This window comes from Paenibacillus sp. NAIST15-1 (genome assembly GCF_001894745.1).
GTDB lineage: Bacteria > Bacillota > Bacilli > Paenibacillales > Paenibacillaceae > Paenibacillus_B > Paenibacillus_B suaedae.
Map to the genome: position 1 here is coordinate 115,343 of NZ_BBYF01000013.1, position 55,978 is coordinate 171,320.

10 protein-coding genes (1 of these 10 only partly in view) are annotated in these 55,978 nt (G+C 51.2%); all 10 read left to right on the forward strand.

The features are described from left to right. Window positions 1-6,654: the final stretch of a non-ribosomal peptide synthase/polyketide synthase gene (locus tag PBN151_RS22675; protein ID WP_072730798.1), read on the forward strand. 12,624 nt of this gene lie to the left of the window's left edge; only the last 6,654 of its 19,278 coding nucleotides appear in the window; its start codon lies beyond the left edge, outside the window; it ends in the stop codon at window positions 6,652-6,654. A gap of 261 nt (window positions 6,655-6,915) precedes the next feature. Then, complete coding sequence (locus PBN151_RS22680) at window positions 6,916-16,419, forward strand: non-ribosomal peptide synthetase (RefSeq protein WP_072730799.1); 9,504 nt, start codon at window positions 6,916-6,918, stop codon at window positions 16,417-16,419. Window positions 16,420-16,787: 368 nt separating this feature from the next. Next, on the forward strand, window positions 16,788-18,599 hold the full coding sequence (locus tag PBN151_RS22685; protein WP_072730800.1) for an ABC transporter ATP-binding protein: 1,812 nt from the start codon (window positions 16,788-16,790) through the stop codon (window positions 18,597-18,599). After that, window positions 18,596-20,437 carry an ABC transporter ATP-binding protein gene (locus tag PBN151_RS22690; protein WP_072730801.1) on the forward strand — a complete coding sequence of 614 codons (1,842 nt, stop codon included), beginning with the start codon at window positions 18,596-18,598 and terminating at the stop codon, window positions 20,435-20,437. Before PBN151_RS22685 ends, PBN151_RS22690 begins: the two co-directional genes overlap by 4 nt. A gap of 223 nt (window positions 20,438-20,660) precedes the next feature. After that, on the forward strand, window positions 20,661-21,221 hold the full coding sequence (locus PBN151_RS22695) for a glycerol-3-phosphate responsive antiterminator (protein ID WP_072730802.1): 561 nt from the start codon (window positions 20,661-20,663) through the stop codon (window positions 21,219-21,221). 173 nt (window positions 21,222-21,394) lie between these two features. Continuing rightward, on the forward strand, window positions 21,395-22,195 hold the full coding sequence (locus PBN151_RS22700) for an MIP/aquaporin family protein (protein WP_072730803.1): 801 nt from the start codon (window positions 21,395-21,397) through the stop codon (window positions 22,193-22,195). A 139-nt stretch (window positions 22,196-22,334) separates the two neighbouring features. Continuing rightward, window positions 22,335-23,825: a glycerol kinase GlpK gene (gene glpK / locus PBN151_RS22705; RefSeq protein WP_072730804.1), complete on the forward strand. Its 1,491-nt coding sequence runs from the start codon at window positions 22,335-22,337 to the stop codon at window positions 23,823-23,825. Between the two features lie 177 nt (window positions 23,826-24,002). After that, complete coding sequence (locus PBN151_RS22710; RefSeq protein ID WP_072730805.1) at window positions 24,003-25,673, forward strand: glycerol-3-phosphate dehydrogenase/oxidase; 1,671 nt, start codon at window positions 24,003-24,005, stop codon at window positions 25,671-25,673. 276 nt (window positions 25,674-25,949) lie between these two features. Further along, complete coding sequence (locus tag PBN151_RS22715; RefSeq protein ID WP_072730806.1) at window positions 25,950-27,026, forward strand: monodechloroaminopyrrolnitrin synthase PrnB family protein; 1,077 nt, start codon at window positions 25,950-25,952, stop codon at window positions 27,024-27,026. Window positions 27,027-27,188: 162 nt separating this feature from the next. Then, window positions 27,189-55,978, forward strand: a 28,790-nt coding sequence (locus PBN151_RS22720; protein WP_370510447.1) for a non-ribosomal peptide synthetase, incomplete at its 3' end; no start/stop codon positions are given.

Sequence of the window (55,978 nt, forward strand, 5' to 3'; positions counted from 1 at the left end):
AAGTACGATTATTATCCGCTGTATGAGATACAATCTCGAAGTGCGCTGAAGCAGAATGCGATCAGACAAATTATGGTGTTCGAGAACTACCCGATGGACGAACAGCTAGAGCAGGCGGGCGGCGACGAGCACGGTATGCCATCCTTAACTGATGTAGCGGTGGAGGAACAGACCAATTACGATTTCAACTTGATCGTTGTACCGGGAGAACAAATCTCTATTCGGTTTGATTACAATGCTAACCGCTTCGTACAAGCAGACATGGAACGGTTGATGGGGCATTTGAACAATATTTTGGAGCAGATCGTAGACAATCCACGGATTGCTGTAGAAGATCTGGAGCTCGCGACGGAAGCCGAGAAGTCGGAAGTGGTCCAATCATTCAACGATACATTTACGAATTACCCTCGAGACATGATGCTGCATCGCTTATTTGAGGAACAAGCCGAACGACATACTGATGCAGTAGCCATCTCCTTCCGAGATGTCCAGATGACGTATCGTGATTTGAACGATCGGGCGAACCGATTGGCACGTACACTGCGGGCAGTCGGAGTTGGAACGGATAAGCTGGTAGGCCTCATGTCTGAACGTTCGCCGGATATGATTATTGGTATTCTGGCAATCTTGAAGGCAGGAGGCGGGTATGTGCCAATCGATCCGGAATATCCGGAAGAACGGATTCGGTACATGCTTGAAGATTCCGGTGCGCGAATCATGCTGGCACAGCAGCACTTAACGGGGAAAATTCCAGTCATGGACGCATCACCACTTGATGCAATTATCAATCTTGACACCGAAACATCCTATGACAGCAACGGTTCGAATCTTGAGGCGAACACAGACGCAAGCAGCGAGAACTTAGCCTGTGTCATCTACACATCCGGCACGACGGGTAAGCCGAAGGGGAACTTGACGACGCACCGCAATATTGTACGTGTGGTGAGAGAAACCGAGTATATCGACATCACAAATCATGACAACGTGCTGCAAATGTCCAGCTATGCATTTGACGGGTCGACCTTCGACATCTATGGTGCACTGCTGAACGGGGCCAAGCTTGTTCTTGTACCACACGAGACGCTTCTGGAAGTACGGCAATTGGCTGAGTTGATCGTACAAGAGAAGATTTCGGTTATGTTCATCACGACGGCGTACTTCAACGTACTGGTTGATGTCCAGGCTTCCTGCTTGAGCAATATTCGGGCTATCTTATTCGGTGGCGAACGGGTATCTGTCAGCCACGTCCGCAAGGCGCTCAATCATGTCGCGCCAGGTACACTCAAGCATGTATACGGCCCGACGGAGAGCACCGTATTTGCGACTTGCCACGATGTGTACGAAGTTCCGGAGAATGCGGTGACGGTACCGATTGGACGTCCGATCAGCAATACGTCAATCTATATCGTTGATGCGAACAATAAGCTGCAGCCAGTAGGCGTTGCCGGCGAGTTGTGCGTGGCAGGTGATGGATTGGCACGAGGATATTTGAATCGTCCAGACTTGACGGCAGAGAAGTTCGTCGATTCCCCGTACGTCCAGGGAGAGCGGATGTACCGCACGGGAGACTTGGCGAAATGGCTTCCTGACGGTTCCATTGAATATGTTGGCCGAATCGACCAACAGGTGAAAATTCGCGGATATCGGATTGAGCTAGGAGAAATCGAGGCGCAGCTGCTGAATGTAGAGGATGTGCAGGAAGCGGTCGTCGTCGCACGAGACACTGACACAAGCGAGAAGCAGCTATGCGCCTACTATGTAGCGATGCGTCCGCTTGAGGCGAATCATTTGCGCGAAGTGCTGGGTCAAGCTATGCCAAGTTATATGCTTCCAGCGCACTTTATTCAGCTGGAACAGCTTCCACTCACACCGAACGGCAAGGTAGACCGCAAGGCGCTGCCGGCTCCGGAAGAAGGACGGAGCGGAGAGACTTTCGTTGCGCCGCGGACGCCGCTTGAAGCACAGCTTGTTCAAATTTGGCAGGATGTGCTCGGTATTAGCAGTGTAAGCGTGACGGATCATTTCTTCGAGTTGGGTGGTCATTCCCTGAAGGCGACGCTGCTCGTAAACAGACTGCATCAGGAGCTTAATATCGAGTTGCCGTTGAAAGACGTATTTCAATATCCGACGCTTGAAGTGATGGCGAAGCGACTCAGCAATGCGGAGGGAAGCAGGCATGTGAGTATCCCGGTGGCGGCTCCAAGCCAGCATTATCCGGTGTCTTCGGCTCAAAAACGCTTGTATATTCTTCATCAGCTTGAAGGGGCGGAACTGAGTTACAACATGCCGAACATGATGCTGCTTGAGGGAGCTGTGGATCTTGGGCGATTGGAAGAAGCCTTCAAGAGACTGATTGAGCGCCATGATACGCTGCGCACTGGATTTGAGATTGTGAACGGCGAGCCTGTTCAACGGATTTACCCGGAAGTAGACTTCGCAATCGAGCATGTGCTCGCAAACGAGGAAGGTGCTTCGAAGCTTATGCAGCAGTTTGTCCGTTCCTTCCAATTGGAGAAGCCGCCTCTGCTGCGAATCGGAGTTATCGAATTGGCGGAAGAACGTTCCATTCTCATGTTCGATATGCATCATATCATCTCAGACGGTACGTCGATGGGCATTCTCATCAATGAGTTTGTCCGCTTGTACAGTGGAGAAGAGCTTACGCCGCTGCGGATTCAATATAAGGATTACGCCGTATGGCAGCAATCGGATACTCAGCAGGAGGCAATGAAGCTGCAAGAAGGATATTGGCTAAAGGTACTGGGTGGAGAGCTTCCGGTGCTGGAAATGCCGACGGACTCCATTCGTCCGACAACGCAAAGCTTCCGCGGAGATTTGCTGCAGTTCGATCTAGATCCATTGAGAAGTGCGGGGCTGCGGAGAATTGCAGCGGAGAACGGAGCCACAATGTACATGGTGCTGCTCGCGCTGTACAAGACGATGCTTCACAAGTATTCCGCTCAAGAGGACATTATCGTAGGTACGCCGATCGCAGGCCGAAACCATGGAGACTTACAGCCGCTTCTCGGCATGTTCGTCAATACGCTGGCCATTCGAAGCTATCCGGCTGCCAGCAAGACTTTCTTATCCTATTTGGATGAAATAAAAGAAACAACACTTGCCGCCTTCGAGAATCAGAATTATCCATTCGAAGCATTGGTCGAACAGGTGCAAGTGATGCGCGATATGAGCCGCAATCCGGTATTTGATACGATGTTTATTTTGCAAAATGCGGATCAAGGTGAAATGAAGATTGATGGGGTACGACTCCAGTCGGTGCCGAATGAACACACCGTATCCAAGTTCGATTTGACCTTCCAAGCGGAAGAGGATGAAGCGGAAATCGTGTGCAGCATTGAATACGCAACAGATTTATTCAAGCGAGGCACGATTGAGCGAATGGCAAGACATTTCGAACAATTAGTCGATTCGGTGCTGGATAACCCGCAAGCAAGTCTATCTAACTTGAGCATGGTAACAAATGAGGAAAAGGCGCTGCTTCAGGATAAGTTCAATGATACGGATATGGCGCATCCAAGCGACAAGACGGTTCATGAACTGTTCGCGGAACAGGTGGAGCGGACACCAGATGCTGTTGCTGTCGTCTCTGGCTGCGAGCAATTAAGCTACGGAGAGCTCAATCGGAAGGCGAATCAGCTAGCGTGGAAGCTGCGTGAGTATGGGGTGACCGCAGAGCAGCCTGTCGGCATTATTGTCGAGCGAACGCTGAATACAGTCGTCGCAGTGATGGCCGTACTCAAAGCATCGGGCACATTCGTACCGATCGATCCCGAATATCCAGAGACGCGTATTCGCTATATGCTGGCAGACAGCGGGGCTAAGCTGGTGTTGGCGCAATCGGAGCTGCCGGGGATCATTCCTGATGACGTCCGCCTAATTGATGTACGCGATAAGTCCCTGTACCAAGGCGACGGAGCTGACGTACCGAATGGCAGCAAACCGTCCAACCTGCTCTATATCATCTACACATCCGGAACGACGGGCAATCCGAAAGGGGTCATGCTGGAGCACGGCAACATGGTCAACCTGCTGCATTATCAGCAGAAAGGCACGAACATTCCGATGCCTTCGCGGATCTTGCAATATGCGTCCGGCAGCTTCGATGTATGCTATCAGGAAATGTTCTCTGCGCTCCTGTTCGGCGGAAGCCTGTATATGGTCGACAATGAGATGCGCAAGGATCCGGTACGCTTGTTCCAGGAAATCGAAAAGCATGAAATCGATGTGATGTTCATTCCAGTGGCGTTCCTGAAATTCATCTTCGCCGAGCCGGAGTGGGCCGAAGCATTCCCGCGCTGCGTTCGCCATATCATTACGGCGGGCGAGCAGTTGGTCGTGACACCGCAAGTGCAGGCGTGCTTGAAGCGACTCGATATCTGCCTGCACAACCATTACGGGCCATCGGAGACTCATGTCGTGACGACCTACACGATGACGCCGGAAGTTATCGAGGTTGGTCTGCCGCCAATCGGCAAGCCGATCGCGAACACGAGCATTTACATCGTGAACGACAGCTTCGACCTGCAGCCGATCGGCGTGAAGGGCGAGCTCTACGTATCCGGGGCAGGTGTCGGACGCGGGTACTGGGGGAGAACGGACTTGACGGAGGAGAAGTTCCTAGATAACCCGTTCGCACCTGGTGAGCGGCTGTACAAGACAGGTGACGTAGCGCGCTGGCTTCCAGACGGCAGCATCGAGTATGTGGGACGCAGCGACCATCAGGTGAAAATCCGGGGCTTCCGCATTGAGCTGGGCGAGGTGGAATCGCAGTTGCTTCATGTACCGGCGGTACAGGAGGCGACCGTGGTGGCGCTGGAAGATCATGCGGGACAGAAGCAGTTGTGCGCGTATTTCACAGCAGAGCGCTCGCTCACGGCGGGCGAGCTGCGGGCAGCATTGTCGCAGGAGCTGCCAGGCTACATGATTCCGTCCTACTTCGTACAGTTGGAGCGGCTGCCGCTGACGCCGAATGGGAAGATCGATCGGAGAGCGCTGCCGAAGCCAGAAGGCGGCATTGAGACTGGAACGGAGTATGTCGCGCCGCGTACAGATACGGAAGCAAGACTTGCAAGCATTTGGCAGGATGTATTGGGGTTAGCAAGCGTAGGCGTGAAGGACAACTTCTTCGAGCTGGGCGGTCACTCGCTGCGGGCAACGACGCTGGTGAGCAGGCTGTACAAGGAAATGAACGTCAACTTCCCGTTAAGAGGTGTGTTCCGTCATCCGACTATCGAGGAGATGTCTCAAGCAATCTCGCAAATGGAGACCTCATGGTATACAGCCATTCCGATTGCCGAGGAGCAAGAATACTATCCGTTATCTTCGGCTCAGTTGCGACTCTATATCATGAGCCAGCTGGAAGGAAGCGAGCTCAGCTACAATATGCCTGGCATGTTGGTGCTTGAAGGACAGCTGAATCGAGATCAATTCCAGACAGCATTTTTGAAGCTCATCGCTCGTCACGAGACTTTACGTACTGGCTTTGAGATGGTAGACGGCGAGCCGATGCAGCGCATCCATCGCAATACGGAATTCGCTATTGACTACAGACAGGTATCCGAGGACGAAGTTCCGGAGATGATTGGACAATTTATCCGACCGTTCGACCTGGAGCATCCGCCATTATTGCGGGTCGGGTTGTTCGAAGTTGGGCAGGATCGGCATATTCTCGTCTTTGATATGCACCATATCATTTCTGACGGTGTCTCAATGAGCAATTTAGTTGATGAATTTACTCGATTGTATGCGAATGAAGAACGGCCGCCGCTGCGTATCCAGTACAAGGATTATGCGGTATGGCAGCAGACGAGTGAGAATCTTGAGAGGCTGAAGCACCAAGAAGACTATTGGATGAGTATGCTGCAAGGCGATCTTCCGAACACAGAGTTGCCGTTGGATTATGATAGAGCGGCGGTTCGCAGCTTCGAAGGGGAGCAGATCGAATTCGAAATTAACCCGGTAGTGACGGGTCAGCTGAACCAACTTGCTTCTAATCATGAGTGCACACTGTACATGGTCTTAATGTCCGCCTATCAGATTCTGTTATCCAAATATTGCGGTCAGGATGACATTATTGTCGGTACTCCTGTTGCGGGTCGCAATCATGCCGATTTGGAGCCGTTGATCGGTATGTTCGTCAATACCCTCGCGATTCGTAACCGTCCGCAGGGCGATAAAACGTTCCAATCGTTCTTGGCAGAGGTGAAAGAGACAACATTAGGTGCATTCGAACATCAGGAATATCCATTCGAGGAACTGATTGACCTCTTGAAGCTGCAGTGGGAGACAAGCCGCAATCCATTGTTCGATACGGTGTTCGTCCTCCAGAATACGGAGGAGCGTGAAGCCGGAATCGGTGGATTGACGATATCACCTTACGTGACAGATGACTCGGTCAGCGCGAAGTTCGATCTGACGCTGTCTGTATCGGAAGAAGACGATGGGATGAAGGGAAGCTTCCTGTATGCTTCCAAGCTGTTCAAAGCAGCTGGCATACACAGAATGATGAGAGATTACTTGTCAATCCTGTCCCAAGTATGCGAGAACCCTCGCATCCGCATTCAAGATATTTCGATAAGTGGACAGCAGACACAGGAAAAGAGCAAGATCGATACGATCGAGTTCGCGTTCTAAAATGTGCTGGCAGCAGGTATTGCGGTAAGGCAGCAACGCCTTACCGTCTCCACCCTGAGAAACCGCGCTTATCGAACGATCATAGCTAGGGTTGCAGCTCTATCAATTTGGTTAACTAGGTGCACAACCTTGTTCTACATTTGTACATGTACACAAGCGATACATGCTGAGCTTGGAATTATGTAATTGCGGGAGCGCGTGCCCGCTGTGGGGACGCGCTCTTCTATTCCATTACACCCGTTAAGACAGGGAGGTTCACGAATGAAGTCGGTATATGAGAAAGAAGAAGCCTATTGGAATGGAATGTTTGATTCGGATGACAGCATGAGCATATTGCCATATTGCAGTACACACGGAAGAGAAGCGAATGCGGATACGAATGCCGCCAAAGTGTCTATGATCCGTGCACTCCCAACAGATCTGTCAGACAGAATGAACACTCTTGCGAATGGTTCGGATGTTGCCCTGTACATGATTGGATTGGCAGGGGCCACTTGCTTGCTCCACCATTATACGAACCGAGAAAATGTGCTTGTAGGCATGCCGACAATAGATGAACCGGATGATGACTCATCACCTCGTGACGTACTCATTATGAAGACGAATTTGACACGCGAAAGCAGCTTCCGTTCCGTATTGGGGTCAATCAAGACAGCCGTCGGAGGAGCATTGGAGCATCGTCATCTTCCGTTTCGGAAAATGGTACACAACCTAAACCTGGAGATGGACACGAACGGATTTCCGGTGATGAATACGGTAGTGTCTTATTCAGCCATACATACCGCTTCTATCGACCTTAGCGTCAGCTCCGACGTCATATTCCGATTCGATGCGAAGGACAATGGCCTTCATTTGGAGGTGCTTTATGATGAAAGCCGCTATGATGCCTCCTATATTGCCACTCTATTCGAACATTTTTTCCGACTGCTTCATTTTGTGTTATTCCAGCCAGACCAGCCTATCGGCAATGCCGTGTTATTGTCCGAAGATGAGAAGCATCGCCTGCTTCATGAATTTAATGATGTGTGGACGGATTTCCCTCGTCAAGCAACACTACATCAGTTCATTGAGGAACATGCGGAGCGACAGCCAGAGGCAATCGCGGTTTCTTATGAAGATACCAAGCTGACGTATCATGAGCTGAATACCCGGGCGAATCGCCTTGCCAGAACACTTAGATCTGAAGGTGTGCAGCCAGAAGCACTAGTTGGGCTCATGGCTGAAAGATCGATCGACATGATTGTTGGGATGCTTGCCGTTTTGAAGGCGGGAGGCGGCTACGTCGCGATTGATCCGGAGTATCCGGAGGAGCGCGTTCGCTACATGCTGGAAGATTCGGGTGCTCGTGTCATTCTGGTTCAGCAGCATTTGCAGAAGCGTGTGCCAAATACGGAATCAGCAGCTAGACTCCTTATACTTGACGATGAGCAGTCTTATCATGAGGATGCTTCGAAGTTGGAATCGAAGAGTACAGCTGTAGATTTGGCTTGCGTCATCTACACTTCGGGGACAACGGGCAATCCCAAAGGTAACCTGACGACACACCGCAATATCGTACGCATCGTGAAGAATACCAACTATATCGAAATTACGGAGCAGGATAAGGTACTGCAATTATCGAGTTATTCTTTCGATGGCTCCGCGTTCGATATTTTCGGGGCATTAACGAATGGGGCCCAACTGGTTCTTGTTCCTCATCATACATTGCTTGATGCACGCAAGCTGGCGGAGCTGATCGAAACGGATCAAATATCGGTCATGCTGATTACTACCGCTTATTTCAATGTTCTTGTTGACGTAAACGTATCCTGCCTGCGTCATATCCGCGCGATATTGTTCGGAGGCGAGCGCTCCTCTGTCGCGCATGTCCGTAAAGCACTTGAACAGACAGGTCCGGGAAGACTGAAGCATGCCTACGGCCCTTCTGAAAGCACGGTATATGCGACATGGCATGATGTGACAGAGATTCCGGAGCGAGCCGTAAGTGTACCGATCGGTCGTCCAATCAGTAATACAGCCATTTATATCGTCAATGAACGAAATGATTTACAGCCAATAGGGGTACCCGGTGAGCTGTGTGTAGCGGGAGAAGGGTTAGTTCGCGGATATTTGAACCGTCCAGAACTGACTGCACAGAAATTCGTTGATAATCCGTTCGTACCGGGAGAGCGCATGTATCGTACTGGGGACTTGGCGAGATGGCTGCCGGACGGAACGATTGAATATGTTGGCCGAATGGATGATCAGGTGAAAATCAGAGGTCATCGCATCGAGATTGGGGAAGTAGAGGCGCAGCTGCTCAAAGTGGCGCCGATTCAGAAGGCGACGATTGTCGTCCGAGGCCGCGAGGACGGAGAGAAGCAGCTGTGCGCATATTATGTAGCAGATCGTCTGCTTCCTGCAGGCGAGATTAGAACAATGCTTGCCAAAGAACTGCCTAGTTATATGATTCCGGCATACTTCATTCAGCTTGAACAGATGCCGTTGACGACTAACGGCAAGGTAGATCGCAAAGCCCTGCCAGAACCGGAAGAGCACGTACAAGCAGAGACGGAATATGTGGCGCCTAGAAGTGAACAGGAAATTCGGCTTGCGAGAGTCTGGCAGGAAGTGCTCGGTCTAAGCCGAGTCGGTGCAAAGGATCATTTCTTCGAGCTGGGCGGCCATTCATTACGAGCGACGACACTGGTCAGCAAGCTGCACAAAGAAGAGAATATCAGCCTGTCTCTGCGCGATGTGTTCCGCAATCCTACTTTGGAAGCGATGGCCGCGCTCATGGAAGATGCTCAAGGACGCAAATTCGCATCCATCCCGACAGTTGAGGAGAAGGATGTATATCCGGTATCTTCGGTGCAGAAGAGATTGTTCATTTTGCATCAGCTGGAAGGAGCTGAGCAGAGCTATAACATGCCAGGGGCATTACTGCTTGAGGGCGATGTTGACCGGAACCGATTGGAGTATGCATTCCGTCAGCTGATCACACGTCACGAAACGCTTCGCACCGGCTTTGAAATGGTGAATGGAGAACCTGTGCAGCGCATTTATCCGACTGTTGATTTTGTAGTGGAAGAGATGTCAGTCCTGGAAAGGTCGGAAGTCGAGGAGAAAATCCGGCAATTCATTCGCGCTTTCGATCTGTCCACAGCGCCACTGTTCAGGGCGGGGCTGATTGAGCTTGCTCCTCAGCGTCACATTCTCCTGTTCGACATGCACCATATCATTTCGGACGGCACGTCAATTGGCATTATGATCGAGGAATTCACAAGCTTATACAGTGGGAATGAGCTTGAGCCGCTTCGCATTCAGTACAAGGACTTTGCTGCGTGGCAACGTTCCGAGGAGCAGATCGAGCAGTTGAAGCGCCAAGAAACTTATTGGTTGCAGCAAATGGAAGGCGTACTTCCTGTGCTTGAGCTGCCTACTGATTATGTACGTCCTGCTGTACAGAGTCATAATGGTGCGCTGTTCGAGTTCTCGCTTGATCGCGAGCAGAGCCAAGACTTAAGGAAATTAGCCGCCGATACGAGAACGACCTTGTACATGGTGCTGCTAGCGGCATACACGATCATCCTTCACAAGTATTCAGGCCAGGAAGACATTGTTGTAGGAACACCGATTGCGGGTCGAACGCATGACGATGTGCAGCCGCTTATCGGTATGTTCGTCAACACGCTGGCGATTCGCAATTATCCTTCAGGGTCCAAGACTGTGCTTACCTACTTGGAGGAAATCAAAGAAACGACGCTGGGAGCGTTCGAGCATCAGGACTATCCGTTCGAGGAACTCGTGGAGAACGTGCAAATTTCGCGAGATATGAGTCGTCATCCGGTGTTCGACACGATGTTCGCCCTTGAGAATACAGAGCATCGGGAATTCGATCTGGATGGTCTTCAGGTGAAGCCATACGGTGCTGAATATGGCATGGCTAAGTTCGACTTGAATCTGACCGTAACAGAAGATGGCGATGGACTCTACTGCACCATGGAGTATGCTACAGCATTGTACAATCGATCGACCATTGAAAGGCTTTGCGGCCATTTCCTGCAGGTCGTTGGAAGCATGACTCATAATCCGCAAGCAGCAATCTCATCACTGCAAATGGTAACCAGCGAGGAGAAGGCTCAACTGCAACATGAATTCAATGGTACGGTTATGGAGTACTCAAGTGACAAGACAGTTCATGAACTGTTTGCGGAGCAGGTGGAGCGGACGCCGGAGGCTGTCGCTGTTGTCTCAGGCAGCGAGCAATTGAGTTACCGAGATCTTAACCGGAAGGCGAATCAGCTTGCGTGGAAGCTGCGTGAGTATGGGGTGACCGCAGAGCAGCCTGTCGGCATTATTGTCGAGCGAACGCTGGATACAGTCGTCGCAGTGATGGCAGTACTCAAAGCATCGGGCACATTCGTACCGATCGATCCCGAGTATCCTGAGACGCGTATTCGCTATATGCTGGCAGACAGCGGGGCTAAGCTGGTGTTGGCGCAATCGGAGCTGCCGGGGATCATTCCTGATGACGTCCGCCTAATTGATGTACGCGATGAGTCCCTGTACCAAGGCGACGGAGCTGACGTACCGAATGGCAGCAAACCGTCCAACCTGCTCTATATCATCTACACATCCGGAACGACGGGAAATCCGAAAGGGGTCATGCTGGAGCACGGCAACATGGTCAACTTGCTGCATTATCAGCAGAAAGGCACGAACATTCCAATGCCTTCGCGGATCTTGCAATATGCGTCCGGCAGCTTCGATGTATGCTATCAGGAAATGTTCTCTGCGCTCTTGTTCGGCGGAAGCTTGTATATGGTCGACAATGAGATGCGCAAGGATCCGGTACGCTTGTTCCAGGAAATCGAAAAGCATGAAATCGATGTGATGTTCATTCCAGTGGCGTTCCTGAAATTCATCTTCGCCGAGCCGGAGTGGGCCGAAGCATTCCCGCGCTGCGTTCGCCATATCATTACGGCGGGCGAGCAGTTGGTCGTGACACCACAAGTGCAGGCGTGCTTGAAGCGACTCGATATCTGCCTGCACAACCATTACGGGCCATCGGAGACTCATGTCGTGACGACCTACACGATGACGCCGGAAGTTATCGAGGTTGGTCTGCCGCCAATCGGCAAGCCGATCGCGAACACGAGCATTTACATCGTGAACGACAGCTTTGAGCTGCAGCCGATAGGCATGAAGGGCGAGCTCTACGTATCCGGGGCATGTGTCGGACGCGGGTACTGGGGGAGAACGGACTTGACGGAGGAGAAGTTCCTTGATAACCCGTTCGCACCTGGTGAGCGGCTGTATAAGACAGGTGACGTAGCGCGCTGGCTTCCAGACGGCAGCATCGAGTATGTGGGCCGAAGCGACCATCAGGTGAAAATCCGGGGCTTCCGCATTGAGCTGGGCGAGGTGGAATCGCAGCTCTTGCATGTACCGGCGGTACAGGAGGCGACCGTGGTGGCACTGGAAGATCATGCGGGCCAGAAGCAGCTGTGCGCGTATTTCACAGCAGAACGCTCGCTCACGGCGGGCGAGCTGAGGGCAGCATTGTCGCAGGAGCTGCCAGGCTACATGATTCCGTCCTACTTCATACAGTTGGAGCGGCTGCCGCTGACGCCGAATGGGAAGATCGATCGGAGAGCGCTGCCGAAGCCAGAAGGCGGCATTGAGACTGGAACGGAGTATGTCGCGCCGCGTACAGATACGGAAGCAAGACTTGCACGCATTTGGCAGGATGTATTGGGATTAGCAAGCGTAGGCGTGAAGGACAACTTCTTCGAGCTGGGCGGCCACTCGCTGCGGGCAACGACGCTGGTGAGCAGGCTGTACAAGGAAATGAACGTCAACTTCCCGTTAAGAGGTGTGTTCCGTCATCCGACCATCGAGGAGATGGCGAAGGCGATAACCGAGATGCATCAAGAACTTTACACGGAAATACCTATCGCTGAGGAAAAAGCCTATTATCCGTTATCTTCAGCGCAGAAACGGCTGTTCATTGTAAGCCAGCTGACAGGAGCCGAGGTAAGCTATAACATGCCGGGGGTGCTGATTCTCGAAGGAGAGCTGGATCGTGCGCGATTCGAACAGGCTTTCCAGGAGCTGATCAACCGACATGAATCGCTGCGGACAAGCTTCGAGACGGTACGCGGTGAGCCTGTGCAGCGCATTCACCCGCAGGTGGAGTTCGCTATCGAATATCACCTTGCATCAGAACAAGATGCAGAGGCGCTGATCACTCATTTCGTACGTCCATTCCAGCTTAATCAAGCACCGCTGCTCAGAGTCGGATTGATTGAAACTGGACATGAACGCCATATTCTGATGTTCGACATGCACCATATCATTTCCGATGGCGTAACGATGGGGCATGTCGTGAATGAATTCTCCCGGATATATGCAGGCGATCAACTGCCGGCGCTGCGTATCCAATATAAGGACTATGCTGTATGGCAGCAATCCAGTGAATATGCAGAGAAGCTTGCGCATCAGGAATCCTATTGGCTGAAGCAATTGGACGGAGAACTGCCGACGCTCGAATTGCCGACCGATTATGTGCGACCGGCTGTACAGCAGTTCGAAGGTGATGTGGCCTTGTTCACCTTAACGAACAGTCAGGCCGAGCAGCTGCAACGATTAGCGGCAAACTACGGCGCAACCTTATATATGGTTCTGCTTGCAGCATATACCGTGCTCCTGCACAAATATACGGGACAGGACGATATCATTGTCGGAACACCGATCGCGGGCCGCAATCATACGGAATTGGAGCCGCTCGTTGGGATGTTCGTCAATACGCTCGCCATTCGCAATTATCCAACTGGTGAGAAATCCTTCGCGGAACTGTTAACCGAGGTGAAGGATACAGCCCTCGTCGCATTCGAGAATCAGGATTATCCGTTCGAAACGTTGGTGGAGAAGGTTCACAAGTCTCGGGATATGAGCCGCAATCCAGTGTTCGATACAATATTCAGTGTAGAGCATGCACAGGAAGGCTCCTTCCATATCGATGGACTTCGGATAAGTCCATACCCGCACAGCCATTCTGTCGCGAAGTTCGATTTGACCTTCCATGCCGAACAGAATGAAGAAGGGATACTTTGTGGTCTAGGGTATGCGACTGCTTTATATGCCAGTGAGACTGCGGGGCGCATGGGAGAGCATTTCGTGCAATTAATTGATGCCATCATCGCAGAACCGAATGCGAAGCTAATGTCGCTGAATATGATGAGCCTGCAGGAAAGAGAGCAGGTCAAGCTGGTATTTAATGATACGATAACGAATTATCCGCGGGAGAAGACGATTCAACATTTGTTCGAGGAGCAGGCAGAGAAATCGCCGGATGCGGTTGCCCTCCAATTCGGAGAAGAATGGCTCACATACCGCGAGTTGAATGAACGGTCGAATCGCTTGGCGAGAACACTGCGAGGTAAGGGTGTAAAAGCCGGCCGCTGCGTAGGTCTAATGACGGATCGTTCGCTAGACATGATTGTAGCGATTATGGCAACCCTGAAGGCAGGCGGGGCATATGTGCCAATTGATCCGGACTATCCAGAGGAACGCATTCGATACATGATCGACGATTCGGGAGCTTCGCTTCTAGTCGTTCAACGTCATTTGCAGGCGAACCATATTCCTGCGGATTGCATGGTTGTACTTGTAGATGATGAGGGCTCCTACCACACAGATGGCACGAATCTTGAGCAGCATAATGGGGCTTCTGATCTCGCTTACGTCATTTATACGTCAGGTACAACGGGAATGCCGAAGGGGAATTTAACAACTCACCGCAACATCGTCAGAGTAGTGCGGGATGCGAAATATATCGAGATCGATCAGCATGACACGGTGCTGCAATTATCCAGCTACGCTTTTGACGGCTCGACTTTCGACATATTTGGCGCCTTGCTGAATGGAGCGAAGCTTGTCCTGATAACGCGCGAGGTAGTACTCGACGCTGGACGATTGGCCGACACCATCGAGAGCGAGAAGATTTCGGTTATGTTCATCACTACCGCCTATTTCAATCTGCTCGTCGATCTGAGAGTGGACAGCCTGCGCCATATGCGCGCGATATTGTTCGGTGGGGAACGCGCATCTGTGAGCCATGTGCGCAAGGCGCTCCGACATCTGGGTCCAGGCAAGCTTAAGCATGTATATGGGCCAACGGAGAGCACCGTATTTGCGACTAGCCACAACGTTGATGAAGTAGCTGACAGCGCCGTTACCATACCGATCGGACGCCCAATTGGCAATACGGCCGTATATATTGTTGGCGAGGGAGACGTTCTGCAGCCGATTGGTGTAGCTGGTGAGTTATGCGTAGCGGGCGATGGAGTAGCCATAGGATATTTGAACCGTCCAGATTTGTCAGGAGCCAAGTTCGTGAATAATCCGTTCGTTCCGGGTGATCGCATGTACCGAACGGGTGACTTGGCAAGATGGCTGTCAGATGGAACGATAGAGTATGTGGGACGGAAAGACGATCAGGTGAAAATCCGTGGTTATCGAATCGAGCTTGGTGAGGTCGAAGCCCATCTGTTAGACCTTGAGGCGATCCAAGAAGCTGTGGTCATCGTCAGGGAGGAAAGTGACGGGCAGAAGCGCCTATGCGCTTACTATGTAGCAGCTCGTCCGATTACGGCTGGTGAGATGCGGATAGCATTGGCTCAGCAGCTCCCGGGATATATGCTTCCATCCTACTTCGTACAGCTCGATAAGCTTCCACTGTCACCGAACGGCAAGGTGAACCGGAAGGCACTTCCGGCCCCTGGATTGCACGTGCAGGCAGCCTCGGAATACGTGGCCCCGCGCACGCCGCAAGAAGTACTGCTTGCTCACATATGGAGGGAGGTGCTCGGGCTAGGTCAGGTAGGCGTTAAGGATAATTTCTTCGAGCTTGGCGGTCATTCCTTAAGCTTAATGAGGCTAGTGGAGCGCGTCTATACCGAGACTGAGGTTGAAATCCCAATTCACAGCGTATTCCGGGAGCCGACAATTGAAGCGATGGCGTACGAGATGTTGAAATCCGAACTTGCAGGCAAGGCAGGAAATCATTTTATGAAATTGAACGAAAACGGTCATATCCCTGTCTTCTGCTTCCCTCCGGGACTTGGTTACGGTCTCAGCTACTTGGAACTGGCCAAGCAGCTGGATCATCACTGCATCCTGCATGGCATTGACTTTATCGATGATGCTGAAACTCGGGAGGAACTGCTTGAACGATACGTGAATGCGATCCTTGCTGTTCAACCGCAGCCGCCATTTATATTGTTAGGCTATTCTCTAGGTGGTAATCTGACGTTCGAGGTTGCGAAAGCGTTGGAGTGCCGAGGGTATCCGGTATCGGATGTCATCATGGTTGATTCCTTGCGGAAGCTGAAGGTGCATGAAGTAGACGAATTCGACGGCGACATCGATCAAATGATTGATGGTGTGGAGGAACTGAAAGAAATGCTGGTTCACCATCCTCTTCTCCGCGATCAGGTTAAAAACAAGATGAGGGCGTACTGGTCGTACGCGACTGAACTCGTTAACTCCGACATCATTGATGCCAATATTCATGCACTGATGGCGGAGCCATCCGAGGTGAACCAGGCAGACGGGGAGCAGCTCGCAACATGGCAGGAGGCTACTCGCGGCAGGTATGCGGAATACAACCTACGCGGTGTACACGAAGAAGTGCTTCAACCGCCTTTCTTGGAAGCGAACGCTAACGTCATGCAAGCAATCATTCGGCATATTCTCGAGCAAACAATGGTTACCCACTAGTTGTACAGATTTCTGGCACCTGATGAAGAAAGGCATGCTTGCAGGCCTGCATCAGTTGGCGATAAGTAGCTGAACGCACACAGACTGCTGATGTACAATGGCTGCTGATGTACACAGATTGCTGAAGCACAAAGGCTGCTGATGTATACAGATTTCTGAAGCACACAAGCTCCTGTTGCATACAGCTTGTTGATGCACACAGCTAACTGATACACACAACTATCTGATGTACACAGACCAACTGATGCTCATAGCCTGCTCATGCGCACAGACTGCTCGACTTCGGCGAAGGCAATGCTTGAATGCTGTAGAAGGGGGCAGTTTGTGAGCGGTGCCGCGACTATGGGACACAAAGGGGAGACCGTAACGTGAAGCAGCAAAAAGAAAAAGGTGTGTTTGCCCTATGGAAGTCCGTGGCATGGCTAGTATCATTCGCGAAGTCGCACAAGGGCTGGTTAATTGCCGGTATGCTATGTGCCATTGCTGCGGCGGTGATCGAAATATGGACGGGCAGTCTGATCCAACAACTGACCGCCAAGGCTGAACGAGGGGATGGGCAGGTAGTTATCAACACCGTGTATATGGTGCTTGTCGTTATTGCAGTAGGCGTTCCCGCGAAGTACATGATGACATTCGGGATTGAAAAAGGGAGCGCCCGTACAATGCGGGATGTACGCAACTCTATGATGCGTCATATCGGAAAACTTCCTGTCCATTATTTGGATAAGCAGCACTCGGGTGATATGGTCTCACGATTCACAAACGACATGCAAATCATAAACCAGTTCATGATACGCGACTTGCCGCAATGGTTCTATCATCCTCTCCTGTTTATCGGATGCTTTGCTTATTTACTCTGGATCCGGTGGGAGCTTGTGCTGCTAAGCATATTACTTGTGCCAGTATCTTTGTTCGTGTCTCAGTGGATTGGCAAGCAGCTGCAGCAATTGACAGAAGAAGCACAGGAGAGCACGGGACAGATGAATGCCATCGTGCAGGACACATTGAACGGCATGGTGCTTGTCAAAAGCTATTTGCTGCAAGGCTTGTTGTTCCGTTCCTATCAATCGCTGCTGCAGCTCACCCTGCTCAAAAAACTGGCCGTCAGCAAAAGAGAAGCCATCATTACGCCGGTTTTATTTACGCTAATGATGAGTCCGGTCGTCTTTTCCGTTCTATATGGAAGTTATTTAATTTCACAAGGCTCGTTCAGCACAGGAGAGCTGATTACATTCCTTTACCTGCTCAATCTATGTCTCGAGCCGCTGCAAAACATCCCGACACTTATCACACATACGTTCGAGATGGGCGGTGCATTGAAGCGGATTTATGATGTTGCGTCCCAGCCTGTCGAACAGCAAGGAGAGAAGCTTGCAGACGAAAGTTTGAATGATGGTGGCATACGGGATCAAATGCCAATCGCCTTTGAACAGGTTAGCTTTGCCTATGAGAAGGATTCACCGCTGCTGCTTCGGAATTTGAGTTTCGCGGTGGAGCGGGGGAAGACCGTGGCGTTAGTCGGCGCCAGCGGCGGCGGGAAGAGCACTGTCATGAAGCTGATATGTGGATTTTATTCATTGCCTTGTAACGGAGGAACGATACGTGTATATGGACATTCCGTATCGAATTGGAATCCAGATGAGTTGCGTTCGAACCTGTCTGTTGTCACGCAGGATTCCTACTTGTTCAGCGGAACGATAGCCGACAATATCGGATACGGCAGGCCTAATGCTGCGTTTGATCAAATTGTCGAAGCAGCTAAGGCTGCTCATGCGCACTCTTTTATTATGGAACTCCCGGATGGCTATCAGACGGAGGTCGGAGAGCGTGGAGGCTTGCTGTCAGGTGGACAACGACAGCGAATTACGATTGCGCGTGCAATCTTGAAGGATGCGCCTATACTGCTGCTCGATGAGCCGACATCTGCCTTGGATACAGAGTCTGAACATCTCGTTCAACAAGCGCTCGACACGCTCATGCAAGACCGAACAACGATCGTCATCGCACATCGCTTGTCAACCATTCAACACGCAGATGAAATATGGGTGATGGAAGGCGGAGGGATCGTCGAAGCAGGAACGCACGATGAATTATTGGTCAAGGGCGGCGCTTACGCCAGCTTATATCATCGACAATTCTCTGCTGAGCCATCAGGGCGGGAGGAGGTGGCCTGCACGTGAGACTATCTGACATGATTACATATGGGAAAGAAATAGTCGGCATGATGAATTTCATGAGCAAAAAGCATAAGCTGCATTATTACATTGGTATGATTGCGAGCGGCGCCGTAAACACCCTGTTTATTTTATCCTTCAGCTTGTTAGTGCAGAGTCTGGTTAATTATGCCGAGTCAAATGATATATCCCTTATGTATGGAGGACTGTACATTTTGGGGGGCTCCATTCTGCTGTTGAACCTGATAGCTCCGCCGTTCACGTATTTGTTTCATCGAAGTGTGGAACTGACACTGGCGAACATACGTGAGCGCTTGTATCGGAAGATGTGCAGCCTGCGAATGTCAATGCTTGAGCGAACCCACAACGGTGAGCTGCTGTCCCGGATGAATAATGATGTGTCGACACTGGAAGTGACCTACTGCGGCATCCTGTTTGCCATGCTGCTCGAGATTATGATTAGTTTTGGCTCCATCATCATGATGTTCGCGCTGCATTGGCAATTTGCCTGCGTTTCTTTACTCGTGCTGCTCTTATCCTTCTATATCAGCTCGCGGTTCGTAAATACGGTACGGAATCTATACGACCAGCATCTGCATGTGACCGCTAAGCTGACTGAGAAATTCTCCGACTTTCTTGGTGGGATTCAGTTGGTAAAGCTGTTCCGCATTCGATCGATCTATGGACAATATGAAGCGTTGAACGAGCAAGTAACGGAACTATCGAGTCAGATTGCCCATAAGAAGGGGCTGCTCGCAGCGGTCAATCATTTCGTCAGTTACATTACGTTTTGCGGAATTATTGTTATTGGGAGTTTGCTGTATGCATACGGGTTCATTTCAATGGGGACGGTAGCGGCATTGGCCGTGCTGCAAATTCACTTGACTCATTCGTTCATGAATGTCGGCTCTACGATGTCGCTTATCCAAAACTCGTTGGCTGGTGCAAGTCGAGTCCAGGAGCTGCTTTATGAAGAAGAAGAGCCGGAGAGATTCGGCAGTGAGATCAAGAGTGAAGATGCCATACTTGATATGACCCTTAGACCTGATCTGAACAACGACACTGTAAATCAAACTGGTACAATCGATAGAGCGGACGACATCGATAGCCATACCAACACGGCAGCACCGATGCTCGAACTAGATGATGTTGAATTCTCCTATGCTGCTGGAAAAACAGCCATATCCCAAGTATCGATGAAGGTATATCCGGGACAAGTAGCAGCTATCGTTGGCGCCAGCGGCAGTGGGAAGAGCACACTGATTAAGCTGCTGCTCGGATTTTATCCGGTTGAAAGAGGAGATGTTCGCCTCCTAGGCAAATCATTCGGGCATTATACGCTGGAGGAAATTCGCAGATTGATTGCCTATGTGCCGCAGGAAGCATTTTTGTTCAGCGGAACCATCGAAGAGAATATCCGTTACGGCAACCCGCAAGCATCCCATGAGGAAGTGGTGGCTGCAGCGCAAGCCGCATACGCCCATCATTTTATTGAGGAGCTGCCAGATCAATATCAGACTTCAGTAGGGGAGCGGGGCGCCTCCTTGTCCGGCGGGCAGCGTCAGCGGATTGCAATTGCACGAGCATTGCTCAAAAATGCACCGATCCTGCTCCTTGACGAGGCGACGTCTGCGCTTGATACGGAATCGGAGCACTGGGTGCAAAAGGCATTGCAGCAGTTGATGCAGGGGAGGACGACCATCATGGTTGCCCACCGCTTGTCGACCGTGGAACATGCGGATATTATTTTCGTCATGAAGGAGGGAACCGTTGCGGAGCATGGCACGCACCGAAGCTTGCTCCAACATGGCTCCTATTATGCGAGCCTCCAAGGACAGGCTTAGATTCCTATTCTGGAAGTGTCGAAATATAACCTGACATGGAACCTTCGATCCTAATAATCGGAGGTTCTTTTCATTTATTTCACTTCCCGGTGGCTGTGTAAGCGTGTAAGATATAAAAATACTTGCATATGAGCAAGATCACACTTACTATTAGAAAGGTATGAACAGAATTACCACAGCATAGGAATAACTTGAGATCGATTCAACCGAAGGGGCTCGACCAATGAATTTTTATGAACAGCGAATATTGCCCGCATCGAGGCAAATGAAAGACTTGGAGAAAGCCGTAGCTTCACCATACGAATATTTGGTCCTGCTCGATGTCCATATCGCTCAACTTAAGCACGCCTGCAGTATGGTACATCAAGCGAACAAGAAATTATTTTTGCATATCGATCTGATCCAAGGACTTCAAAGCGACGCTCACGCGACGGAGTACCTTTGTCAGGAGTATCGACCGTACGGGATTTTGTCGACAAAATCCAGCGTCATTCAAAAAGCGAAGCAAAAAGGCGTCGTAGCTGTGCAGCGCATCTTCTTGATCGACAATAGCGCTCTGGAGAAGAGTTGCAAGCTGCTGCAGACGACGCAGCCCGATGTCATTGAAGTATTGCCAGGGGGCATGCCGAACGTCATTCGCAAAGTAAAAGAACGAACAAGCCTACCAATTTTGGCAGGGGGGTTCATCTCGACGAGAGAAGATGTGGAGCTCGCTCTGCAAGCTGGTGCCGAGGCGGTTACAACCTCAAATACGAAATTATGGACAAAATATGAAAAAAAGTGATTGACAACGCTTACAATTTTAAATAAAATTTGAATCAAGTTAATACTGTTACGGAGACTTGGAGATCTACTTTCAAACGCGTTGTCATCTCTGCTTGCAGCAGATGCGACGTGTGCTTGAACGTAGGTCTCTTTGCATTTTCTTAACAGGAATGAACAACAGGAGGGGTCAATATGTCGGCGTTTTGGGGAGAATTTATTGGAACTATGATACTGATTGCACTCGGCGGGGGCGTATGTGCAGGGGTATCACTAAAGAAATCGTATGCCGCAAATTCGGGCTGGATTGTCATTTCGATGGGATGGGGTTTGGCTGTCGCGGTTGCGGCGTATTCCGTAGGTTCGATAAGCGGAGCCCATCTCAACCCAGCACTTACATTGGGGCTCGCTTTTATTGGGAATTTTCCTTGGGCTGATGTACCGTCGTACATAGCGGCACAGATGCTAGGCGCTATTGTTGGAGCTGTTCTTGTATTTCTGCATTATTTGCCGCACTGGAAACTGACGGAGGATCAGGGGGCGAAGCTGGGTGTATTTGCGACAAGTCCAGCCGTCTATCATCCATTCTCCAACTTAATTAGTGAAATGATAGGAACGTTCATTTTGGTTCTCGGTATTTTGGCGATTGGCGCCAACAAGTTCACGGATGGTTTGAATCCACTGATTGTTGGATTTCTCATTGTCAGCATAGGGTTATCATTAGGAGGAACAACGGGATATGCCATCAACCCAGCACGCGACCTGGGGCCGCGAATCGCGCATATGCTGCTGCCGATTGCAGGCAAGGGCGGTTCCAATTGGAAGTATGCCTGGATACCCGTCGTTGGGCCGCTGCTTGGAGGTTCGCTCGGTGGGCTGTTTTATAAAAATGTATTTTTAGGTCAGTTTGATGCAGTAATATGGGCAGTAGCGGGTACCGCACTTGTTATCCTTGTATTTTCGTTGTTCTTGTCTAGAAAAAATGCTGTTCGATAAGTATTATCGCTAGGATATAATCAACAATTTTTCCGTGATGTGCATGATCACTTAATCCTCTTGCATGGATCACGATGAAATGAATCATGATGATTCAACAGATAGGGATTCACCACTACTGAATATGGGGGAATTTTATATGGAAAAGTACATCTTATCTCTTGACCAAGGCACAACGAGCTCCAGAGCCATTTTGTTCAACAAAGAAGGACAAATCGTCCACGTTTCCCAGAAGGAATTTACGCAAATTTTCCCTGAACCGGGCTGGGTAGAGCACAACGCACAGGAAATCTGGGGAACGATTTTGGCTGTCATCGCGACATGCCTCATTGAATCCGGCGTAAAGCCAAAACAAATTGCAGGCATCGGTATTACGAACCAGCGCGAGACGACTGTCGTGTGGGATAAGGAATCTGGCCGTCCGGTATACAATGCGATCGTATGGCAATCGAGACAGACGAAGTCCATCTGCGATGAATTACAGGAGGCAGGTTACGGTGAACTGTTCCGCTCCAAGACGGGGCTTCTCATTGACTCTTATTTCTCGGGTACTAAGGTCAAATGGATTCTCGATAACGTTCCTGGCGCGCGGGAAAAGGCAGAGCGTGGCGATCTATTGTTCGGGACAATCGATACATGGCTTATTTGGAAGCTCACGGGCGGCAATGTGCATGTAACAGACTATAGCAACGCTTCACGTACCCTTATGTACAATATACATGAGCTGAAGTGGGACGATGAACTGCTGGAGCTGCTAACGATTCCGAAGCAGATGCTTCCAGAGGTGCGTTCTTCTTCCGAAGTATACGGCAAAACGGTGGACTTCCATTTCTTCGGCGAGGAGATTCCGATTGCGGGCGCTGCGGGAGATCAGCAAGCGGCACTGTTCGGGCAAGCATGTTTCCAGCAGGGCATGGCCAAGAACACGTACGGTACGGGATGCTTCATGTTGATGAATACTGGCGAACAGGCTGTGAAGTCCTCTCATGGGTTGCTAACGACAATCGCTTGGGGTATTGACGGCAAAGTAGAATATGCGCTGGAAGGAAGCGTTTTCGTTGCTGGCTCCGCTATTCAATGGCTTCGCGATGGGTTGCGCATGATCAAGGAATCCAAGGATAGTGAGTTATATGCAAGCAAGGTGGAGTCAACAGACGGCGTGTATGTCGTTCCAGCCTTCGTCGGATTGGGTACGCCGTACTGGGACAGTGAGGTGAAAGGTGCGATCTTCGGCCTGACGCGCGGCACTTCGAAAGAACACTTCATCCGCGCAACATTGGAATCGCTCGCTTATCAGACGAAAGACGTATTGACTGCAATGGAGGCCGACTCGTCCATCAAGCTGACCAAGCTGCGTGTGGATGGAGGAGCAATTCAGAACAATTTCCTGATGCAGTTCCAGAGCGACATGCTGGGCGTACCGGTGGAATGCCCGCAAGTATTTGAAACAACTGCGCTAGGCGCGGCATACCTTGCCGGTTTGGCTGTAGGATACTGGAGCGACCGGGACGAGATAGCGGCGCAATGGAGCATTGATCGTACCTTTACACCGTCCATGCAGGAAGAACGCCGCAATGCCTTGTATTCCGGCTGGGGCAAAGCCATTGAGGCAACAAAAGTATTTAAATAAGTGCACGAATATGCTACAATTTTAAATAAGTTAATATTTAAATTCGGTTGGAGAATTGAGAACCGCAATTGCACTTTAGTCTATGACTTTAGTGTTATTGCGGTTTTTTTGTTTTCGATGTGAGCATGGGCGAGTACTTACTTTTCATGCCGTCTTTATGACGAGGGAGGTTATCATATGACAACTGTCTTTTCCGCTATGAAGCGCAAATCTATCGTACAAGCAATGGGTCAGAAGCCGCTTGACGTGATCGTTATTGGAGGAGGAATCACGGGCGCAGGGATTGCGTTGGATGCGACAACGAGAGGATTGAGAACTGCACTATTCGAGATGCAGGACTTCGCCGCAGGGACGTCTAGCCGTTCAACGAAGCTTGTTCATGGCGGTCTCCGCTACTTGAAGCAATTTGATGTGAAGACGGTAGCTGAAGTCGGCAAGGAGCGCGCCATTGTATATGAGAATGGGCCGCATGTAACAACGCCTGAGTGGATGCTGCTTCCGCTTCATCGCGGCGGAACGTTCGGCAAATTCAGCACTGGGATCGGCTTGCGTGTTTACGACTTCCTGGCTGGTGTTAAGCGCAGCGAGCGACGCCGCATGCTGTCGGAGCAAGAGACGCTGAGCCGTGAGCCGCTGTTGAAGCAGGAAGGGCTCTTAGGTGGCGGTTATTATGTAGAATATCGAACTGACGACGCGCGGTTGACGATTGAAGTCATGAAGGAAGCCGTTCGGAATGGAGCCATGGCTCTGAACTATATGAAGGTAGATTCGTTTTTGTATGATAACGGAAAAATTGTTGGTGTTCGTGTTGTTGATCAATTGGATGGGGAAGCGTTCGAATTCCGTGCCAAGAAGATTATCAATGCGGCAGGTCCTTGGGTTGATGACCTTCGTAATAAGGATCATTCGAAGACAGGCAAGCATCTTCAACTATCCAAAGGGGTGCATCTCGTCATCGATCAGTCGAAGTTTCCGCTCAAGCAAGCGATTTACTTCGACACGCCGGACGGCCGAATGGTGTTCGCAATTCCACGCGACGGAAAAACGTATGTAGGCACAACGGATACGTTCTATAAGGCAGATCCGGTTCAACCTGTCATGACGAAGGCGGATCGTGACTATATCATGAAGGCGATTCATTATATGTTCCCTTCGCTTCAGCTTACCGCAGACGACGTTGAATCGAGTTGGGCAGGGGTAAGGCCGCTCATCTATGAAGAAGGGAAAAATGCATCTGAGATTTCCCGCAGAGATGAGATTTGGCAATCTCCATCTGGATTGATTACGATTGCAGGCGGCAAACTGACCGGATATCGTAAAATGGCTGAAATGATCGTTGATTTGGTCATGAAGCTGCTTAGGCAAGAAGAAGGAATTGCGTTTACAGCTGCAATGACGAAGCAGATGCCCATATCAGGCGGGAATGTAGGCGGCTCGGCCGATTTCCCGAGCTTCGTGGAAAGCAAAATGAATGAAGGCATACGAAATGGGCTTGATGGGGCACTGGCCAAGCGCTGGGCACGTATGTACGGCTCTAACGTGGATGTAATCTTCGAACTGGCCGACCGTTATCGGAGCAAGACGGAACAAAGCGGTCTTCCGCTAGAAGTGCTTGTCCCGCTGTTATATGCCATGGAAGAAGAAATGACATTGAAGCCGGTGGACTTCTTCATTCGCCGAACGGGTGCACTCTTCTTTAACATCCAGTGGGTACGGGATTGGAAGCAGCCGGTCATTGCCTACATGGCTTCTGCGTTCGGCTGGACGGAAGAACAGCGCAATCAATATACATCGGAGCTCGACACCGCACTTCATCATGCCGTCGTCCCACAGGTGGAAGCGAATTAATGTTTTGGATTAAAGAACTTTATTGTAAAGGCCTCTGATCAATCATGATTGGAGGCTTGATTTTAGTCGATCAGCTTTGTAGTCTCCTCTATTTCTAGCAAATCAACTAAACACTCCCATAAGGAGCCATAAATTGAGCTAGAACATAAGTTACAGGTATTTATAAGTGAAAAGGATAAAATTGACATCAAAACCTTTATGTGATAGTTTAAACCCACAAGAATCATAGATTACTATCTTTCTCGTAACCAACTTCATATCGAAGGAGAGAGTGATATGACTAGCGTGAATTGCATTGGTCAGGACCTGCATTATCCATTGGGTCACTTTAGTCGATTTGTAGTACATGACCTTCCCCACCTGAATAAAACGGGTTCTCCCGCCGACCTTATGAGGATCGGCCTTCCACTTCTGTCAGCCGATAATCAGCAGCTAGTCGATTTTGCATACCATCGCCCTTACAAGGATAAGGTGCTGGCAATGGGCGACTTGGGTATATACTTCGTTTCGTGCTTAAAACTAGGAATCAATATTTCTGAACTGCACAGGGTGTACTCGATGTTGGAGTTATTTTCTTCACTGACTGGCTTAATTCCCAGAGATACCTATGCTTCGTATATTGCATATAACCCCGCCGAATGTTTGCGATCGTTTACGGGAGATGCGAGTGAAGTCGCATTTATTACGAGGCACCAACAATCGGATATTGCGCTTAAGCCAGCGGTTGAGGAATTAGTGAAGCTTCAGCGAAATCCATACATGCCGGAACGGATAGAGATTCTGAATGCTGTTAGAGCGGCTATGCGGCAGGTGCGCAAAGAAAACGCGGAGGTACATAAGGGAGTAGATCCCGTATTTTTCATTACCTTCTTCAGAGATTATTTTTTTCCCATCAAGCTTAATGGAATTAGCTACAATGCGCCTAGTGGCGTGCATATTGCGGGCGTGATCCTAACCGATTTGATTACGGGTACTGCGGACGATGCTTATATTGAAACGACTCATGAGCTTTTGCCGTATTTGGAGCCGAGCGAGCAATTTTGCATCAAAAATGTATTGGCTTCCCCATCTTTAAAGCAAATCTATACCGCCGATTTGAAATCGGGCATAGATTGTTCTGCAGAATTGACCCTACTTGTCGATATTTATGATGAAATTATCAAATTCCGTAATGTCCATCAGGGATTAGTCAGCAGATATATTCGCAATCAAGATGCTTCCGTTGCCAAAGGTACGGGAGGATTTGCGTTCGATACCTTTTTGCAGGAGAGAATTAACGTCGTCGCTCAGGCCAAGTGTACCGTTACGGATAAATTAATACCTCAATCAGACATGATAATACCTAAATTATGACAGAAACATAAAAATCTCTTCTTACATCTATTGTAATAATTATATGTTTCTCACCATGAGCACCTTCCAGATTTTTTACACCCCTAGAACCCCAATTTGATAGATATTAAATCTTTCCGAAAAAACGCCCTTGACTGCATTTCATTTAAATTAGGGAGAAGGATGAATATGTCAAATAGTAATAAATCACAATTAACCGTAAAAAATACCTGGACGCTAACAGAAGCGCAGCGAAGAGTATGGTATATGGAACTGCTTAGTCCCAATACAACCGTTGCCTTGCTGAACAGCTTGCTTACCTTGCAGGGAACGATTATCGAAGAGAAGATTATACAGGCCATACATATGCTGGTTTCCCGGCATGATTCTCTTCAAGTGAGATTACGACAAATTGACGGTCAGGAGCCACAAATTTATACTGCTCTGTTCGAGCCATTCCATGTTGATGTACTAGATGTCAGGGGGGAAGGAGAAGAAACATGGCGGGAGATCGTCGATTTGCGTTCGCGCCAGCCTCTCATTCTATTTGACTCCCCATTGTTTGAATTCACGTTGTTCCGGACAGGAGAGTTGGAGGCTCGCTTGTTTTTGAAAATTCATCATGTGATAGCTGACGGTTATTCCTTGAACCTGCTTGGCAACGAAATCATTCACAATTATATGTCCTTGCTGCGTAATGAGGAGCTTCCATTGGAATCAGCGCCCTCTTTTACAGAACTTCTTAATAGCGAAGCTGCCTATCTTGATTCTTCCCGGTTCCTTAAGGATAAGGCATATTGGGACAAAGAATTTAGTACGTTGCCGCCAATCACAAGCTTATCTTTTTCCGAGCGCGCATCCCAGACGGCCACCAGTGAAGCCTCTTACAGTCGACATCAACTTCCCTCATCCCTATGCACAGACATTCATGAATTCTGCGAAAAACACCAAGTATCTGCCTTTAATTTGTTTGTAACGGCTCTATGTCTTTATCTCGCGCGACTATGCGGAGAAGAAGAGGTTGTATTAGGAACCATGTATGCCAACAGAACGTCTGCTGATCAGAAAATGATGGTCGGAATGCTCGTCAGCACGACACCATTTCGCATGCGCGTAGATGGTTCAATGTCTTTCGCTGACCTTTTGAGACGGGTGAAAATGAAGCAGGGCGAGCTAATTAGACATCAGAAATACCCTTACAATCGCATCATTCCTGAGCTCCGCGAGCGATTTGGTTTTACGGGATCGCTGCTGCCCATTTTCTTTAATTATCATCCTATGGCATGGGACACTGTTCCGGTAGATGCCCCTATACAATATGACACGATGCCTCTCGGAAATGGCCATCAAGATAACGAGTTAACCGTACACATCCGTGAAAATGTAAAAACTGGCGAGATGGCGATCCAAATCGATTATTTGACGGATCTTTTCGCAGTTGAAGATATACAGCGCCTGTTTGCGAGATTAATGCATGTACTCCGGGAAGGAATGGCAGCGCCGATGGAGGCGGTAGCCCAAATTAATGTAATGCCGCCGGAAGAACGCAGTGAAATCCTTGAATGCTTTAGTGCGGGCCAAAAATGTGATTGGCATCCCGGAGGTTTGCTGCATGAACAATTCGAGGAACAGGCCGCGAAAACGCCCGATCGGATGGCTGTGCTTTCGGAAATGGTCGGAAAGTCATTGACCTACGTCCAATTAAATGAACGTGCAAATAGGCTGGCCCGCACCTTGAGAAATCTGGGAATTGAGATGGGACACCCCGTGGCGATTATAGGTGAACGTTCGCCTGAAATTGTAGTGGGGGTTCTTGCCGTGCTTAAGGCTGGCGGAGCCTTCGTGCCTTTGGATTGCTCTTTGCCTCCCGAACGGCTTGCTTATATGTTGGCTGATAGTGGAGCCGGCATTTTGTTGACGGCCGCTTCCGTTAGTTTTGCTGTGCCTGAAGATTGCGTGATCTTGAATTTGCAGCAGGATGAATGTTATGCCGGTGATGCTGCGAATTTAGGCGTTCATTGTAGCCCAGAACAGCTTGCTTATCTAATTTATACTTCGGGGACAACGGGAACACCGAAAGGTGTTATGGTAGAACACCATAGCTGGATGCAGACGGCTTGGGCGTGGCGCCAAGAATACAAGCTTCAAGAAATGGAGGTTCGGCTGCTGCAGCTTGCCAGCTTCTCATTTGATGTATTTGCCGGTGATCTAGCCAGAGTATTGCCGAACGGGGGAGTACTCGTTTTTTGCCCGAATGAGGCTCGTCTTCAGCTGCCGCAGCTCCATCGGCTGATTGTAGAACATGGCATTACGCTGCTGGAATCGACACCTGCCCTGCTAGTGCCGTTAATGGACTATATTTACGATCATCGCCTGAGTACCGGTAAGCTTGAATTGCTTATTCTTGGTTCGGATCGCCTTGCGGCTAACGACTTCCTTCGATTGAATAGGCGGTTTGGCTCCAAGATGCGCATCCTGAATAGCTACGGGGTAACAGAGGCTTGTATCGATGCGTCTTATTATGAATTGGAACAGGGTGGACAGCTGTTTAATGAAGAAATTGTGCCCATTGGCAAGCCGCTTCCCCATGTCAAGCTGTATGTACTAGGGGCGGGAGGAACGCTGCAGCCTGTAGGAGCAGCCGGCGAGCTGTGTATCGGAGGAGAAGGAGTAGCAATAGGCTATTTGAATCGGCCGGAGTTGACGAGCGAGCGCTTCGCTGAAGACCCTTATGCGGCAGGCGGACGGATTTACAAAACCGGTGACCAGGCCCGCTGGATGCCAGATGGTAATTTAGAGTTTCTAGGCCGCATGGATGATCAACTCAGTATTCGCGGCTTCCGTGTTGAACCGGGAGAGATTGAAGCGCATTTGATGCAGTTCGGGGACATCCGCGAGGCGGTGGTTGCCAATATGTCCGATGCACAGGGAGAGTCTGTGCTTTGCGCCTATTATACAGGTGGAGATATTGAGTCGCAGATTGCCGAATTGCGGGCATTCCTTTCCACGAAGCTTCCGGACTACATGGTACCGGTCACATATATGAAGCTTGATCGGCTTCCCTTGACGCCGAATGGCAAGGTGGATCGTAAATCTTTGCCGAAACCTGATGCAATTGCATCCCACAAAGAATACGTTCGTCCAACGACAGGCGCAGAGCAGCAAATGGCGCTGTTGTGGCAGGAGGTATTGAATAAGGATGTCGTGGGACTCCATGATAATTTCTTTGAGCTCGGAGGCCATTCGCTGAAAGCGATGACGCTGCTGACGCGCATTCATCAGGAGTTTCAGTCCGAAATTGGCTTGCGAGATATCTTTCAATCGACCGATCTGAAGACATTGACTCAAGCGGTCACTTCAGCAGGCGAGCGGGTCTATGAGTCTCTTCTTCCCGCAGCGGAGCAGGATCATTATCCGCTGTCATCGGCACAGAAACGATTATATGTGCTGCATCAACTGGATGAAGCAGGTCTTGGTTACAATATGCCGGCTGCTTTTCAAGTTGCAGGTCATTTGGATAAGGAACGACTAGAAGAGGCATTTCAAGCACTTATTGCCCGCCATGAGGCGCTGCGCACCTCGTTTACGGTTGTGGACGGAGAGCCAATGCAGCAAATCCATGATGCCGCTGCTTTTGCCTTATCTTATGAGGAAACGGAACAAAGCAGAGCAGAAGAAAAAATCCAGGCATTCATCCGCCCATTTGATCTCGGTACTGCCCCACTACTGCGAGCGAAGGTCATTCATTTTGGGAAAGAGCGCCATTTGCTCTTGTTCGATATGCATCATATTATTTCAGACGGTATTTCCGTTCAAATTTTAACGGAAGAAATGGCATCTCTATATGCTGGAGAAGATAGCGCCCCGCTGAGGCTGCAGTATAAGGATTATGCGGTGTGGCAGCAAGAATATCGTCAGTCGCAAGCCTATATGAATCAGAAAGCCTATTGGCAGAAGGAACTGGCAGGTGAGCTGCCGGTGCTGAACCTGCCGGCTGATTATCCGCGTCCGGAGATGCGCAGCATCGAGGGTGGTCGAGCGGATTTTGAACTGAGAGGCGAGTTGGCGGAAGGGATCTGTAAGCTGGCGCAGGAGAGCGGCAGTACGGTGTACATGGTGCTGCTTGCGGCATATAGCACGCTGCTGTCTCGTCTTAGCGGGCAGGAGGAGATCATTGTTGGCACGCCAGTGGCTGGTCGTCCGCATGCCGACTTGGCAAACATTCTCGGCATGTTTGTCAATACGTTGGCACTGCGTACGCTTCCTGCAGGTACTAAACCTTTTTCCGCTTACTTGAAGGAGGTTCGCCAGACGGCATTATCCGCTTTTGAACATGGGGATTATCCGTTTGAGGAACTGGTGGAACAGGTTGTGAAGCAGCGCGACACAAGCCGTAATCCGATTTTCGATGCAATGCTTGTGCTGCAAAATTCCGAACAATCTATGGTTCAGCTTCCAGGCCTGCTTCTTTCCACTTATCCATTTGACTATATTGCATCTAAGTTCGATTTGACGCTCACGGTTACAGAAGAAGCCGAGGGTTTTTCCTTCACTTGGGAATATGCGGCGTCCTTGTTCAGTCGCAACACGATAGAGCGGTGGACAGCTTGTTTCCTAGAATTACTGCGCCAAGCGGTAGCATCGCCACATTCTCGATTGGACGAATATGTCTTGGTAAGTGGACAGGAAAGAAAGTTATTGCTTGAGCAATTTGCAGGGACGAAGGCAGATTATCGTTCTGACGCTACGGTGCTCACTTTATTTGAAGAGCAGGTTGCCCGCACTCCTGAGCTGCCAGCGGTTATTTTTGGAGACGAGGAGTTGAGTTACCGAGAACTGAATGAGCGAGCAGAACAGTTGGGAGCTGTGCTTCGCGCGCAAGGCGTAGGTGCGGAGACAATTGCCGCCGTAATGATTCATCGGTCTTGTGACATGGCGGTTGGTTTAATGGCTGTTCTGAAGGCAGGAGGAGCCTATCTTCCGCTTGATCCACAATTTCCGATGGATCGGATTCGTTATATGTTGAACGACAGTTGCCCTAAGGTTCTGTTGACTTCGATAGAGTACCGGTCTCTGGCGGAGGAGATCATCGGCAATAGTTCCGTTATTTATTTTGAGGATAATGAGCATCCGGATAGGGCTGCAGCGTTCATGAAAGGAAGAACTGTCGAGCCTGCGGATTTGGCATATGTGATTTATACATCTGGCACTACGGGGAACTCCAAAGGTGTTATGATCGAGCACGGCAGCTTGGCCAATACGCTTCAATGGAAAGCGAACCGCTACCGGTTTATAACTGGTGACAAGGCGTTAATGTTGAATCCTTTCATTTTCGACTCATTCGTGACCCACTTTTTTGGCCCCCTTGTGTCAGGAGCGGCGGTTGTTTTGTTGAACGATCAAGACAGCAAAGATCCGTTGGCCATTCGTGGGGTCATCACAAAGTGTCGCATTACCCATATGCAAAGTCCACCGAGCTTCTATTCGGCATTGCTGGAGAGTATGAATCCCGATGACTGGCGCACGGTACGAAGCGCTGTGCTGGCTGGGGAAGCCGTTGGGACAGCGCTCATCAGCCGTTTGAAGTCGATGAATGCCAACATGGAATTGATGAATGAATATGGTCCGACCGAAAATACCGTAGTGACGACTGCGATTGAGCTAGAGCCAGAGAAGGCTGTTACAATTGGGCGCCCGATTCCAAATGTACGAGTATATATTCTTACCTCACAAGGGCAGCTCACTCCGCTCGGCGTACCAGGGGAACTGTGTATTGCCGGTTCTGGCGTAGCGCGCGGTTATCTCAACCGAACACAGTTAACAGCTGATAAGTTCACCTCCGATCCTTTCGTGCCCGGCGAACGAATGTATCGAACCGGCGACTGGGCACGCTGGCTGCCGGATGGAAGGCTGGAGTATTTGGGTAGAATCGATCATCAGGTGAAAATTCGCGGCAACCGTATTGAGCTCCAAGAAATTGAGGCGCATCTATTGACGCTTCCAGGCATAAGAGAGGCAGCCGTTACGGTTGTGGGGGAAGCGGAGAATATCGGTCTGTGCGCTTACTTTGTGGCGGATCGGGATTACCCGGTAAAGGAGCTGCGGACAGCACTTGGCAAAACGTTGCCGTCCTATATGATTCCTGCTTATTTTATTCCGATGAAGCAGATGCCTCTCACCGTGAACGGCAAATTGGATCGACGGGCATTACCTTTGCCAACCGGACAGTTGGAGAAAGACAGCAAGTACATTGCCCCGCGGAATCCTGCTGAACAGGAAATGGCAGAGTTGTGGCAAGAGGTGCTTGGTATCAGTCTGTTAGGCGTGGGGGACGACTTTTTTGAACGAGGCGGGCAATCGTTGAAAGGGGCCGTTTTGGTAGCGCGCATCCAGAAGCAACTGCAGGCCGACATCTCACTTCGTGATCTGTTCCAGTATCCTACCGTGGAGACATTGACTGATGTAATAGTGTCCCGGAAGAACAAAGCATTTAGAGGAATTGGACAAGCTGAAACCCGGGAACATTATCCGCTTACCTCTGCACAGAAGCGAATTTATGTGCTCCAGCAGTTGGAGGGAGCAGAGGTAAGTTATAACATGCCAGCCGTTCTTCGAATGGAAGGCATGCTGAACCGGATGCTTTTCGAAGAAATTTTGCAGCAACTGGTTGCTCGTCATGAATCGCTGCGAACTTCCTTCATGATGGCAGACGGAGAGCCAGTGCAGAGCGTACACGAAAAAGTAGCGCTTACAGTTGACTATTGTGACGTGGAAGAAGAGCAGCTTCATTCGATGATCTCAGAATTCATCATTCCCTTCGATCTCAGTCATGCGCCACTTCTACGCGTGAAAATTGTTCGTGCGGCAAGTCATCTCCATTATGTGTTGTTGGACATGCACCATATTATTTCTGACGGCGTGTCGATGGACATATTCGTCAAGGAATTTACGAGTATGTATGCCGGGAAAGAATTGCCCCCGCTGAAGCTGCAATACAAAGACTATGCGGTGTGGTACCAAGAATACGTGCTTAGCGATTCTTATCGGGAGCAGGAAAAATACTGGCTTGATCATTTTGCGGGCGAGCTGCCGGTTCTGCAGCTGCCAACCGATTTCGCGCGTCCGGCATTGCGCAGTTTTGCAGGCGACCGGGTTGATTTCAAGCTGGGGAAAACATTGTCGGAAGCAGTACAGAAGCTGGCGCTGGATAAAGGGGTTACCGTCTACATGGTGTTCTTGGCCGCGTACAGTACTCTGCTCTCCCGTTTGAGCGGTGACGAGGAGGTTATTGTCGGCTCGCCGGTAGCCGGACGCCCGCATGCGGATCTAGCGGACATGATGGGGATGTTTGTCAATACGCTAGCATTGCGCACGTTCCCTTCCGGACAGAAAACATTTGCCGAATACGTTGAGGAAATCAAGCAAACAGCGCTCGATGCTTTTGACCATGGCGAGTATCCCTTTGAGGAACTGGTAGATCGAGTTGCCATCCAGCGCGACATGAGCCGAAATCCGCTCTTCGATGCCGTATTTGTACTGCAAAACGCGGAGAACTCCCTTCTGGATCTTCCTGATTTGAAAATCGAGTCCTGTGCGTTTACGGATAAGCAATCCAAGTTTGACCTTACCTTGATGATATCCAAGAGAGCGGATGGCTACCATGGTTCGTTGGAGTTCGCTTCCGCCTTGTTTACGCGGGAAACGGTCGAACGGTGGTCAAACCATTTGACGGAGCTGTTGAATCATGTGACGTCTGAGCCGGATACGACACTTGGCGAAGCAAGGTTATTAAGTGGAGCAGCCGCGCTCAATCAACTGATGACATTCAGCGGCTTGCCAGTCCAAAAAACCACGTCTCAAACGACAATTCATCAACGTTTTGAAGAAATAGCCGTCCTATATGCGGATCGGACAGCCATCATGTGCGGTGAGCGGCATTTCACTTATGCGGAGCTGCGCCTTCAAGCGAATCTTGTTGCCGCCATGCTGCGGAGGGAAGGTATACAGCCGCGATCAGCCGTAGCCATTATGGCGGAACGCTCGATCGAATTCGTCGTTGCGGTACTGGGAATTCTGCAGGCGGGTGGAGTCTATGTACCGCTCGATCCAGATGCGCCTGAGGAGCGACATCTGTATATATTGGGTGACTGCGGAGCAGAGTTCCTGTTGGCCGTACAAGAATTCAAAGCACCTGTTTCATACCAAGGGACGGTTATCACGCTTGATGGCGGGGTTCTTCTAGATGAAGCGTTAACAGCGCAAGAGGATTTGAAGCGCTTGGGACTTGAAGAAGCACACGACAGCGACTCCGATTACCCGGCTTATATCCTGTATACCTCGGGTACAACGGGAAGACCAAAAGGCGTACTGGTGACACATGGAAATGTACTCAATCTGGTGAATAACGATGGATACGTGCCGTTCCACGCCCATCACCGCTTCGCGCAGACCGGATCGGTAAGCTTTGATGCGGTTACGTTCGAAATATTTGGAGCGCTCCTGCATGGAGGCTCTTTGCATCCAGTTGAGAGGGATGTGCTGCTGGATGCTCATCGGATGGGGCCGTTTCTGAAGGATCATGGAATCACAGTCATGTTTTTGACGACCTCGCTCTTTCATCACCTGGCCGATGAGGATGCGGGTCTGTTTACTGGCGTAGAACATCTGATTATGGGCGGAGAGGTTCTGTCGCCGAAGCATGCGTTTGCAGTGAAGGAGGCATGTCCGGGACTGACGATCTGGAACGGTTATGGTCCTACCGAAAACACGACCTTCTCAACTGCATTTGCAGTTATGGGAGAAAACGGCAAAAGAAACATCCCGATCGGCCGGCCAATTAAGGGGACAACAGCCTACGTGCTGAGCGCTCAGGGGCAGCTGCTTCCAGTAGGAGTGCCTGGAGAATTGTGCCTTGGAGGCGCAGGCGTCGCTGCAGGATATTGGAATTTGCCAGAGCTTACGCAGGAAAAATTCGTACCGGATCCTTGGATTGAAGGCGGACGCATGTACAAAACTGGGGATTTGGTTCGCTGGCTGCCGGACGGAACGCTCGAATATTTAGGAAGAATCGATCAGCAGGTCAAAATACGGGGTTACCGGATTGAACTTAGCGAAATCGAAGCGCGGATGCTTCTTCATGATGACATTCGCCAAGCGGCTGTCGTGACATGGGAAGAGCGAACGGGAAGTGAGGCTTTGTGTGCTTATTACGTGGGGAGCAAACGCCTGGAGCCGACCGAATTGAGGCATCACCTGAGCATCGCTTTACCTGAATATATGGTTCCTGCGCATTTTGTGCATTTGTTGGAGCTTCCGCTTACAAGAAACGGCAAGCTGGATCGGAAGGCGCTGCCGGAACCCGTAGAAGATATGGCGAGAGCCTCCAAATATACAGCTCCACGAACTGTTACGGAAGCTAAGCTCGCAGAGCTTTGGCAGGAAGTATTGCATGTATCTCAAGTGGGGATCCACGACAACTTCTTTGAACTTGGCGGCCACTCACTAAGAGCGATGATACTCGTATCTCGCATTCATCAGAGTATGGGTAGTCCTATTGCCATTCGGGACGTATTTCGGTACCCGACCGTTGAAGCCATGGCACTGACTGTGGACGGAATGGCTGAAATCACTCATGAAGGCCTGCAGTCTGTTGGGGAGCGGGAATATTATCCACTGTCTTCTGCACAGAGAAGACTATATGTTCTGCAGCAGCTCGAAGGAGCGGAGCGAAGCTATAATATGCCTGCGTCGCTGCTGCTCAATGGACAATTGAACGTAGCAAGATTGGAATCCGCTATACAGGAGCTGACGATTCGCCATGAAGTCCTTCGCACACGTTTTGATTTCGTAAATGGCGAACCCGTTCAAATCATTGGCCCGGAAGCTGATTTTTCGCTGTCATTCCGCGATGTCGAGGAGGATCAGCTCCAAGAGATCATCCAGAATTTCATTCGTCCTTTTAATCTGGAACAAGCGCCGCTGCTGCGCATCCAATTGATAAAGCTGGCAGATACACGGCATCTGTTGTTGTTTGACATGCATCATATTATTTCCGACGGCACATCTATGGAGATATTCATAAAGGAACTCACGAGTCTGTATATGGGAGAGAGCTTGCCGCCGCTATCTCTTCAATACAAGGATTATGCAGTATGGCAGAACGCGCAGGAGCATTCCGAGGCGTACAATCTGCATAAGGAATACTGGCTGGAGCAGCTTGAAGGAGAACTTCCGGTTCTTTCCTTGCCCTATGATTTTGTTCGTCCGCCAGTACAAAGCTTTGCAGGAAGCCATCTCGATTTCTGGATAGATGCGGAATTGACCGACAAATTGCGCAAACTCGCGCAAAATACGGGAACTACCTTGTTCATGGTACTGCTATCTGCGTATAGCGCGTTTCTCTCAAGGATATCCGGTCAGGAAGATCTGATTGTCGGGACGCCTATTGCCGGCCGTCCTCATGCTGATTTATCCAATATTCTAGGAATGTTCGTGAACACATTGGCAATTAGATCGACGCCATCCAGGGAGAAAACATTTGCCGAATATCTTGAAGAAGTCAAGCAAATTTCTATCGCAGCGTTTGAACATGCGGAATATCCGTTCGAAGAGCTTGTCGAGCAAGTGGTTCAACAACGGGATGTCAGCCGAAATCCGATTTTTGACGTCATGTTTGCACTGCAAAACATGGAACAATCCGAGCTTCAGATGCAGGGAGTAGAGGTATCTCCGTTTGAACTGGAGAATCCTACTGCGAAATTTGACTTGTCCTTGTTCGTCAGTGAATGGGGAAATCAGCTTCATTGCAGTCTAGAATACGCAACAGCCCTGTTTGAAAGGGACACGATCGGACGTTGGCAACAAAATTTCATCCAATTACTGCGGCACGCGGTCGATGAACCGGGGATTGCACTCGGTAAAGTGAATTTGCTGAGTGAACAGGAACGGAATAAGCTGTCGTCTTGGCATGTCGGAAGTTCCATGGAGATTCCAGATGCGACCATTCATCAATTGTTCGGAGAGCAGGCAGTTAAGACTCCGTATGGCATTGCTCTGGTATGTGGTGAAACCATGGTTACTTACCAAGAGTTGGATCAACGTTCTGATCGAATTTCGCTTGCTTTGCAGCATCGCAACATAGGGGAGGGCAGCATAGTCGGCATTATGGCTGGTCGTTCTCCTCATATGATAATCGGCTTATTAGGGATTCTTAAAACAGGCGCGGCTTTCCTGCCTATCGATCCGTCCTACCCGGAGGAGCGTATTGCTTATATGCTCGAGGATTCCCAGGCAGCTTGCTTGCTCATCGATTCAGAACGGATGGCTCAAAGCTTCGCCTATGACGGAACAATGCTGATAATGAGCGAATTGCTATCTGAGAATGATGAAATTAGAAGAAGCGTCCATGAGTCGACTGAGGTTTCATTGGGCGAAGAAAATGGATTGCCGATTTACGTCATTTATACTTCCGGGACTACGGGCAACCCTAAGGGCGTTATTTTGAATCATCGAAACCTTATCAATCTTGTGCTTTATCAACATAAGCATACGGACATACCTTTTCATAAAAATGTGCTTCAGTATGCTTCCTACAGCTTTGATGTCAGCTACCAGGAAATTTTCACTACGCTGCTTGCGGGCGGGACGCTTCATGTCGTCGATGAGGAAATGCGTCGGGATCCCGTCGCGCTCTTCCGATATATCGAGGATCAGGACATAGAAACGATTTATTTGCCTGCTTCCTTTGTAAAGTTTGCATGGAATGACCCAACTTATGAATTCGCGTGGCCTAGCAGCGTGCGTCACATCATAACAGCAGGAGAGGCGTTGGTTGTCGGAAAGTCGCTGCAGCGTTATTTGGGCGGGCGTGGGGTGACTCTTCATAATCACTACGGGCCTTCCGAGACGCATGTTGCTACTACGTACACGGTTACGCCGAATGATATCGGGACAAAGCTTCCTCCAATCGGCAGACCGATCAGCAATTCTTCTGTTTATATTTTGGATCCGCTGGGCTGCCCGCAGCCGATAGGTGTTGCAGGTGAGTTGTGCATCGGGGGTGCATGCGTCGGAGAGGGTTATTTGAAGCAGCCTGAACGTACTCGCGAGAAGTTCATCACCAATCCCTTCTCTTCCGGTGAACGGATGTACAAAACAGGTGATTTGGCTCGTTGGTTGGCGGATGGGAACATCGAATATTTAGGCCGTATGGATCATCAAGTGAAGATTCGTGGATATAGAATTGAACTTGGTGAGATCGAAAACCGGCTTCTCGGGATCAAGGAGGTTCGAGAAGCAGCCGTTGTCGTACATCGGGATGAGGACGGCAATAACGAGTTATGCGCCTATATCGCAGGTGAACGCGAGTTTTCTTCTGCCGAGCTGCGCGAGGCTCTCGGGGCGGTAATGCCGGATTATATGATTCCTACATTCTTCGTCCAGCTTGAGAAACTGCCTGTTACACGGAATGGAAAGGTCGATCGCCAGTTGCTGCCGAAGCCGGATGGCGCCAAGGTGGGCAAAGATTATCAGGCTCCACGAACAAATATGGAAACCAAGCTTGCATTGTTGTGGCAGGAAGTGCTGGGTGTTGAGCGCGTGGGCGTCCATGACAATTTCTTTGAATTAGGCGGTCATTCTCTGCGGGCGATGACACTTGCATCTCGTATTCGCCAGGCTTTTGATGTGGAAGTTCCATTGCGCTTGTTCTTCCAGGCGCCTACGGTAGAAGGATTGGCAGCGGCAATGGAAGCCTTAACTTGTCATACGTATGAAGAACTGCTGCCTGTAGAAAAGCAAGCATATTATCCGCTATCCTCTGCTCAAAAACGGCTGTACTTGTTACAGCAATTAGAGGGGGTGGGACTTAGCTACAATATGCCGGTGGCGCTGCAGCTCGAGGGGGCATTGGATAAGGTTCGTCTGGAAACCGCGCTGCAGGCGATGGTCAGCCGCCACGAGTCGCTGCGTACTTCGTTCATTGTCGTGAATGGAGATCCGGTGCAGCGGGTTGAGGATGATCCGGTGTTGCGCGTGATTTATAAGGAATTTGAGGGGGCGGCCGTTGAGAAGCAAATCCAAGCATTTCTCCGTCCGTTTGACCTTAGTGAGGCCCCGCTGCTGCGCGCGGCCGTGATTCGTCTCGGCGAAGAACAGCACCTGCTGTTGTTTGATATGCATCATATTATATCGGACGGCACGTCGATGAATATTTTTATAGAAGAATTTATGAAGCTGTACGCCGGAGAACAATTAGAGCCGCTGCGGCTGCAATATAAGGACTATGCTGTATGGCAGCAGAAGTATGCACAGATGCCATCGTACCGCGAGGTGGAAGCTTACTGGCTGGAACAGTTTGCAGGCGAATTGCCGGTGCTGAACCTGCCGGTTGATCATTCGCGCCATGCATTGCGCAGCTTTGAAGGAGGCCAAGTAGACTTCGAGCTGGGCGATGGACTTGCTTCGTCATTGCACGAGTTGGCACGAGCGAACGGGGCCACGTTGTACATGGTGCTGCTTGCAGCATATAGTACGCTGTTATCGCGTCTTAGCGGGCAGGAAGAGATCATTATCGGCTCGCCGGTGGCGGGAAGGCCGCATTCTGATCTGGAAGGCATGCTTGGAATGTTCGCGAATACCTTGGCGCTGCGGATGTATCCGGTCGCAGACAAAAGCTTCGCCGTTTATTTGCAGGAAGTAAAGCAGACGGCGCTTGGGGCTTTCGAGCATGGAAACTATCCGTTCGAGGAACTGGTGGAACAGGTCGTTCGCCGGCGCGATACGAGCCGCAATCCGATTTTCGACGCGATGCTCGTCTTGCAGAACACAGAACAGGTGGAGCTGGAGCTTCCGGGACTGCGTTTATCCTCTTATCCGTTCGACTATAACGCGGCGAAATTCGACGTGACCCTATCGGTACGCGAACACGAGGAAGGAATGCGCTGCTCGCTCGAATACAGTTCTATGCTGTTCGATCGAGAAACGATTGAACGTTGGGCGAATCATTTTACGGAGCTGCTGCGTCAGGTCTCTGCTAATCCGCAAGTCAGGCTGAATAGTGCCGGCTTGCTGGCGGCGGCCGAGCAAGAGCAGTTAATGGTTCAGTTCAACAACTCGAAGGTTCCGATTCCTGTAGAGGCAAGTATTCCTTCCCTGTTTGAGCGGCAGGCGGCGAAGACGCCTGATCGTCCGGCAGTGGTGTACGCGTACCAGCGGTTGACCTACCGGGAGCTGGAGGAGCAGGCCAACCGCATAGCGCAATGGCTGCAGGCTCATGGCGTGGTGGAGGAAGAGCGCGTAGGTGTCTTGATGAACCGTTCGCCGCAGCTCATCGCCGGTCTCCTGGGGATTTTGAAAGCAGGTGCTGCTTATGTGCCGATTGACCCTATTCTGCCTAAGGAGCGAATGGAGGGGATGATCCGGGATTCCGGGATGCGGGTAATGCTGACGGATTCGGTTCAGCTTGGAAGTGTGACAGTAATGCAGGCCACATCGCTGCGTGATGTATTATGTCTGGATGATGGATTGACGAAAGAAATGGTCGGTCTGCTGGGTATGATGGAGCATGTCAATCAGGCAAGAGGCTTTGATGGTGTCCATGAATGTGACGATAAGTGCGACAATCAGGGCGACCATGAAGGCGTCAATATTGGCGATAATACAAGTGTTGGCGGTGAAGCGATCCCAATCTCCTTCAGCGAAGAGCTGGCCGGGTATTCTTCTGCACCTGTCGGCGTGGAAATAAAACCATCCAACAGCGCATACGTCATCTATACTTCTGGCACGACTGGTATGCCGAAAGGGGTCGTCGTTGAGCACCGGAATGTGGTCAATTTCATCTCGGGAATGATTCGCGAACTACCGTACGTGGCGCATGATGCAATGCTGTGCCTCACGACGGTGTCCTTTGATATCTTTGCCGCGGAGAGCTGGGTGCCGCTGAGCTGCGGTATGCAGATCGTTCTCGCCAGCGAGGACGCGCAGCAGGATCCGGCCGTACTAGCGGAACTGTTAGCACAGCATCCGGTTCAGATGATGCAGCTTACACCTTCGCGTCTCATGTTGCTGCTTGGGGATAAGCGATGCACGGCGAAGCTGCGGAGCATCAAGACGCTGCTGGTTGGCGGTGAAGCCTTCCCTTCCACCCTGTATGAGCAGGTAAGAAAGCATTCGGACGCAGAGCTGTATAACATGTACGGGCCGACGGAGACGACCGTTTGGTCCACATTCGACCACTTGGGCGAGGATGAACGGATCAGTATTGGACGGCCGATGGCGAATACGCAGGTGTACGTCTTGAACGAGGCGCTGCAGCCGCAGCCGATTGGCGTGGCAGGTGAGCTCTGTATCGGTGGTGCGGGAGTCGCCCGCGGATATTGGGCGCGGCCAGAGCTGACGGCAGAGAAATTTGTGGACAGTCCGTTCGTATCCGGGGCTGGGGAACGATTGTACCGAACCGGAGATTTGGCGCGCTGGCTGCCTGATGGGCGGCTGGAGCATCTGGGACGGATCGACCATCAAGTGAAGATTCGTGGATACCGGATTGAATTGGGCGAAATTGAAGCCAGCCTGCTGCGCATCCCGGGTGTAAACGAAGCCGTCGTAACGGTAGTAGAAGCGAACGATACAAAAGAGAATGCACAGGAATTATGCGCTTATGTAACGGGTGGACAACCGCTGGCAGCAGCCGAGTTGCGTGCCGCATTGGCCGCATCGTTGCCGTCGTATATGATGCCGTCCCTATTCGTGCAGCTCGATGAGCTGCCGCTGACGCCAAACGGCAAGGTGGATCGCAGAGCACTGCCGAAGCCGTCTGGAATCGCGGGAAGCGGAGTGGCAGCGGATTATACAGCGCCGCGAACCAACGCTGAGGCGGAACTAGCCCAATTATGGCAGGAAGTGCTGGGTGTGGAACGCGTAGGCATTTACGATGACTTCTTTGAATTGGGCGGTCATTCCTTAAAGGCGATGATGCTCGTATCGAGGATTCATCAGGCGTTGGGGACAGAAATGCCGTTAAGACAACTGTTCCTCACGCCGACGGTTGCAGGAATTGCGAGCGTGCTGGACGTTACGGCTTGCAGAACGGGGTATCAAGCGTTGGCCCCGGCAGACGAACGGGTACAGTACCCATTGTCCTCGGCCCAAAAACGGCTGTACGTCCTTCAGCAATTAGAGGGAGCTGAACTAAGCTACAACATGCCGGTGGCGCTGTGGCTTGAAGGCCAATTAAATCGTAAGCGTCTGGAAGCAGCTCTGCACGGGCTCATTGCCCGCCATGAATCGCTGCGCACTTCGTTTGCTGTTGTGGACGGCGAGCCGGTGCAGCGGATACAGGAAAACTGGAGCTTTTCTGTGGCATATGAGAAAGCTCGGGAAGAAGAGATCGAGGAGTCCATACGGGCTTTCGTCCGCCCGTTTAACCTAAGTGAAGCTCCGCTGATGCGTGCATCCGTCGTGAGTCTTGAAGAAGCACGCCACGTGCTGCTGTTTGATATGCATCATATTATATCGGACGGCACCTCGATCAACATTTTGATAGATGAATTTGCAAAGCTGTACGCAGGAAAAGCGTTGGCTCCGCTTAAGCTGCAGTACAAAGATTACGCGGCATGGCAGCAAGAGCACTTCGCAGATAGTCAAGTGTATGGGCAGTTGGAATCGTATTGGGTGGAACAGTTTGCGGGCGAAATTCCGGTACTGAGCCTGCCGGCGGATCATCCTCGTCCGGCCGTTCGCAGCTTCGAAGGCGGCCGAGTGGACGTAGAATTGGACGACGAGCTTTCGTCTGCCGTTCGGGAGCTGGCCCGCACGAGCGGCACTACGGTGTACATGGTGCTTCTTGCTGCTTACAGCACGCTGCTGGCGCGCCTTGGGGGTCAAGAAGAAGTAGTTGTTGGATCGCCTGTGGCGGGAAGGCCTCATGCAGACTTGGATGGCATGCTGGGGATGTTCGTCAATACGCTGGCGCTGCGGATGTACCCGAGCGGGGAAAAGTGCTTTGCCGCTTACTTGCAGGAGGTAAAGCAGACAGCGATCGATGCCTTCGAGCACGGGGACTATCCGTTCGAGGAACTGGTAGAACGGGTCGTTCGGCAGCGCGACGCGGGCCGCAATCCGCTCTTCGACGCGATGCTCGTTCTGCAAAACATGGATCAGGCGCAGCTTGAGCTTCCCGATCTTCAGTTGGCGCCGTATGTGATGAAGAACACGGTAGCCAAATTTGACGTAACCCTGATCGTATCCGAGCAGGGGGAGGGATTCACCTGCAGTTGGGAATACTCGTCAGCAATCTTCACGGAAGATACGATTAAACGTTGGGCGGAACACTTTGCCGAGCTTTTGCGCCATGTAGTGAAACAGCCTGAAACGGCGTTAGGAGTTGTTTCTCTGCTTACGGCGGCACAGGAACGTCAATTGATGCAAGAGTTTAACCCGGCGCGGATTGAACCTGCAGGCAGCAAGACGATGCTCGAACTGTTTGAAGAACAAGTGTTGTTGAATCCGAACCGTACGGCAGTCATTTACGACAATCGCAATTGGAGTTATGCAGAGCTGAATGATCTAGCCGGCCTTTACGCTCAGGTACTAAAACAGCATGGAGCCGGTCCTGAGGAAATTGTCGGCGTTCTTGTATCTCGTTCCGTCTGGATGGTCGTGTCCGTATTGGCAGTCTGGAAATCGGGTGCTGCCTATTTACCGCTGGATGCCAATTATCCAACCGAACGGATTGCCTATATGCTGGAAGAATGCGGTGCCCGTCTTCTTCTTGCAGAACGGGAATGCGGCGAGGCATGGGGAGCGGATTACGATGTTGTTTATTTGGAAAACGATGCCCCAGCAGCAGCGGAAGGCACTTCACAGCAACTGCCTGAGCCTGGAGATTTGGCCTATGTTATTTTCACTTCGGGCACTACTGGCAAGCCGAAGGGCGTCATGATTGAGCATGGGCATGTAATCGAACGAATATTTGCTTGGAAACAAGTTTACAGTTTGGACTCAGAGGAAGTCCGATTGCTGCAGATGGCCAGCTTCTCGTTTGATGTATTTGTCGAAGATATGGCACGGACACTTCCTTTCGGCGGAACGATGGTCATTTGTCCAAGCGAGCTGCGATTGCAACCCGCAGCTATAGCAGGATTAATCCGTACGCATGCGATCACACTGCTCAACTCGACGCCGTCATTAGTCATGACCATTATGAAATACATCGATGAGCGGAAAATAGATATCCCTTCGTTACGGCTTTTAATTTTGGGGGGAGACCGTTGTCTTAACCCTGATTTCCATTGGCTGCTTCAACGGTTCGGACATGGAATGCGGATTATTAATTGTTACGGAGTTACGGAAGCGACCGTGGATTCTTCCTTCTATGAGTGGACAGGAGATCCGAAGCAGTATCCATTAACAACGTCGGGGAACGTACCGATCGGAAAGCCGTTTCCAAATGTAAGGCTTTATGTCGTGAATCCTCAAAATGAACTTTTGCAGCCGATCGGCGTATATGGAGAGCTGTATGTCGGTGGTGCAGGAGTAGGGCGCGGATATATAAACAGACCACGGCTATCTGAGGAAAAATTTATCCCAAGTTCCTTTGTGGAAGGGGAACGACTGTATAAAACGGGAGATCTGGTACGCTGGTTGCCTAATGGCAGCCTGGAATTTGCCGGACGCAATGATCACCAAGTAAAAATTAGAGGATATCGGATTGAATTAGGCGAGATTGAACAGCACCTTGCCGAGCTCGAAGGAGTTGCGGATTCGGCAGTCGTCGCTTGTGAGTTGAAGCAGGGAGAGTTCGAATTGTGTGCCTATGTGGTCGCGAACCAAGCCATAGAGATGACATCATTGCGTAAGGCCCTGTCCGCACGACTTCCGGGATTCATGGTTCCGGCACACTTCGTCCGACTGGAAGAGCTTCCGCTGACGCCGAACGGCAAGGTGGATCGCCGGGCACTGCCGAAACCGTCTGGAATCGAGGGAAGCGGGACGGCAGTGGATTATACAGCACCCCGAACCGACGCCGAGGCGAAGCTGACACAATTATGGCAGGAAGTGCTAGGCGTTGAACGCGTAGGCATCCATGACGATTTCTTCGAATTGGGCGGACATTCACTGAAGGCGATGACACTCGTATCGAGGATTCATCAGGTGCTGGGGGCAGAACTGCCGCTCAGTCAGCTGTTCCTCTCGCCGACAGTCGAAGGAGTGGCGGCAGCGCTGAAAACGGCAGCTGGCAGCAAGGAATATCAAGCGTTGCAACCGATCGGCAAGCGTGCGTATTATCCGTTGTCTTCGGCTCAAAAACGACTCTATGTCCTGCAGCAGTTAGAGGGGGCAGAGCTGAGCTACAATATGCCGGTAGCGCTGCGGCTTGAAGGAGAACTGGATCAGGTACGGCTGGAAACGGCGTTGCAAGCACTTGTCTCCCGCCATGAATCGCTGCGAACCTCGTTTGCCGTCATGGATGGAGAGCCGGTGCAAATGGTATCGGATCAGGTTAAGTGGGGCGTGTCGTATAAGGAAGCGCATGAAGAAGGAATCGAGGAGCTCATTCGTACATTTCTTCGCCCGTTTGACCTGGCCGAATCGCCGCTGCTGCGAGCGACCGTCGTGCGTCTCGGAAATGCGAATCATGTGCTTCTGTTCGATATGCATCATATTATCTCGGATGGCACCTCGATCAGCATTTTGGTAAATGAATTTGGAAAGCTGTACGCGGGAGAAATGTTGGCTCCGCTTAAGCTGCAGTACAAAGATTATGCAGCATGGCAGCAGGAGTATTACGCCGATAGTGAGGCGTACGAGGAACTAGAAGCGTATTGGGTGGAAAAGTTATCCGGAGAATTGCCGGTACTGAACCTGCCGGTTGATAAACCTCGTCCGGCCGTGCGCAGCTTCGAGGGTGGACGGGTTGACGTAGAGCTAGACGGTGAACTTGCGTCTGCCGTACGCGAGCTGGCCCGCGCGAGCGGCACTACCGTGTATATGATACTGCTTGCCGCCTACAGCGTGCTGTTGGGGCGCCTTGGGGGACAAGAGGAAGTCGTTGTCGGATCGCCAGTGGCGGGAAGACCGCATGCGGATTTGGAAGGCATGCTGGGGATGTTTGTTAATACATTGGCACTACGGACGCAACCGTCCGGGGAGAAAAGCTTTACGACTTATTTGCAGGAAGTGAAGCAGACGGCGCTCGAGGCCTTCGAGCATGGAGACTATCCCTTCGAGGAACTGGTGGAACGGGTGGTTAGGCAGCGCGACACGAGCCGCAATCCTCTCTTCGATGCGATGTTAGTGCTGCAAAATATGGATCAGGCGGAGCTGGCACTTCCAGGGCTTCAGCTCACCTCGTACCCGTTCGAATCCAATGTGGCCAAGTTCGATCTGACCCTATCGGTAAGTGAACAGGAGAACGGCATGCGCTGCTCGTGGGAATATGCTGCCATGTTGTTTGATCGATCGACGATTGAACGATGGGCTGGTCACTTTGCGGAGCTTTTGCGTCAAATTACCCTCGATCCGCAGGCGACATTGGGAAGCATCGGCCTCCTGACGGCAGCGGAACAGGAACACTTGCTGATGCAGTTCAATGAGTATGAGATGAAGTCATTCAAACAAGGTAATGGAACTATTGCTGAGTTGTCACGGGATATAGAAATGATACTGCACGAGATGTTCGAAGAGCAGGCGGAAAAGACGCCGGAACGTTTGGCCGTTGTATGCGGTGAAGCTGGTCTGACATACCGGGAGCTCAACGAGCGGGCGAACCAGTTGGCTCGAGTCTTGCGCCATCATGGGGCAGGGCCCGAAAGTCTTGTTGCTGTACAGTGTGAACGCTCCGTAAAAATGGCTATAGCACTGCTTGCCGTGCTGAAGTCGGGAGCAGCCTATTTGCCGATATCGCCACAGGATCCAGCGGAACGTGTACGATTTATTTTGGAGGACAGCGGCGCTACCCTGCTATTATCGAGCACAGCAGTGGATGATGTTTGTTGTCCGGTGCTAGGTTTGGACGATGACCATATAGAGTTGGAGTCGCCTGAAGATCTCCCGAGCACAGCGAATAGCAATAATTTGGCGTATGTAATCTATACATCAGGAACTACCGGGCAGCCAAAAGGCGTCATGGTGGAGCATGGAAGCATCGTTCATACGCTTCGTTGGAAGGCAGCAACCTACAACTTCGACGGAGGCAGGGTGCTGCATGCGAGCCCATTCGTGTTTGACGCGTTCATCTCGCATTTCTTTGGCCCCCTCGTTGCAGGCGCGACTGTTGTCATGCTGGGCGATGAAGAGCTGAGCGATCCGGCAGTCATTATCCGTACGCTTGTTGAGCAGAAGATTACCCATGCGCAATTCCCAACTGGTCTGCTCGCGGCACTGTTTGAAATGATCGCGCCGGAACAGCTGGCAACCGTCCGGAGTGTGGTTACCGGCGGGGAGAAGATCGGTGCGGCGTTGATTGAAAAAATGCTTTCATACGGCCACATTGAGTTTGTTAGTGAGTACGGGCCGACGGAGAACAGCGTAGTGACAGCCGCTTTGCCAGTCAGCAATCCGCGGCAGTCTCATACACTTGGTAGAGCGATTGGCCAAACGAAAATGTATGTGTTGGGTGCGAATGGTCAACTGCAGCCGATCGGCGTACCTGGCGAATTGTGCATTAGCGGGCCTGGATTAGCCCGGGGGTACCTCAATCAGCTGGAGCTGACAGCGGAACGTTTCATTGCCAGTCCGTTTGCGGCCGGAGAGCGCATTTACCGCACAGGGGATCTGGCTCGCTGGCTGCCGGACGGCAATCTCGAGTACATGGGCCGGATAGACGGACAAGTGAAGATCCGGGGCTATCGGATCGAGCCAGGCGAGATAGAAGCCGAACTGCTGCGGTCGGCTCAGGTAAGCGAAGCCGTCGTGGCCGCACTGCCGGATGCCTCAGGCAACCTTCAGTTGTGCGCCTATGTCGTAGGCGGCGAACTGGATCCTTCTGAACTGCGCAGCTTGCTGTCTTCTACGCTGCCGGCATATATGGTTCCGTCCACCTTCGTGCGACTTGAACAATTGCCGGTGACGACCAACGGTAAAATCGATCTCAAAGCGCTGCCGAAGCCGGATACAGTCATGGCCCATACGTTGTATGCAGCTCCACGTACACCAGAGGAGCAGGCACTAGTGTCGGTATGGCAGCAGGTGCTCGGGGTGCCGCGGATCGGCATCCATGACAGCTTCTTCGACCTGGGAGGAGACTCAATTAAGGCGATTCAAGCTATGTCCCGACTCATGCAGGCTGGCTATAAGCTGGAGATGAAGGATCTGTTCCGATATCTAACTGCGGCCCAGCTCAGCGAATACATTGCTCCAGTTAGCCGCATTGCGGAACAGGGACAGGTTCGAGGTTCGGTGCCGCTCACGCCAATTCAGCACTGGTTTGCCGAGCGGGATCTGGTTGATGCGCATCACTTCAACCAAGCCGTGATGTTGTATCGAGAGGAACGGTTTGAGGTAGAGGCGCTGCATCTGGCGATGAAGCGGATTACAGAACACCATGACGCGCTGCGAATGGTGTTCACGCCTGCAGCGGACGGCAGCTATGCCGCTTGGAACCGTGCCGTGAATGAAGGGGAATGTTACGGCTTGGAAGTATTCGACTTCCGAGAGAAGGATCGGCAAATGCACGATTGGCAGGATCCTGATTTACAGGAAGAGCAAGCAGAGCCATCGTGGAGTCGTTTAGTGGAAGCGAAGGCTCGCGAGTTGCATGCCAGCATCTCCTTAGAGACCGGTCCGCTTGTGAAGCTGGGCTTATTCCAATGCGGCGATGGCGATCATTTGCTCATCGTGATTCACCATCTCGTAATTGATGGCATCTCCTGGAGGATTTTGCTGGAGGATTTCGCCACAGCGTACGAGCAGGTTGTACAAGGGCAGGACATCCGGCTGCCGCTGAAAACCGATTCGTTCCAAGCCTGGGCACAGCAATTGGAAGCATATGCTTCAAGCCTGGCTGTGGAAACGGATTATGAATATTGGAATCAACTGAAGAATGTCAGTTTAGCCCCATTACCAAAGGATAACGAGCTAGGAGGAGATAAAATTGAAAACAGCGCAGCGTTGACGCTGCAATGGTCACGGAGCGAAACGCAGCAGTTATTAACGCAAGCGAACCGGGCATACGGAACCGAGATTAACGATCTGCTGCTGACCGCGCTGGGAATGGCGATTCAGGAATGGACCGGAATCGATCAAGTGGCCGTTATGCTTGAGGGGCACGGCAGGGAGACCATCTTGCCGGATGTGGACGTTAGCCGGACGGTAGGCTGGTTCACAAGTGCGTATCCGGTCATGCTGGACATGAAAGAGGGTCTGGATTTGCCGATGCGCATCAAGCTGGTCAAGGAAACATTGCGAAGCATCCCGCATAAAGGCGTCGGTTATGGAATTTTGCGTTATTTGGCATCAGCGAAAATTCAAGCTCTCGACCCGGAAATTTCGTTTAACTATTTGGGTCAGTTCGACCAGGACTTGCAAAGCAACGCGCTCCAAATATCGCCACTTTCTTCTGGGGATGCAGTTAGCCATAGGCAAAAAAGGGCAGCTACGTTGGATTTCAACGGTATGATTGCCGGCGGAGCGTTAACTTTGAATGTAAGCTATAGTGCCGAGCAATATCGTAAAAAAACGATCCAGCAGTTAGGTAAGCGGCTGAAGCATCATTTGCAGGAAGTGATTCGTCACTGCGCAGCAAAAGAATGCGCGGAACTGACGCCTAGCGATGTGATGCAGCGGGGCATGACGATCGAGGAGCTGGAGGCGCTGATCCAGCGGAATCGGCGCATCGGAGACGTAGAGAATGTATATGCTTTGACGCCTATGCAGCAGGGGATGCTGTTCCACAGCCGTCTTGATCCGCAGGCGGGAGCTTATGTGAACCAAATGCTCATTTCGCTGCAGGGAGAACTGGATCTAATCGCATTGGAACGAAGCTGGAATATGGTCATCCAGCGGCATGCGGTACTGCGGACGAGCGTAGACAGCGGCTGGCACGATCAGCCGCTGCAGGTGGTCTATCGAAGCCGTGCCTTAAAGATTGAATATTTAGACCTAACGATGAAGAGTGCTGCCGAACAAGAGCAGGAATTGGCTTTGCTCAAGGAAGAAGACCGCAGGAAAGGATTTGCGGTAGAGGCGGACGGTTTGATGCGTGTAGCGGTCGTGCGTACGGGGCTGGAGTTGCACCAGCTGCTGTGGAGCTTCCATCATATTCTGATGGATGGATGGTGCCTGCCGCTCGTGGTCAAGGAAGTACTCGAAGTGTATGCGGCCTTGTACAAGGGAGAGGAGCCGCAATTGCCGCGAGTGAGCGAGTATAGCGAATATATTCGCTGGCTGTCCGAACAGGACGCTCAAACGGCATCAAACTACTGGACAGATTTGCTTTCGGGCTTCGACCAATCGGCAGAACTTCCGAGACATCAGCGCCAAACGCAGGGATATGAAGCAAGGCGGGTGACCTGTTCATTGGATCGGAAGCGAACCGAACAGATCAGCCAAGCAGCGCGGGAGCAGGGAGTGACGGTAAATACCCTGCTGCAGACGGCATGGGGACTGCTGCTGCACCAATACAGCGGGACAAGCGACGCGGTATTCGGCAGCGTGGTGTCAGGCAGACCGGCAAATCTCCCTGGCGTGGAAGGGATGATCGGGCTGTTCATCAATACAATTCCGGTTCGGGTGAAGTGTGAGCCGGGAGACACAGTAGCCCAAGTGGTACAAAGAATTCAAGAGCAAGCGCTGGCGTCCCAAGCTTACGACTATTATCCGCTGCATGAGATTCAAGCTCAAAGCTCGAAAAATCGAGAGCTGTTCCATCACATTCTGGTGTTCGAAAACTACCCGGTGGAGGAGCAGGCAGGCGCGCTGGGGGATGCGGCAGGGCTGAACATTACTGGAGTTCAAGCAGAGGAACAAACCAACTATGACCTGAATGTGATGATTTTGCCTGGGGAAGAGATGACGCTTCATTTTGACTACAATGCGCAGGTGTACGAACAAGATGGAATGGAGCGTTTGCAAAGGCATCTTGTACAAATTGCGGAGCAGATTGCAGCGGACTCAAGCATTCTGGTACAGGAGCTGGAACTGCTGACAGCGGCTGAGAGAGAACAACTGCTCGTGCAGTTCAATGATACGCAGGCAGCGATTCCGGAAGAAGCAAGCATTCCTTCGTTGTTCGAGCGGCAGGCGGCACAGACGCCAGATCGTTCAGCGGTGATGTGCGCCGACCAGCGGCTGACTTACCGGGAGCTGGAAGAGCAGGCGAACCGGATTGCCCAATGGCTGCAGGCTCATGGAGTAACAGAGGAAAAGCGCGTAGGCGTGCTGATGAACCGTTCGCCGCAGCTCATCGCAGGGCTGCTGGGGATTTTAAAAGCCGGTGCTGCATATGTGCCGATCGATCCTATTTTGCCTCAGGAGCGCATGGAGACGATCATCCGGGATTCCGAGATACGGGTTATGCTGACGGATTCGTCACAGCTTGAGATTGTGACAGGGCTGCACGATGTATCGCTGTACCATGTATTGTGCCTAGATGATGTATTGCAGGATGTTGTAAATGATGTACGGGCGGAAGAAATGGTTGGGGTGACGGGAAGCGCCAATCAGGCAGAAGGCCATAAAGGTGACCAAAACGGTGACAAAACAAGTGTTAGCAATGAGGCCACCTCATTCTCCTTCGCAGAAGATCTGGCCGCATATACTTCTGCACCTGTCGGCGGGGAAATAAAACCATCCGGCAGCGCCTACGTCATCTACACCTCCGGAACGACCGGCTTGCCGAAAGGGGTCGTGGTGGAGCACCGGAATATGGTCAATTTCATCTCGGGAATGATTCGCGAGCTGCCGTTTGGAATGCATGATACGATGCTGTGCATCACGACGGTGTCCTTCGACATCTTCGCCGCGGAGAGCTGGGTGCCGCTGAGCTGCGGCATGCAGATCGTTCTTGCGAGCGAGGAAGCGCAGCAGGATCCGGCAAAACTGGCGGAACTGCTGGATCAGCATCCGGTGCAGATGATGCAGATGACACCTTCGCGTCTCATGCTACTGCTTGGGGATAAGCGAAGTGCGGCGCGGCTGCGGAGTGTCAAGACGCTGCTGGTCGGCGGGGAAGCTTTCCCTTACACCTTGTATGGACAGCTGAAGGAATATACGGATGCGGAAATTTACAACATGTACGGGCCGACGGAAACGACTGTGTGGTCTACGTTCGATCGCTTGGCAGGGGATGAACGGATCAGCATTGGACGGCCGATGGCGAATACGCAGGTGTATGTGTTGAACGAAGCGCTACAGCCGCAGCCGATCGGCGTAGCAGGAGAACTGTACATCGGAGGCACGGGAGTTGCCCGCGGATATTGGGCGCGTCCAGAGCTGACGTCAGAGAAATTCATGGACAATCCGTTCGTTGCTGGAGAACGGATTTATCGAACCGGAGATTTGGCGCGCAGGCTGCCTGACGGGCGGCTGGAGCATCTGGGACGTATCGACCATCAGGTGAAGATTCGGGGATACCGGATTGAGCTAAGCGAAATCGAAGCCAGCATGCTGCGCATTCCGGGCATAAGCGAAGCCGTCGTAACTGTTGTAGAAACGAAAGAGCATAAAGATCATGCGCAGGAATTATGCGCCTATGTAACGAGCGGGCACATGCTTTCGACAGCCGAGATACGCGCCGCCTTGGCTGAATCTTTGCCAGCGTACATGATTCCATCGTACTTTGTACAGTTGGAGGAGCTTCCTCTGACACCGAACGGCAAGGTGGATCGCCGGGCACTGCCGAAGCCGTCTGTAATCAAGGGAAGTGGAGCGGCAGCGGAATACACAGCGCCGCGAACCAATGCTGAGGCGAAGCTGGCGCAGTTGTGGCAGGAGGTACTGGGCGTTGAACACGTAGGCATTCATGACAATTTCTTCGAGCTGGGTGGACATTCACTGAAGGCGATGACGCTCGTAGCGAGGATTCATCAGGCGCTGGGGGCAGAATTGCCGCTAAGACAGATGTTCCTCTCGCCAACAGTCGAAGGGCTGGCCGCTGCGCTGGAGGCTGTGGACGGCAGCGTGATTTATCAAGCGTTGGCCCCGGCAGGAGAACGGGCGCATTACCCGTTGTCTTCGGCTCAAAAACGGTTGTACGTCTTGCAGCAGTTAGAGGGTGCTGAGCTTAGTTACAACATGCCGGTGGCACTGCGACTTGAAGGAGAACTGGATCGGGTGCAGCTGGAATATGCGCTGCGAGCACTAATTGCCCGCCACGAATCGCTGCGCACTTCGTTTACTATCTTTGATGGTGAATCGGTACAGTTGGTTCAGGACGTGTTGAACTTCTCTGTGTCCTACGAGGAGGCTGAGGAAGAAAAGATTGAGGAGCATATTCATGCATTCCTCCGTCCGTTTGACCTAACCGAAGCGCCGCTGCTGCGTGCGACCGTCGTGTGTCTTGGAGAAGCGAGACATGTATTGCTGTTCGATATGCACCATATTATCTCAGACGGTACCTCAATCAGCGTTTTAATAGGCGAATTTGCGAAGCTTTACGCGGGAGAAGCGTTGGAGCCTCTTAAGCTGCAGTACAAAGATTACGCGGTATGGCAGCAGGAGCACTACATCTCTAGTCAGGGATACGGTCAGCTAGAAGCATACTGGTGGGCACAGTTTTCCGGCGAATTACCAATATTGAACCTGCCGGTTGATCACCCCCGTCCAGCCGTACGCAGCTTCAAAGGCGGCCGGGTGGACATAGAACTGAACGGCGATCTTACCTCCGCAATGCGTGAGCTGGCCCGTATGAGCAGCGCTACGGTCTATATGGTGCTGCTAGCTGCTTACAGCACGCTGCTGGCACGTCTTGGGGGGCAAGAAGAGGTCGTTGTCGGATCGCCGGTGGCGGGAAGACCGCATGCAGATTTGGAAGGCATGCTGGGGATGTTCGTTAATACATTAGCACTTCGGACGCAACCGTCTGGAGAGAAAAGCTTTGCGACCTATCTACAGGAAGTAAAGCAGACGGCACTCGATGCCTTTGAGCATGGAGACTATCCGTTTGAAGAACTGGTAGAACGGGTGATTCGGCAGCGCGACACGAGCCGCAATCCTCTCTTCGATGCGATGCTTGTTCTGCAAAACATGGATCAGGTGGAGTTTGATCTTCCAGGGCTTCAACTCACCTCGTATCCATTCGAGTCCAATGTGGCCAAGTTCGATCTGACGCTGTCGGTGATCGAACACGAGAACGGTATGCGCTGCTCGTGGGAATTTGCCGACATGTTGTTTGAACGATCTACAATTGAACGCTGGGCTGGTCACTTTGTGGAGCTTTTGCGTCAGATTACCCTGAACCCGCAGGCGACATTGGGAAGCATCTGCCTCCTGACGGAAGTGGAACGGGAACACTTGCTGATGCAGTTCAATATGTCGAAGCCATTCAATAATGGAACGGATAATGCTGAATCGCTCCAGAGCATAGATATAACATTGCAAGCGATGTTCGAGAAGCAGGCGGCAAAGACGCCAGAGCGGTTGGCCGTTGCATGCGGTGGAGATGGCTTGACGTACCGTCAGCTCAACGAACGGGCGAACCAGTTGGCTCGAGTCTTGCGCCATCATGGGGCAGGGCCCGAAAGTCTTGTTGCTGTACAGTGTGAACGCTCCGTAAAAATGGCTATAGCACTGCTTGCCGTGCTGAAGTCAGGAGCAGCCTATTTGCCGATATCGCCACAGGATCCAGCGGAACGTGTACGATTTATTTTGGAGGACAGCGGCGCTACCCTGCTATTATCGAGCACAGCAGTGGATGATGTTTGTTGTCCGGTGCTAGGTTTGGACGATGACCATATAGAGTTGGAGTCGCCTGAAGATCTCCCGAGCACAGCGAATAGCAATAATTTGGCGTATGTAATCTATACATCAGGAACTACCGG

What these genes read in the sequence shown, in the direction of transcription:
- PBN151_RS22710 (WP_072730805.1), top strand. Translation starts at nt 24,003, where the DNA reads ATGACAACTGTCTTTTCCGCTATGAAGCGCAAATCTATCGTACAAGCA.
- PBN151_RS22695 (WP_072730802.1), top strand. Translation starts at nt 20,661, where the DNA reads ATGAATTTTTATGAACAGCGAATATTGCCCGCATCGAGGCAAATGAAA.
- PBN151_RS22700 (WP_072730803.1), top strand. Translation starts at nt 21,395, where the DNA reads ATGTCGGCGTTTTGGGGAGAATTTATTGGAACTATGATACTGATTGCA.
- PBN151_RS22715 (WP_072730806.1), top strand. Translation starts at nt 25,950, where the DNA reads ATGACTAGCGTGAATTGCATTGGTCAGGACCTGCATTATCCATTGGGT.
- PBN151_RS22680 (WP_072730799.1), top strand. Translation starts at nt 6,916, where the DNA reads ATGAAGTCGGTATATGAGAAAGAAGAAGCCTATTGGAATGGAATGTTT.
- glpK (WP_072730804.1), top strand. Translation starts at nt 22,335, where the DNA reads ATGGAAAAGTACATCTTATCTCTTGACCAAGGCACAACGAGCTCCAGA.